The following is a 42,313-nucleotide window of genomic DNA, read 5'->3' as shown; positions in this document are numbered from 1 at the left end:
ACCGGGCGCGGGCCGATGCCGTCCGCATCGCCGTCGATACGCCGCCCGCATCGCCCCCGCCGGGCCTGTCCCTCTGGCTGGAGATGCCGCGATGAGCCGGGTGTTCGTGCATGACGGGCAGACGACGCATGAGGAGCATCTGGACGCCTTCTGCGCTTCCCCCACTACGCCCTATTTCGTCTGGCTGCATATCGATGGACGCAAGGAAGATGCGCGGCACATCGCCGGGCGTCTGTCCGACATGCCGGAACCCGCGATCAGCGCGCTGGTGGCGCAGGAGACGCGGCCGCGCTGCACCTTCATGGGGCCGGGCGCGCTGATCAACTTGCGCGGACCGGGCGTGGAGGCGGAGGGCGATTTCGGCGACGCTCTGGTCTCGATCCGCCTCTGGGCGCAGAAGGGCCGGGTCATTTCCGTCAGCTACCGCACATTGGCGGCGCTGGAGCCGATCATGGCGCGGATGATGAACGGAACCATCCACGATCCCGGCGACCTGATCGCCTGTCTGGCGCAGGAGATTACAGACGTTCTGGACCCGGAAGTGGCCGAGCTGGGCGACACGCTGGACGATATTGAGAGCGAGATCAGCGAGGAAGGCCCCACGGAGTCGCGGCGGCGAGTGTCGGCTATCCGTGCGACCGCCATCGCCTATCGCCGGTTCATCGCGCCGCAGCGGCAGGCGATCGAGCGGCTGGCGATGGCCGAAGCGCCCTGGCTGGAGGATGACGACCGGCTGCACCTGCAGGAAGCGGCCGACCGCTGCGCGCGCATGGCCGAGGAACTGGAGGCGGTGCGGGAACGGTCGGCGCTGGCGCATGAAGGGCTGACCGACCTGCGCGCGGAACAGATGAACCTGCAGGCGCTGATCATATCGATCGTTGCGCTGGTGTTTTTGCCGCTGACCTTCATCACCGGCCTGCTCGGCATGAATGTCGATGGCATTCCCTATGCGCATGAACCCTGGGCCTTCTGGGGCGTGGTGGGGGTCTGCGCGGCGCTGGCGGGAGCGATAACGGCGTGGTTTATCGCCAGTCATTGGCTCAAGCGATAACCACTGGAATGGTGTAAATACCGCTCCGTTCGCCCTGAGCGAAGTCGAAGGGCTCTGCTGAGCGACAGCGAAGCCACTTCACTTCGTTCAGTGGAAGGCTTCGACTTTGCTCAGCCCGAACGGGGGCGGGTTTTGCCCCGGGATAAGATCAACCCTTCGCCAGATTGACCCGTTCCAGTTCGTCATGCAGCGCCTGGATGGAGGCGACGAGGCGGGCGCGGTCGGCCTGCATTTCTTCCAACGTGGCGCGGGCCTCGCCCAGTTCCATTGCCCGGCGCGCGATGCGCGCGTCCAGTTCATCATTATAGCGGGAAAGTTCGCCGATCCGCTGCGCGCGGGTCACGACATGGCGGATGCGCGCATCGAGTATCTCAAAATCGAAGGGCTTGACGATCTGGTCATCCGCACCGGCCTCAAGCGCCTCTACGATCCCGGCGCTATCGCTCTGCCCAGTGATCATCATGACCGACGCCTGACCCAGCAAGCCGGAAGCGCGCATCTTCTTCATCGTCGCGATGCCGCTCAGCATCTGCATGCCCATGTCGATGATGATCAGATCGAATTTCTGCGCCATCAGGGTGTTGAGGCCGACAAAGCCGTTTTCGGCCAGCACCACATCATAGCCCATGTGCGAAAGACGGCGGCCCATGACCGACAGCGCCGTCGCATTTTCATCCACGACCAGCAGGCGGATGCGGCGCAACACCGGACGCGGGTCATGATCCCGGTCCTCGGCCCCGTCATCGCGAGTGCGCGTGAAAATCTGCATTGGCGGTCCACCTCTTTGGCGAGGAACGCTATGCCCTATATCTCAACAAATGGTTAAGATCATGGAAAGCATAAGCGGAAGGACGGGATGGCGATGAGCGAAAGAGTGGCTTTGTCGATCGCGGAGGGCGTGGCGCAGGTCCGGCTGAATCGCCCGGACAAGATGAATGCGCTGGACAATGCCATGCTGGAGGCCATCGCGCAGACGGGCGAAACGCTGCGGGCGCGGCGCGATGTCCGCGCGGTCCTGCTGTCGGGAGAAGGCCGCGCCTTTTGCGCGGGGATCGACATTGCGAGCTTCGGTCAGGGGTTCCCCGACCTGCTGCCCCGCCGGTTCGGGAACAGCAATCTGTTCCAGCATGCCGCGATGCTGTGGCAAGACCTGCCGATGCCGGTCATCGCCGCCGTCCACGGCGCCTGCTTCGGCGGCGGATTGCAGATCGCGCTGGGCGCGGACATCCGCATCGCATCACCCGACGCCACTTTGTCGCTGATGGAAATCAAATGGGGGCTGGTGCCGGACATGGGGGCATTCGCCCTGACGCGGGGTCTGGTGCGCAGCGATGTCCTGCGCGAACTGGCCTATACGGGGCGGACAGTCGATGCTGCAGAGGCCCAGGCGATCGGTCTGGTCACGCGCATGGCGCCCGACGCCCATGCCGCCGCGCTGGAAATGGCGCGGACGATCGCCAGCCGGAACCCGGACGCCATCCGCCACGCCAAGCAGCTTGCGGGACTGGCCGAGGATGCGGAGCGCGCGGCGATCCTGCAGGCGGAAAGCCTGGCGCAAGCCGACATTCTGGGACAGCCCAATCAGCGGGAGGCGGTCGCGGCGGAGATGGCCAAGCGCCCTCCCCGTTTCATGGATTGAGGGAGAGCCGGATCAGGAGATGGGTCAGGGCCTGCGTATGGCGTTCGCGTCCATCGCCTCGCGCAGGAAATCGTCGATGTTGCGGCGGCCCTCCGGTCCATGGGTGACGACCACCGTGTCGCATGTCGCCACGCATTCGCCATGCTGGAACGCCGCAGACGTCACTGTCCAGCTCGTCGTGCCAATGCGGTCGATCGCGCAGCCGACCGTGACTTCCTGCGGATAATGCGCTTCCTGAAGATAGTTGAGCGATACCGCGGCAATCAGCCAGCGCACGCCGGAATCATGGGGGTGACGGCCCAGATGGCGATGAAAGCGCACCCGCGCCGTTTCAAAAATTCCGGCCATCGCCACATTGTTCACATGGCCCATGATATCGAGATCCTGATACCGGGTCTCAATCGTGGAGATGAAGGGATAGATATCCAGAGACAGTCGCCAAGGTTCGGGCTTTGCCATGTCCAGCCTTTCGTGAAGGGCATCATTGTGCTTAAAGCGCCAAGCCGAATAAGCAATCGGCGCCTTTAGCCAGCATCAAAAAATAGCGGAGTTGCGGCCATTATGACACAATGGGACGTCGCGCTTGACGCCCGCGCAACGCTTGGAGAAGGTCCGCGCTGGCATCATGGCGAGGCAAGGCTCTACTGGGTCGATATTGCGCGGAACGAATTGCACCGTTTCGATCCGGTCAGCGGGCGGGATGAATGCCGCGCCTTCGAAGCGCCCATAGGCTGTTTCGCGTTCCGCACTGGCGGAGGGCTGCTGCTGGCGATGAAGGACGGCTTTGCGACCATTGCCAATTGGGACGCGCAGCCGATGCCCTTTGGCGAACAGATTTTCGCCGGCCGCCCGGACATCCGGTTCAACGATGGCCGCACCGATCCCGCCGGACGCTTCTGGGCGGGCAGCGTCAATATGGCGAAATCGGCGCAGGACGCAGCGCTCTACCGCCTGGATGCGGATGGCGGGATCAGCGAGATTGAGGGCGGCATGCTGACCTGCAACGGCGCAGCGTTCACGGCCGACGGCGCAACATTTTTCCACACCGATACGCCAAGCCATGCCTTGCGCCGCTATGCCGCAGACCCAGCGTCCGGCGCCTTGTCGGACCGCAGCATATTGCACCAGTTCCCCATCGGTGAGGGACGGCCGGACGGCGGGTCGGTGGATATCGAGGGCTATTACTGGACCGCCTTGTTCGACGGCGGCCGCGTCGTTCGCCTCTCGCCAACAGGCGAAATAGTGGCGGAAGTTCCCCTGCCCGTGAAACGTCCGACGATGATCGCCTTTGGCGGAGCGGATATGCGCACCGCCTATGTCACCACCGCGCGCGCGGGCCTCAGCGAAAGCGAACTGGCGGAGCAACCGCTATCGGGGGCGATATTCCGCTTTACGGTGGATGTTCCCGGCGTCGCCGAAACGCCCTTCGCCGGATAGGGAGCGCCCGCGCTTCACTGTGACGACGCGGGCCATTGACGGCGCGGGATCGAAATTCGGCCGCGCCACGTTATATTGGCCGCTCAACCTGTCGACGATACCGGGGTTCATGACCGAAACCGAAAAGCTGTGGGCGAAGGCCCGCGAATGGCGAGACGACCCAATGGCTCTGGCGACGGTGATTTCCACCTGGGGTTCAGCGCCACGGCCGCGAGGAAGCCATATGCTGATCAATGCCGATGGCCGGTTCGAGGGGTCGGTATCCGGCGGTTGCGTCGAAGGGGACATATTGCAGACCGCCGCAAGCGTCATCGCGGACGGCGTTGCGCGATCGCGCTCCTATGGCGTCAGCATCGACAATGCGTGGGAAGTCGGCCTGCCGTGCGGCGGGGAGATCGCCGTGCTGGTCCAGCCGGTAAGCGATCATTCCTTTCCCCTCGCCTTGCTGGAGGAGGCCGCGCAGGCGGGATCGTCCGGCCACCACTTCACAATTTCCACCAATTTGGAAAGCGGAGTCAGCCGCGCCGGAGACGCCCCCGGCATGTTCGTCAACATATACCGGCCGCCGCGCAGGATGATCATCGTGGGGGCGGTGCAGATCGCCCAATCGCTCGCCGCGATAGCGCAGCATGCGAACGTCAGGACGATCATCGTCGATCCGCGCGGCCGGTTCCTGACGCCCGAACGGTTTCCCGGCGTGGAGCTGGACGACCGGTGGCCCGACGAGGCGATTGCCGCGCTGAAGCCGGACAGCGCCACTGCAGTCGTGACGTTGAGCCATGACACCAAGATCGATGATCCGGGCCTGATGGCGGCGCTTCGCGCGCCAACGGGCTACATCGCCGCCCTTGGATCGCGCAAGAGCCATGCCGCCCGGCTTGAGCGCCTTGCGGCCGCAGGCTTTTCCGCCGCGCAGCTTGCCAGGATCGAAGGACCGGCGGGCATCGACATCGCCGCCATCGGCCCTGCGGAGATCGCCCTGTCGATCTGCGCAGGGATGGTGAAGGCGCTTAACGGGCAGAATGATTGATGGACGGGCCACGGCGGATCGCTGCGATCCTGCTCGCGGCGGGACGCTCGGAGCGTTTCGGACCGGATGACAAGCTGCTGGCTGTGCTGCAGGGCCGCCCGCTCATGGCGCATGCAGCCGCAATGCTGGCGGGAATAGAGTTTGGCGCACTGATCGCGATATGCGCCGCCGGCGGGGAAACGCCGGACATTGCAAGAGCGGAAGGCTTCGCGGTCGTCCACCCTTCGCAGCCCTCCGCCGGAATGGCGCATTCCATCGCCACGGCCATACAGGCGGCATCGCAATTGCCGGAAATCAACGCAGCGCTCATTTGCTTGGCCGACATGCCCTTCGTCTCCGGCGACCATATCCGCAGGATCATCGATGCGCATGACCGCGACACTTTCCCTGTCGTGGCGTCCTCCGATGGAAAGGCGGCGATGCCCCCTGCCCTGTTCGGACGCGAACATTTCGCACAACTCCAAGATTTGCGAGGAGATGCAGGGGCGAAGGCTCTTTTGCAAAGCGCGCACCTCATATACGCTGATCCCGCTACGCTCGTGGACATCGATAGAATCGAGGATTTGGGCGGCTGACTCTCCAGACGTCATGGATCAATTTGATCCCTGCTTCGTCTTTACAACGGCAAAACATCACGCGCGGAGGCTATATGACGGTGGGCAATTTCGGCGTTGTGACCCGCAGGACTGTTCTGGGCGCGAGCGCAGCCGCATGCGCGACCTCGGCGATCCCCCGCGCGCAGGCCGCCACACCCGCCAAGGGAGACGATGCGATGGTGCCCGTAGCGCTCAGGATCAACGGGAAGGATCATCACCTGACCCTGGACCCGCGCACAACCTTGCTCGACACGCTGCGTGAGCATCTACGCCTGACCGGCACCAAAAAGGGATGCGATCACGGGCAATGCGGCGCATGCACCGTGATTGTCGAGGGGCGCAGGATCAACAGTTGCCTGACGCTCGCCGTGATGCATGATGGAGAGGAAGTCACCACGATCGAGGGGCTGGGATCGCCGGAAAAGCTGCACCCCATGCAGAAGGCGTTCGTCGTGCATGACGGATATCAGTGCGGCTATTGCACGCCGGGGCAGATTTGTTCCGCCGTCGCGGTGCTGGACGAGATCGAGGCGGGCATTCCCAGCCATGTCACCCATGACCTGAACAATGTGGCCTTTTCGGACGAGGAGGTGCGCGAGAGGATGAGCGGCAATATCTGCCGATGCGCCGCCTATTCGAACATCATCGCCGCGATCCGCGACGTGGCAGGGGAGGACAAGGCATGAAGACGTTCACGTATGAGCGCGCGGAAAGCCCCGCGCAGGCCGCCGCGGCCGCTCTTTCCCGCCCGGGCGCGCGCTTCATCGCAGGCGGAACCAATCTGCTGGACCTGATGAAGTTGCAGATTGAGACGCCCGCGCATCTGATCGACGTCAACAGGCTTGAGCTGGACAAGATCGAGGCGACCAATGAGGGCGGCCTGCGTATCGGCGCGCTTGTGCGGAACACGGACCTAGCCGCGGACAAGCGCGTGCGGCGCGACTATGCCGTGTTGAGCCGGGCGCTGCTGGCTGGCGCTTCGGGGCAATTGCGCAACAAGGCGACGACGGCGGGCAATTTGCTGCAACGGACCCGCTGCCCCTATTTTTACGACACGACCAAGCCGTGCAACAAGCGCAAGCCGGGAACCGGATGCGCCGCGATGAAAGGCATCAGCCGCAATCTGGCGATCATGGGCACGAGCGACGCCTGCATCGCGACCCATCCGTCGGACATGGCCGTGGCCATGCGCCTGCTCGACGCAACGGTCGATACGGTCGCGCCGAACGGAACGAAACGGTCGATCCCCATCGCCGATTTCCACCGGCTGCCGGGCGACAGGCCGGAGGTGGAGAGCGCGCTCGCGCCTGGCGAACTGATCCTGTCTGTCACCCTGCCAAAGCCGATCGGCGGAACGCATATCTATCGCAAGGTCAGGGACCGGGCCTCCTATGCCTTTGCGCTCGTGTCGGTCGCGGCCGTTTTCACCCCGGACAAGGGCGGTCGCTTTGCCTTTGGCGGACTGGCGCCGAAACCATGGCGGGTCGATGCCGCCGATGCGGCTGCGGCGCAGGGGGCAAAGGCCGTTGCGGAAGCAGCGTTGAGCGGAGCCAGAACCACGCGGGACAATGCGTTCAAAAAGGATCTGACGGCCCGGACGCTGGCGTCCATCTTCGCGGAGGCAAGGGCATGAAGTTCGATCAGCCAGCGACCATCAACCCTATCGACCGCGGCAAGGTGGTCGGCATTCCGCATGACCGGATCGACGGACCGGCGAAAGTGACCGGCAGCGCGCCCTACGCCTATGAGCGGCATGATGTCGCGCCCAACGCCGCCTATGGCTGGATCGTCGGATCGGCCATCGCCAAGGGCAGCATCAAGTCCATCGACAGCCGCGATGCGCTGGCCGCGCCCGGCGTTCTTGCCGTGGTGACGCATGAAAATGCCGGACCGCTGGGCAAAGGATCGATGAACACGGCCCATCTGCTCGGCGGGCCGAAGATCGAACATTATGACCAGGCGCTGGCGCTGGTCGTCGCGCAGACGCTGGAACAGGCGCGGGACGCCGCAAAGCTGGTGCGGATCGATTATGCGCAGGAGGCGGGGAAGTTCGTGCTCACCGCCGAAAAAGATACTGCGGTGAAGCCCCCTGCCGGCTTCGGCGGCGATCCCGACAGTGCGGTGGGCGACTTTGCAGGCGCATTCGGGAAGGCCGCGGTCAAGATCGATCGGACCTATACGACCCCCGATCACAGCCATGCGATGATGGAGCCGCACGCGACGACAGCGGCATGGCTGGGCGGGCGGCTGACGCTGTGGACGTCCAACCAGATGATCGCCTGGGCCGTGAAGGAGATGGCCCTGACGCTCAAGATGAAGCGCGAGGATATTCACGTCATGTCGCCCTATATCGGCGGCGGCTTCGGGTCCAAGCTGTTCGTGCGCGCGGACGCCGTGCTGGCGGCGCTGGGCGCGCGGGCGGCGGGACGGCCGGTCAAGGTGGCGCTCGCACGGCCGCAGATTCCCAACAATACCACGCATCGGCCCGCCACCATCCAGCGCATCAGGATCGGCGCGGACCGCAATGGCGTGATCGATGCGATCGGACATGAATGCTGGTCGGGCGACCTGCCCGGCGGCAGTCCCGAGACGGGCGCCATGCAGACCCGGCTGCTCTATGGCGGCAAGAACCGGATGACCGCGCACCGGCTGGCGACGCTGGATTTGCCGGAAGGAAATGCGATGCGCGCGCCGGGTGAGGCGGTCGGCCTGCTGGCGCTGGAAATCGCGATGGATGAGCTGGCGGAGGCATGCAGTGTAGATCCGGTCGAACTGCGCATCCGCAACGATGTGCAATATGATCCGGAGGCCGGACCCGGCCGTCCCTTCTCCAGCCGCAAGCTGGTCGAATGTCTGCGCCAGGGCGCGGACCGGTTCGGCTGGGCGAAACGCAATCCGACGCCCGGCCAGATGCGCGATGGGCGATGGCTGGTCGGCATGGGCATGGCGGTGGCGTTCCGCAACAATCTGGTCGGCAAGTCCGGCGCGCGCGTGAAGGTGGACGGCAAGGGCGGCGTCATCGTTGAGACCGACATGACCGACATCGGCACCGGCAGCTACACGATCATTGCCCAGACAGCCGCCGAAATGCTTGGCGTGCCGTTGGAAGCCGTGCAGGTTCGGCTGGGCGACAGCAAGTTTCCGGAGTCTTCCGGATCAGGCGGCCAATGGGGGGCGAACAGCTCCACGGCCGGGGTCTATGCGGCCTGTGTCGCAGCGCGCGGCATCCTGGCGCAGAAAGCGGGATTCAATGCGGACGATGCGACGTTCGAGGACGGGATGATCAAGTCCGGCGGCCGTTCCGTTCCGCTGAAGCAGGCAGCGGGCCGCGAGGGCGTCTCCGCCGAGGACAGCATGGAATATGGCGATCTGGACAAGGCCTATGCGCAGGCGACATTCGGCGCGCATTTCTGCGAGGTTGGCGTCGACATGCATACCGGCGAAACGCGGGTGCGGCGCATGGGCGGCGCTTTCGCGGCCGGGCGAATCCTCAACCCGAAATCGGCGCGCAGCCAGGTGATCGGCGCAATGACGATGGGCGTCGGCTCCGCGCTGATGGAGGAGCTGATCGTCGATCCCCGCTTCGGCTATTTCGTCAATCACGACATGGCCGAATATCAGGTGCCCGTGCATGCCGACATCCCCGATCAGGATGTGCTGTTCGTCGAGGAGCTGGATGACAAATCGTCACCGATGAAGGCGAAGGGCATCGGCGAACTGGGCATTTGCGGCGCGGGCGCGGCGGTTGCCAATGCCGTCTACAATGCCTGCGGCGTGCGCATCCGCGACTATCCGCTGACGCTGGACAAGATATTGCGGGGATTGCCGGAACCGGCCTTCGCCTGACCGCCCTTACCAGGCGCGGCTGACCGACAGGGTGAGCGTGCGCGGGCGGAGCGGTGTATATTGCTCGGCGGCGCGGATGGAAAAAGGATTGCCGAAGGCAAAGCTGTTGTCGCCCTTCACGTCGAACAGATTGTCGATCCGCCCCGTCAGGGTGAACGGCCCGCGCGCCATCGATGCGTTCAGGGCATATAACGTATAATTGCCCATCTTCCGGTCGAGGTCCTGATCGAAGGTCAGGCGCGCATGGCCGATATAATTGGCCTGACCGGAAATCTGCGCCCGCCAGTCGCCAAGGTCGAATGCCTTGGACAGGATGATCCGCCCGGTTATGTCCGGCGCAATCGGCAGGCGGCGGTCGTCCAGCTCCAAATCATCCTCGGCATGGGTCAGCCGCGTGCTCTGGGCGCTGGCCCCGGCGGCAAGGGTGAACCCGCCCCCAATCGTCCATTCGACCGCAGCTTCAGCGCCAACGATGCGGCCGCGGCCTGCGTTGCGCGTGGACACCAGGCCATTGGGCAACAGATAGTCCGACTGGATATCGGTCCATATCGTGTAATAGAGGCTGGCGGATACGGAAAAGCGGCCATCCCGCGAAGCGCGCCTGACGCCGAGATCGACGGTGCCAAGTTCATCGGACGCAAAGCTGGTCTCATTCGCAGGCCCTGAAGCGGCCAGACCACCGGGGCGAAGCGCACGCGCGTAACGGAGATACACCAGGCCGCGATCGGAAAGGGGCATGGACAGGGACATGCTGGGCGATAGCACTGTCTTGTGCAGCCGGAATTCCCGGCGGCCATCCTGTGTATCTTCATCGCTGGTTACCGAATGGTACAAGCGCGCGCCAACGGTCGCGTCGATCATCGAGAAAAGCCGGAAACTCGCCTCACCAAAGGCCGCATATTCGGTGGCCGAACGATCCTCTATGCTCACCGCCTGCGGGCTGCCCTGCGCTTGTTGGATTGTCCCTATGTCGTGCGTTTTCGCGTGCATGTAGGACAGGCCGGCCAGCCAACGGCCGCCGGACAGACGGACCTCCTGGTTGAACAGCTTATATTCTCGCTTGTTGCGATAGGCGGAGGGACCGGACAGGCCGAAAAAGGGCGAAGCCGCCGTCGCCTCCAGCGTGTAATCGACATCATGGTCGATGAAGCTGGCCGCATAGAGCAGGCGCATATCGCCAAGCTGGCCTCGCACCGTGGCGTTCACCATGCGGAAGTCATTGTCATTGGGTTCGGCAATGGCATTGTCGCGTTCGAGCGTATCGTCGGACGCCAGCACATATTGGCTGTCATTCACATTCAGGTCCTGCAGCGTCCCGCCGACATCGACCGTCCAGTCATCCGACGGCCGCCAGCGCAGCGCCAGCCGCCCCCCCAATGTCCGGCTGGAATTGGTGTCATCCCGCCGGTTCACATTGTCGATCCACCCGGCGGTATAGGAACGGTAGCCAACGAAACGGATCGCCAGCCGGTCGTCCACAATCGGCATGTTGATCACTGCATCGACACCGCCGCCAATGCCGCCATGCTGCACAGCTTCCGATGTCAGGCGCGCCGTCGCCGCGATAGCGTCGAGGTCCGGTTTCCGGGTGACGATATGATAGATGCCGCCAAGCGCGCCGGAACCGTAAAGCGGCCCCTGCGGCCCTTTCAATATCTCGACCCGATCAATATCGAACAGGCGCAGGTCCGGGTCGGGCGCGTCATAGGTCACACGCGCCTCATCCATCTGCACGGCGACCGTGGACTGGCTAAGGCCGTTGAACGGACTGTCCGCCACGCCCCGGATGAACTGCCGGTTCCGGCCGGGGCCAAGGTTGGTCATCGCCAGCCCCTCCGTGACAGAGACGATGTTCCGGCTTTCCGGGGAAGCAATGCCGGCCGGCATGTCCGCCGCCGCCAGCACGGAAATGGACAGTGGCACATTGGCGAGAAATTGGGGCCGCTTTTGCGCAGTGACCACAATGTCGGCCGCGGGCGTTTCCATGCCGCCAGGCGGCGGAGAGGGCGGCTCCTCCACCGGCTGCTGCCGTACGGCGGGGGCGGGTTCGATGCGATATACGGCCGCGCCCAGGCGGACAGCGCGCAACCCCGTGCCGCGCAGCAGACGGCGCAGCGCCGCGTCGGCCGACATCGCGCCGGAAACCCGCCGGGACGTCGCGCGCGGCATCGCGCCGGGCAGGCCGATGGAAAGCCCGGTAATCCGCGAGAAAGCGGCCAGGCTAGTGCTCAGCGGCCCGGCGGGAATATCCATTTCATAGCGCGGCTCCCGCGCCCACGCGCTCGTGGGAAACGCTCCGGCTTCAGCGAGAAGCAGCAGCGCCGAGGCGATAGCCGTCCTTTTGAGGACTGACCCGGATATCCATGACCGTCGCGAGATCGTCGACCAGCCTGGTTCCGTCACCGATGACCAGTATGCCCGAAAAATGCTTCTTCTCCAGCGACGGATCGACAGTGACGGCCTTGCCCGAATAACGCGCGATATCCGCAGCAACGATGGGCAATGGAGCGTCACTATAGGACAGCCTGCCGGAGCGCCAGCTACCAATATCGGCAGCGGGAACGGAGGAAATCGTCGCGCCGCCGCCTCCACTGAACATCTGCTGACCGGCATTGATCTGAACCGCCCGTCCGCCATCTGGCGAGGTTACGGACACAATGCCTTCCGACACGCCGACATGAAACCTGCCGCCTGCCGCATTGACGACAAAGCGGGTCCCGATGTCGGTGACCTGATAGCCATTCACGGCGACGGTCAATGTGCGGCTTGGATCATGCCTGACATCGAAATAGGCCTCTCCGCTGGCCAGTTCGATCTTCGCTGCATCCTTGCCCGTGACAATGATGGTGCTGGCGGGGGACAGGGTGACATTCGTGCCGTTCGCCAATGCAAGGTCGCGGCTTTCGCCCGGCGCTGTGCGGTAGGTGGAAACGGCGCCATCCTTCCGGAGCATGGGGACCGCAAAGACAAGCGCGATCGCCGCCGCGACCGCTCCCCCCAGCATCCAGCGGCGCGATGGCGACGCAGAGGAAGATTCCGGCTGCCGGATGGCCACCAGGTCCCTGATCGCCGTACGATTGTCCATCACCGCCGCATCGACCAGCGCCACCGCATCAAAGGCGTCCCGGTGGAGCGGATCAGCCTCCAGCCATGCCGTATAGCCGTCCCAATCGGCATCATCGGCCTCCAGCATCATGTGCCAGGCCAGCGCCTCGTCCAGCATTTGCTCTGTTATTTCCGGCCGCGCCTTCATGGCAAGCGTGTCCCTTCTCCCTTTACATCCATCAAGACGTCCCCGTTCCCCACCTACCTCAGTCCAGCAATGCGCGCCGTAAATATTTCATGGCCACGGCCATATGCTTTTCCACGCCGCTCTTGCTTATGCCCAACTGCGCGGCGACCTCCGCATGGCTGAAACCCTCCAGCTTATGCAGTTCGAACGCCTTCCGCGCCCCAGCCGGCAGGTTCATCACCGCAGAGACAAGGGTTGCGACTTCCTCGCGCGCCAGCATGTCCTCCTCCGCCGTCTGCCTCCGGTCGGCGGGTTCTGTTCCGGCCGCCACAAAGTCCGTCTCATGGTCCACCCATCGCCGTTCGCGCGCCATGCGCCGCTGCTTCTCCCGCAGCCGGTCAACGATCAAATTCTGCGCCATGCGGTAGAGATAGGCCCGCCCATTGCCGACCGGCCCGCTATCATGCCGGGTTGTGCGCAGCCATAATTCCTGGAGCAGGTCCTCCGCCTCCGCCGCATCGCCGGTGCGCGCCGTCAGGAAGCGCAGCAACTCGGTGCGGTGCACAGCATAGAGCGCCTTCAGACCATTATCCTGATGCGAACTCATACCCGACTGTTCGCAGAGGCGGCCTTATTGGGAAAGCATATTTTTGGGACCCGGCGGATGGCGCCGGATGACTTTGGCCGGAACGGAAAGCACGCTCATGTCCAGTCGAGCACTTCCCATCCCTTTTGCCTGGCGAGTTTCATCAGCTTTGGCGACGGATTGACCGCGATCGGTTCATCGACCCATTCGAAAGTCGGGCGATCGGACACATGATCGGAAAAGAAGCGCAGGTGCAGATCACTCCGGTCAAGCCCGGCATCCTCGAGATAGGCCATCGTCATGCTGCGCTTGGCCGCGCCGTAGCAATTGTCGCCATCGATGGTGGGGCGCAATATGTCGCCATGCCAGACAGACCGGGTTGAGATGACTTCGGAAATACCGATACGGTCGGCTATCGCTTGAAGATAATAGCTGTTCGCGGCTGTGGCGAGCATGACGCGGCGGCCCTCCGCGCGCTCCTGTGCGATCCGGAGAACGCCCTTTTTCAGTATCCCCTTCCGCCACAAACGATCGGCAAACCCCCTGGCGAGGGAATCGATCCTGCGTCTGGGCAGCGACCGGCCGATCAGCAAGCCATGCTGCAGCGCCTTGAGCTGGCAACGGCTGACGAACCCCAGCTTGTAGGCGATCATGCCGAAAAGCATCAGCGGCAGCAATGCGATGCGCCAGGGCGCGATGCGCAACGCCGCATAGATGAGAAACGGCGTGTAGGTGCCGTGCCGGGTAAGGGTGCGATCGAGATCGAAGATCGAGATGGGAACCGGGATGGCGCGCGGCACAATCTGGATCGCAGGACGAGCGTCCGGCGCCGCCCGCGCGACATCGACCGATGGGCCGGGAATATCTGCGTCCAGCCGTTGCGCGTTCGTCATTGCTTGCGTCCCTTATTTGCCGTCAGCATCGTGTCGAAGCGCATGACGTCAGCCGGGATCGGCCACCTCAGTCGGGCAAAGGGTTATTTTTTGAAATGCCGGTGCGCGGCGCGGCGACGCCCCATTCGCTGATGCGCGCCATGACGGCCCGGCCAGCCGCTTCGAACCGGGCGGCGCTGAATTCGGACAGGATGCGCGCCCGGCCGCTGGCCCCCATCGACCCTGCCCGCGCCGGATCGCGGACCAGCGCGATAATGGCCTTGGCAAGCGCCTGCGCATCTTCCGGGGGCACGATCAGGCCCGTCTCGCCAGGCAATACGGAATGGGGCATTTCCCCAACGTCGGAGACGATGACCGGCAATCCCGCCTGCATCGCCTCATGCGCGGCGATGCACAGCCCCTCGGCGCGGGAGGGTTGAATATAACCGTCCAGACCGGCGAGGAAATTCCTGGGCGACGCCTGGTATCCGGCAAGCAGCAGGTTGGTGACGCCATATTGACTGGCCAGCCCGGTGAGGCGGTCCCGCTCTGCGCCCTCCCCGCCGATCACGACCTGCAACCGCCCGGCAACGTCCGGCGCATCACGCGAGACAATGGCGAGGGCCGCCACGAGAATGTCATAGCCCTTGTTTGGATGCAGGCGGCCAAGACTGCCGATGCGGAACATGCCGTCATTTCGTGGAGGCAGGGCGGCAGGAGCATCGGGGTCGGCGTGGAATAGCGGCCATATCATGATGTCGGCCGGGTCGATGCCCAACTGGCTGTGGGTGAGCGCGGCGACCGACCGGGAATCCGCCACCCAGACGCGGCTGAGGCGGCGCGTCAACGCGAGCAAGCGGCGGTTCGCCGGTTTCAAATAGGCGTTATGCTGCCAACTGACCACTGGCTTCCGCATCAACAGCCCCATGATCTGGCCGATGATCGTCGCCTGCGTCAGCGATGTCCAGATCACGGTCGGGCCGAACGCCTTCAATTCCCGATGCAGCCAGCGGGCCGCCGCCAGATGGTCGGACTTTCCCGCGTCCGAAACCCGATAGTCGATCTCGGCGGCGTCCAGTGCGCTGGCTGCACGGCCATCCCGGCGGGACAGGGCGAACAGCCGGACCTGTGCCCCGGACCGGATCATCGTCCCGATCACATCGGGCACGGGAAGCGCAGCGCCGCCGCCCTCCAGAGAATTGATGATATAGGCGATACGCGGGCCGGACATGTCAGGCGACCGCGCGCCATTGCGGCGCCTCTGCCTCCGCATTCACCAGGGCCAGGATCGCCCGCGCGGCGCGGTCGGCCGAGGGTTCGGCGGTCAGGTCGAAACTCATATCGAACAAGGCCCGCTGAACCGGCAGATATTGGTCATGCGTGGCCATGGCGTCGGCAAGGGCATCACCCAGGCGGCCCGCATCCTCTATCACCGGCCCGCTCTGCCAATGCGCATAGTTGCGATCTTCCCGATAATGCACGCCATGCGTGTTCAGGAACAGGCATGGTCGCGGACGCCGCAGAAATTCATATATCTGACTGCTGACATCCCCAAGATATATGTCGGCGGCATTGCTATAGGTCATATCCGTGGACGCCAGGCTGCCCAGATCGATATGAATATTGGGCGCGCGCAGGAAGCGCGGGTCAATACGCCCGGCGCGGTCTATGCGCAGCCGGTCGATACTGACTGAAAACGGCCGTTCGAACAGCATGACATGCGGCGCGAAGATCAGGTTGAAATCGTCATTGCGCAGGAAGAAGTCCAGCACCTGCCGCCCGGCCTTGTACCAGGAGGACAAGTGCGGCGAGACATGCGGGTTGTAGAGCACCGTCGGCCGGCCATTGCCGAAGAAAGGCGCATCATCCTTCCGGGAAAGATCGAATTTGGGATAGCCGACCACTGAAACTTTCGAAGGCGGCAAGCCAGCGTCCTTTATCAGCCGGTCGCGAATTTTTGCGCCTGACGCCAGCACATGGTCGAAACCGGCGCTGGCCTTGTCGAACCCTATCGCACGATCCCCGGCGCCATGGCGGGTATGGACGATCTTCAGATCCTCCAGTCCATAGCGCGTCTTGAGGATAAGGGACGTCTTTTCCGCCACGACAAGAATGTCCAGAGACCGGAAGAAATCCAGATTGTCCCGATAGACGAGTATCTTTGTCGCGGGCACGACATGCTCCAGCGCGCCGCTTAGCCATCTGGACGTCTTGCTCTCCAGGCCGAGTTCGACATGCTCAATCTTATGGCCAAAACCGCGCGTCAGCCTTCCAACCGCCGCCTTCAACCGGGGGTTGGTGGTCGCGATGACGATGTCATGGCCGAGGCCGCTGCTGGCGAGCGCCATCGCGATGGGAAGGCTGTGGGCGACCTGATGAACCTGATCATGATTGAAAAGAAAGCCGATGCGCATCCTGGCATGACGGCGCGGTCACTCCATCACCACAGTTCCAGGCGAAAGCATTTTATGCGGAACGGTCCCTCGCGGGCTATACTCGCTCAATGGCCAGCGCGAGGCCCATTCCCACCCCAATGCACAAAGTGGCCAGGCCCAGGCGTCCGCCGCTGCGTTCAAGCTGATGCGCAAGCGTCATTACGATCCGCGCGCCGGACATGCCCAGCGGATGGCCAAGCGCAATCGCGCCGCCATTCGGATTCACATGCGCTGCATCATCGGACAGGCCAAGAGCGTGAAGAACGGCAAGCGACTGGCTGGCGAAGGCTTCGTTCAATTCTATCGCATCGAAATCAGCGATGGAGAGGCCAAGCCGCGCCATCAGCTTCTGCGTTGCCGGGACCGGCCCGATACCCATGACGCGCGGCGCGACGCCGGCCGAGGCCATGCCCAATATGCGGGCGCGCGGCCGGAGGTTATGAGCCTTCGCCGCTTCCTCGCTGGCGATGATCATGGCGGCGGCGCCGTCGTTGATCCCGGATGCGTTACCCGCCGTGACCGTGCCCTCGCCGCCGAACAGGGGCTTCAGCGCAGACAGAGCTTCCAGCGTAGTGTCCTTCCGCGGATGCTCATCCACAGCCGCTTCAACGACCTCGCCCCGCTTCCGGCCAGGCACGGTGACGGGCGCGATTTCCTCCGCGAAATAGCCATTTTGCTGCGCAGCAAAAGCGCGCTGCTGACTGCGGAGCGCGAAAGCGTCCTGATCCGCGCGCGATATATGATAGTCCTGCGCGACATTCTCCGCCGTGCGCGGCATTGCTTCCGTCCCGTAGAGTGCGTCGAGCGCCGCATTGACGAAACGCCACCCCATCGTCGTGTCTTCCAGCTTCTGCGCGCGGCCAAAGGCGCCGGGCGATTTGCCCATGACGAAGGGCGCGCGCGTCATGCTTTCCACGCCGCCCGCGATCGCCAACGCCATTTCCCCGCTGCGGATGGCGCGCGCCGCTGCGCCGACCGCCTCCAGCCCCGACGCGCAAAGGCGGTTGAGCGTAACGCCGGGCACCTCCTGCGGCATGCCGGCAAGCAACAGGCTCATCCGCGCGACATTGCGATTGTCCTCGCCCGACTGGTTGGCGCAGCCGTAAAAGACCTCCTCGATCGCCGCCGGGTCAAGCGCCGGGTTGCGGGCGATCAACGCGCGCAGCGGGACTGCGCCCAGATCGTCGGCGCGCACCTGCGACAATATGCCGCCATAGCGGCCGACAGGCGTGCGGACCGCGTCGCAGATGAAGGCGTCGATCATTGGCATATCCTCTGGAAAAGCGCTCAGCCGGGCTGGAGCGCCGCCCCGGCGATCAGCGGTACTCCGGTCAATGCGCGCAGCTCATCCAGCGTCAGCCCTTCCGCCATTTCCACGACGCTCGCGCCCTGCGGACCGATGTCGAAAATGGCGATGTCGGAATAGATGCGGGAAACGCAGGCCATCCCCGTGATGGGATAGGTGCATTGATCGACCAGCTTGCTCTCGCCCGTCTTGGTGAGCAATTCCATCATGACGAAGGTCCGCTTTGCGCCGATCGCCAGGTCCATCGCTCCGCCGACCGCCGGGATCGCATACGGCGCGCCCGTGTGCCAGTTGGCCAAGTCGCCCCGCGTCGAGACCTGAAATGCGCCAAGCACGCAGATGTCGATATGCCCGCCGCGCATCATCGCGAAACTGTCCGCATGGTGGAAAAAACTGCCGCCGGGCAACAGCGTCACGGGTTGCTTGCCGGCATTGATGAGGTCGGGATCCTCCGCGCCCGGCGCGGGAGCAGGTCCCATGCCAAGCAGGCCGTTTTCGCTCTGCAGGAATATCTCCCGCTCGGCCGGAAGGAAATTCGCCACCAGGGTCGGAAGGCCGATGCCCAGATTCACATATGCGCCTTCGGGAATGTCCTGCGCCACGCGCCGCGCCATCTGCTCCCGGTTCAATCTTTGCATGGCGGCATCCCGGTCAGGCGGCCTGCGCCGCGGACGGGGCGGCGGATGCGATATGGACGATGCGCTGGACGAAAATGCCCGGCGTGACGATGGTTTCGGGATCGATGCCGCCCAATGGCGCGATCCGGGCGACCTGCGCGATTGTGCATTTCGCCGCCATCGCCATGATCGGACCGAAATTGCGCGCCGTCTTGCGGTAGACAAGATTACCCCATCGATCCGCCGCCTCCGCCTTGATCAACGCAAAGTCGGCGTGGATGGGATATTCGAGAACATAATTCTTACCGTCGATTTCCCGCGTTTCCTTCCCTTCGGCCAGGAGCGTGCCGAAGCCGGTGGGCGTGAAAATGGCCCCAAGCCCGGACCCGGCGGCATGAATGCGGGCGGCCAGATTGCCCTGCGGCACAAGCTCCAGCTCAATGTCTCCCGCGCGGTAACGGGCGTCGAAATGGTGCGAGTCAGACTGGCGGGGAAAGGAGCAGATGATCTTCCGCACCCGCCCGGCGGCTATGAGCGCCGCCAACCCGGTTTCGCCATTCCCCGCATTATTGTTGATGATCGTCAGATCGCCCGCGCCCTGATCGATCAGGGCGTCAATCAACTGGTCGGGCATGCCCGCCGTGCCGAAACCGCCGATCATGACGGATGCGCCGTGGAAGATGCCTGCGACAGCCGCCGCCGGCGTAGGCACGCCCTTGTCGATCATATCACTTCCCCATTCCGTAGACCCACCTGTGATCCCGCCGCCAAAGAGAGTCAACCGATAATCGGATTATAATCCGATTATCGGACTTTTCAGCAAAGGAGCCGGATGCTATCGGAGCGATATGTCTCGCAAGGAATATCTATGAGCAGCGCCAGCGACCCCGATTTCATGACGTCCCTGGCGCGAGGGTTGAGCGTGATGAGCTGTTTCGCCGAACAGCGCCGCCCGCTGACGGTAGCCGATGCGAGCGGGCTGACAAAATTGAGCAAGGCGGCGACGCGCCGCTGCCTCCATACGCTGGTGGAGCTTGGATATGCGGCGCGGAACGGCCCCCACTACACCTTGATGCCCAAGGCGCTGACGTTGGGATATGCCTATCTGTCGTCCAGCGATCTGCCCGCAATCGCGCAGCCGATCCTGGATCATGTGTGCAAGACATTGCACGAATCCTGTTCACTGGGCGTCCGCGACGGCGACGAGCTGGTCTATGTCGGCCGGTCGGAAACCGAACGGATCATGTCCATTGCCCTGCGCGTGGGCAGCAGGCTGCCGCTTTACTGCACATCGATGGGCCGCGTGCTCCTCGCCGCGGCAAGCATTGAGGAGCAGAACGCCTATCTGGCGCGTGCTGCGCTTATCCAACGTACCGACAGGACTGAAACCAGCCCCATGAAACTCCGCGCCATTTTCGCGCAGACCGCAGAGCAGGGCTATGCCGTGGTCGATCAGGAGCTTGAGGCCGGATTGCGATCGATCGCAGTGCCGATCACCGGCAAGACAGGCATTATCGGCGCAATAAATATAGGGCTGCAGGCGAACCGGACTTCACTTGCGGATTTGCGCGCGCGCCATTTGCCAGCATTGCGGCAAGCCGCGCGCGAGCTTGCACTGTCCGGGCTTTAGCAGCCGCCGTGAAAAGCAGCAGGCGCCGCAGGCCCTAAGCCCGCGACGCCTGCCGCCAGTATATTTCCTCTAAAATCCCGGTTCGAAACCTAGAAGTGCACGGACGAGGAACCGGCCGAAGCGGATTTCGGCGGTGCGAACTTGGTAAGATCGATCCCCTCGACGGCAGACTTATACTCCTCGGCGTTTGGCGTGCGGCCGAGAATGGCCGACAACACCACGACCGGGGTCGAGGCCAGCAGTGATTCACCCTTCTTTTCGGCGGAATCTTCGACCACGCGGCCCTGGAACAGGCGGGTAGACGTGGCGAGCACGGTGTCGCCCCTCTCGGCCTTTTCCTGATTGCCCATGCACAGATTGCAGCCCGGACGTTCGAGATAGAGGATATTCTCATACTCGGTCCGATTGGTGGTTTTCGGCTTCACGTCATCAAATTCGAAGCCCGAATATTTCTGCAGAATATCCCAGTCGCCCTCGGCCTTCAGTTCGTCGATGATATTATAGGTCGGCGCAGCGACGACCAGCGGCGCCTTGAACTCGACCTTGCCGTCGGCTTTCTCAATATTCTTGAGCATCTGCGCGACGATCTTCATGTCGCCCTTGTGCACCATGCACGAGCCCACGAAGCCCAGATCGACCTTCTTGGTCCCGCCATAGTAGGAAACCGGACGGATCGTGTCGTGGGTGTAGCGCTTGGACACATCGATATTGTTCACATCGGGATCGGCGATCATTGGCTCGTCGATGATATCCAGATCCACCACGACCTCGGCAAAATATTTTGCATTGGCGTCGGGTGCGAGCGCGGGCTTCACGCCAGAGCGGATCTCGGCGATGCGGGCGTCGGCCTTTGCGATCAGGCCCTTCAGCGTGCCTGCGGCATTTTCCATGCCCTTGTCGATCATGATCTGGATGCGCGACTTGGCGATCTCCAGCGATTCGATCAGCGTCTCATCCTGCGAGATGCAGATCGAGGCCTTGGCCTTCATCTCCGCCGTCCAGTCAGTGAAGGTGAACGCCTGGTCGGCGAGCAGCGTGCCGATATGGACTTCGATAATCCGTCCCTGGAAGACATTGTCGCCGCACTGGGCCAGCATCTGCGCCTGGGTCGCATGCACCACATCGCGGAAGTCCATGTGCGGCTGCATCGTGCCCTTGAACGTCACCTTCACCGATTGCGGGATCGGCATGGTCGCCTCGCCGGTCGCAAGCGCCAGCGCCACCGTCCCGGAATCCGCGCCGAAGGCCACGCCCTTGGACATGCGGGTGTGGCTGTCGCCGCCAATGATGATCGCCCAGTCATCCACGGTGATGTCGTTCAGCACCTTATGAATGACGTCCGTCATCGAATGGTAGACGCCCTTCGGATCGCGGGCGGTGATCAGGCCGAAATTGTTCATGAAGCTCATCAGCTTCGGAATGTTCGCCTGCGCCTTCTTGTCCCAGACGGACGCCGTGTGGCAGCCTGACTGATAGGCGCCGTCAACAAGCGGAGAGATGACGGTCGCCGCCATCGCTTCAAGCTCTTGCGCGGTCATCAGGCCGGTGGTGTCCTGGGAACCGACGATGTTCACCTTCACGCGCACGTCCGAACCGGCGTGCAATATCTTGCCCGGCGTCACGCCCACGGCGTTGCGGTTGAAGATCTTCTCGACTGCGGTCAGGCCCTGGCCCTCGACGGTGATCTCCTTGTTCGGCGCGTAGACCGGGGTTGGTTCGATCCCAAGGGTCTCGGCGGCGAAGGACTGGAGCTTCTTGCCAAAGACGATGGCATAGGAGCTGCCGGCCTTCATGAATTCCATCTTCTGCGGCGTGAATGCGGCCGCGACGTCGACCAGCTCCTCGCCATTCTCGTCGCAGAGCTTCCGGTTCTTCACGTCGATTTTCAGCACAGTGCCGGTTTCGACCGAGAATTTCTGTTCAAGGACCGGGTTGCCGTCATTGTTGATGATCGGCTTGCCCTCTCCGTCGGTCTTCTTGGCCCAGTTCTTCAGGTTGATGCCGATGCCGCCGGTCACGTCGACGGTGGTCGCGAAGATCGGCGAGATGCCGTTGGTGCCGCCCACCACGGGGGCAAAATTGACGAAGGGCACATAGGGGCTGGACTGCTTGCCGGTCCACAGCGCCACATTGTTCACACCGGACATGCGCGACGAGCCGACGCCCATCGTGCCCTTTTCGGCGATCAGCATCACGCGCTTGTCGGGATGCTGCGCCTTGAGCGCCACAATGGCCTGCTGCGCTTCGGGCGAAATCATGCACTGGCCATGCAGTTCGCGGTCCGAACGCGAATGCGCCTGGTTTCCGGGGGACAGCAGGTCGGTCGAGATATCGCCTTCACCGGCGATGAAGGTGACGACCTTGATCTCATCTTCGACATCTGGAAGCTTGGTGAAGAACTCGGCCGCGGCATAGCTTTGCAGAACATCCTTCGCGACGGCATTGCCCGCCTGGAGGGCGTCACGCAGACGGAACATGTCGGCGTCATAAAGGAAAACCTGGGTCTTGAGCACTTCGCCCGCCTGCTTGGCAATCGCGGCATCGTCACCGAGCGCGATGTCGAGCAGCACTTCAACCGAGGGACCGCCCTTCATATGCGACAGCAGCTCAAGGGCGAAGGCGGACGTAATCTCCGGGATGGCGGTGACGCCCAGGATGATCTGCTTCAGGAAGGCGGCCTTGACCACCGCGGCGCTCGTTGTGCCGGGGAGCGTATTGTAGATGAAGAATTTGAGCGCGTCGGCGCGATGCTCGTTACCCGCATCCACGATCAGGGCAATGACCTCACCAAGAAGTATGCCGTCGTCGATCGGCTTGGGGGCAAGCCCCTGATCTTCTCTGCTTTTGATTTCGGCCAAGTAATCCAGGTAGATGCTCATCGTAATCCCACCATCATGAAGTGCATGGAGTTGAACGCAATGCGCCAGCCATTGTATCGACCGGCCCAAGGCTTGACGGGTTTCCGGTACGCCAACGGCGTCCGGCTGGCAAGGCGGCGCGCCTCGTCAAAAAATACCGTTTTGAGACCGGAGTAAATCGCTTGAAGCGCCTGCTCGCATGCTCGCTAGATAGGAGTTATGAAATCGCCCTTAAATGAGCGTCGAGGCTCACCGGCGAGATCGCGTATCGGGCCGCCGCCCAATTGCGCAGCCAAGCTGCGATGCGCCTCTTTCCGGCTCAAAGCCAAGCCGGCAAGTTAAGCATCCGATTTTAAAAGGATTAGCCGATCCCTCACGATAGTCTTGCACGTCGTGAAAAGGACTTTTGGCGGAGACGCCGGGATTCGAACCCGGGGTGCCCCCTTAAGGGCACGACGGTTTAGCAAACCGCTGGTTTCAGCCACTCACCCACGTCTCCACATGGCGCTTCACACCCGCACAGGTACGGGCGGGAGGCTGCTGAGCGACGGGCTATAGCGGCGCGTTTCGCGCAAGGCAACGGCGCTTTACGCTTCATTGACACATCTATTTTGCGCGCTCACCGGGAAGCTTTGTCCCCCAAAGCGCAAACAGGCGGGAAAATCGATTCGGACTGGCGCAGAATCGACTCAGGTCGCCGTTCGTTCATTGCCGTTTCATGTGCGAGGCCGATAGTCGGCGCTTCGATTTGCGAGCGGGTTATTATCGGGGAGAGCCGGGCGATGCGCCGGAATATAAAGATTCAGGCCGTGCGGATTACGCGCGCGGCGTCATTCGTCGCCGCCATAGTTGGCCTGACGCTTGCTCCCATTGCCGCTCCGGCGCTTGCACAGGTCAGGACCGTCGATCCCAACACCTCGATCGACGCGGACCTTGCTCCCCTGCCCGACAATCGCACCCCGCCGGCGGACACGCCCCCGGCCGATCCGAATATCTATGACAGCGGCAGCGCCAGCCCCCCGCCCCAGCAACCGCAGACAGCGACCGGCCAGCCCGTCACGGCGGCCACGCCGCCCGCGGCCCCCGATTCCAGCACGTCCTACAAGCAGGACGATCTGATCGGCGCGGCCGAAGGCGTATTCGGCAAGGGCGCCGAGGGCCTCGCAGGGATCATCGAGAAAATCTTGAAGGAACAGGGCGAACCCAACGCCTATATCGCCGGGCGCGAAGCGTCCGGCGCGCTGGTCGTCGGCCTGCGCTACGGCTCCGGCACGCTGAACCACAAGATAGAGGGCAAGCGGGACGTCTATTGGACCGGCCCGTCCATAGGGTTCGACGCGGGCGGAAACGCCGGCAATACCTTCGTCCTCGTCTATAATCTTTACGATACGCAGGACATCTACAAGCGCTTCCCGGCAGGCGAAGGCGCGGCCTATTTCGTTGGCGGTTTCCACGCCAGCTATCTGCGCCGCGGCGACATCGTGCTGATCCCGATCCGCCTTGGCGTCGGTTACCGGCTTGGCGTGAATGCGGGCTATATGAAGTTCACGGAAAAGCGGAACTGGGTGCCCTTCTGACGCCTAGATAGCGAGCGCGAGCTGCCCGGCTTCCATATCTGCCTCCGGGTCCTCCAGATTATGCACGCCCAGTCCCAGCAGCCGGGCGCCCATGCGCAGGGGCAGTTGCGCAAGCAACAGCGCCCTGCCCGCCTCCGCGATCGTTGCGTGATCCCGCACGGGCGCCTGGAAAGAACGGGAGCGGGAGATGATCGCAAAATCGGCGAACTTGATCTTCAACGTCACCGTCCGCCCATAGGCCCGCGCCTTCGATATCCGTTCCCAGAGGCGCTCTGAAATCCGGTCCAGCTCCGCAATCAATTCCTCGCGGGTCACAAGGTCGGTGAAGAAGGTATCCTCAACGCTCACTGACTTGCGGCCTTCATGCGCGTGAACCGGGCGATCATCCCGCCCCCGCACCGCCCGGTAATAATAGAGCGCCGCCTTGCCGAAATGACGCTCCAGAAACGGCAGGTCCCGGTCCCGCAAATCCGCCCCGGTCTCAATGCCCATCGACTGCATTCGGCGCGCCGTCACTGGCCCGACGCCGTGAATGCGGCGCACGGGCAGCTTCGCGACAAAGGCCGCCCCTTCGGCCGGGCGTATAACGCAAATACCGTCCGGCTTATTTTCATCGGAGGCGAGCTTGGCGATCAGCTTGTTGTAGGACACGCCCGCAGAAGCGGTCAGCCCCGTCTCCTCCCGGATCATCCGCCGGATTTGCCGGGCGATCTCCGTGGCGGAGGCCAGGCCCATCTTGTTTTCGGTCACGTCCAGATACGCCTCGTCCAGCGACAGGGGCTGGATGATGTCCGTGAACCGCTCGAAGATGCCCCGCACCTGCCCGGACACCTGCCGGTACATGTCGAAACGCGGGGGTACGAAAATCAGATCGGGGCACAACCGCCGGGCGCGGGCGCCGGGCATGGCGGACCGGACGCCGAATGCGCGCGCCTCATAACTTGCGGCGGCCACCACGCCGCGCGGCCCGCCGCCGCCGACTGCGACCGGCTTCCCCCGAAGCTCCGCATCGTCGCGCTGTTCGACCGATGCATAGAAGGCATCCATGTCGATATGGATGATCTTCCTCAGCGGAGGCGCGCTTTCGTCCATGCCCTTGCCCTATCAGAAAGACGGATAGGAACAAAGAAGGAACCCGCAGTCTATTTCGCCTTTTTAGGCTCCTTGAGCGCCAGCAGCGCCGCGAAGGGACTCGCCTGCTCCTCGCTCATGACGCCCATCTTCTTCAGATAGGCGTCGGCGTTCGGCGAGCGGGGATAGGGCGTCATCGCCAGCGCCAGCGTTTCCGCCACCGCCTCGCCAATATCGATGCTTTCACCGGAATAGAAAATAGTGTCGCAATCGTCGTCATCCAGTTCGATCTCATCATCCGAAGGCTCGGCGCTGCTGGGGACAAACCGGACAGCAAAGGATGTATCGACCTCTTCAGGCACTGGTTCTCCAGTGGCGATGCAGGACTGGGAAAGTGTCGCGCGCAGGCTGCCGCGCGCCGTCAACGCGCCATTTTCCTCGGCGAGACTATAGCGCGCCTCCATATCGTCCAGACTCAGCAGGCCGAACCGGCGGGCAAGGGCCAGCCTTTCCTCCTCCGTGGGCTTCACGGTCTGCGCGCCGGACAGCTTGCCCGCCTGATCCAGCCTGACAATCCGCGAAAATTCGGGCGTCTGCTCGGTCATTAGGATATCCGGGATTGCGGTATCTGGCCGGAGAGAATGGTATCAGGCGCCATATTGTCCAGCCCGGCCCGGAACAGGCGCAATCCCTCCTCGACATGCGCAAGCGCCGACTCCGCAGGCGCCTGCCCGCGATACAGGTTGCGCGCCAGCGCGCCGCGCAAATCGCCGCCCGGCTGCATGGCGGGCCGGTAGGCTGTCAGGCGACCGCCCAGCGCACTCATCATCTTGCCGATATGTTTGCCCACGATCATGTCGCCAATGCCGATCTGGCGAAGCTGGCCGTCCATATCCTCGACGAATATCTCGGTCAGCCAGACGCTTTCCTGCTTCAGGTCCGCTTCGCCCTCCAGCCGCAACAACACCATCACCAGAATGGCGGCGATCATGTCGAACCGGCCGTCCAGCGTGTCGGGCACTGCGCCATCCGCATACCAGTGCGGCCGCCGCCCCTCCGTCACGATGGCGTTATAAAGCGGAATCATCGTGTCGCGCGGGTCGCGGCGCTGGAATAATCGGGACAGGAAGGACATGACCGGTTTCCGGCCCGAACTGGCCGGGACGTTCGAGTTGCGGGATCGGACGATGCGCCCGGCGGCGCGGCACTTGTCTGCCCCGGCGCATTTCCATATTGATTGGCATGCCCGTCAATGCAATGGCCTTGCACGGAATATTGATCGAAGCAGCCCACGCGGCCTCCAGGAGACTATCATGCGCCAATCCTCCCACCGTTTCCGGGGCGGGCGTCTTATCCTCACCACGGCGCTGCTTGCGGCTGCGGTCATGACGTCGGGCTGCACGCGCATCCGCACCCATCAGGGCTATCAGGTCGACAAGCTGCTGGTCGATTCGATTCAGCCCGGCATCGACAATCGCGCATCGGTTGAGGCGACCCTTGGCACGCCCACCTTTTCCGAACAGTTCGGCCAGGGCGACTGGTATTATCTGTCGCGCGACATGCGCCAACTGGCTTTCGCCAGCCCCAAGCCCGTCTCGCAGACGGTGCTGCGCGTGAGCTTCGATGGAGCGGGCAATGTCTCTAAGGTGTCGCGCACCGGCCTGGAGACCGTCCAGAAGATTTCGCCGAGCGGCGACAAGACGCCAACGCTTGGACGGCATCGCAGCCTGTTCCAGGAAATCTTCGGCAATATCGGCGCTGTGGGCGCTGGCGGCATGGGTGGCGGCGGTGGCCCGACCGGTCCTGGCCCGAACGGCAGCTAACCGCCTCACTTTGAGGCGTTGCCTCTCCTGCAGCAAGCCGATGCTTGTGCGCGGTGTCATCGCCGCATAGGAGAGAATAATGGCCGATATTCAAACCACCAGCGCGGCGCAGCCGCCAGTCATTATTCGCCGTTCAGACTATCGCGTACCCGATTGGCTGGTGCCGGAAATCGCGCTCGACTTCACGCTGGACGCGCAAAGCAGCGGCGTGCGCGCCCGCCTCTCGGTCACCCGCAATGGCGCGCATGATCGCCCGCTGCGCCTTGACGGCGACGGGCTTGTCCCGCGCGAGGTGCTGGTTGACGGACGCGCGCTGAATGCGGCGGATTATGCGCTGGAGGATGGCGCGCTGGTTGTGCCACTGACGGGCGACAAACATGTCGTGGAAACCCTGGTGGATATCTCGCCAGCCGCAAACACGCAGTTGATGGGCCTGTACGCCTCCGGCGGGTTGCTGTGCACACAGTGCGAGGCGGAGGGTTTCCGGCGGATCACCTTCTTCCCTGACAGGCCCGATGTTCTCAGCCGCTATCATGTGCGGATGGAGGCCGACCGGAAACTTTATCCAGTGCTGCTCGCCAACGGCGATCCGGTTGGCGCGGGCGAATTGGAGGGGGGCAGGCACTGGGCGGAATGGAACGACCCCTTCCCCAAGCCCTGCTATCTGTTCGCCATGGTTGCGGGCGACCTGGCCTGCAACGCCGACAGCTTCATAACCCTGTCCGGCCGGGAAGTGAAACTCGGCATCTGGGTCAAGGAAAACGACCTTCCCCGCACTGGTCACGCCATGACGGCGCTTAAACATTCGATGGCCTGGGACGAGAAGGTCTATGGCCGCGAATATGATCTGGACGTGTTCAACATCGTCGCCGTCGCCGATTTCAATTTCGGCGCGATGGAGAATAAGGGCCTCAACATCTTCAATTCCCGCTACATCCTCGCCGACCCGGACACCGCGACGGACATGGACTTCGACGCGGTCGAGGGCGTTGTCGCGCATGAATATTTTCACAACTGGTCGGGCAACCGCGTTACCTGCCGCGACTGGTTCCAGCTTTCGCTGAAAGAAGGCTTCACCGTATTCCGCGATCAGAGCTTTTCGGCCGACATGGGCTCCCCTCCGGTCAAGCGGATCGAGGATGTCCGCGCCCTGCGCGCGGCGCAGTTCCAGGAGGATGCCGGTCCGCTCGCGCATCCCGTACGGCCGGAATCCTATATGGAGATCGGCAATTTCTACACCGCGACCATCTACAATAAGGGCGCCGAGCTGATCCGCATGATGGCGCTGATGCTGGGCGAAGCGCGTTTCCGCCGGGGCACTGACCTCTATTTCGACCGGCATGACGGCCAGGCGGCGACCTGCGAGGATTTCGTGCGGGCGATGGAGGATGGCGGGGACATCGACCTGCGCCAGTTCCGGCTATGGTATGAGCAGGCCGGCACGCCGCGGGTCAAGGCGCTGCTGGCGCATAATCATGCGAGTGGCGAGGCGCGGCTTATCCTGCGCCAGACGATCCCGGCCACGCCCGGCCAGCCCGTCAAGCAGCCGATGGCCATTCCCATCCGCATCGCTTTGTTCGACCGGGCGAGCGGCAAGCATGGCGGCGATACGTTGCTCACGCTTACCCAGGCGGAGCAGGAATTTGCCTTTACCGGCTTCGACACGCCGCCGATCCTGTCCATAAATCGCGGCTTTTCCGCGCCGATCATTGTCGAGACCGAACGCAGCCAGGATGAACTGGCGTTCCTGTCGGCGCATGATGACGATCCATTCGCCCGCTATGAGGCGATGCAGCAATTGATGGTGAACACGCTGGTCGGCGATGTCGCCGGGCACCCGCTGGACGATGCGCCAGTGATCGCCGCGATCCGCGACACGGCAAATGACAGCGCCCTGGACGCGGCCTTCATTGCGGAGGCGATCAGGCTGCCCAGCGAATCCTATCTGGGTGATCAGATGGCGATCGTTGACCCGGATGCGATCCATGCCGCGCGCGACCGGTTGCAGGCGAAGATCGGCAAGGCGCTTGAGCCTCTCTGGCGGGATATTCACGCGCGGACGGAGGCCAATGGCTTCTCCCTGTCTCCACAGGCGCGCGGCGCGCGCAAGCTGCGCAATGCGGCGCTTGCCTATCTGGCCGGATCGGGCGCGGCGGATGCAGACGATCTGGCCTTTGACCAGTTCGACCGCGCCGACAATATGACTGAGCGGCAGGCGGCGCTCGCGGTGCTGAGCAACAGCAGCGGCGAGAAGCGCGAAATCGCGCTGGACGTGTTTTACAATCGCTATTCGGGGGATGCGCTCGTCCTCGACAAATGGTTCCAGACGCAGGCGCTGGCCTTCCATCCCGATATCGTCGCCCATGTGAAGGAACTGGCGCAGCATAAGTCCTTCACCCTGACCAACCCCAACCGGGTTCGCTCACTTTATGGCGCGTTCGCCGCCAATCAGTGGGCGTTCAACCACAAATCGGGCGAGGGCTATCGCATGGTCGCCGACCTGATCATCGCGCTCGACCCGATCAATCCGCAGACGGCCGCGCGGCTGGTGCCGCCGCTCGGACGCTGGCGGCGGTTCGATGTCGAGCGGGGGGAAATGATGCAGAATGCGCTGAAGCGGATTCTCGCCCAGCCTGGCTTGTCAAAGGATGTGACCGAACAGGCGAGCAAGAGCCTCGCCTGAACGCTTATCCGTTCAACCCTGCCGTGACCCAGGCCGCGACCTCCGCCGCGACCTTGTTCGCGGCCTGATTGAGCGGACCGCCAACAGATCCGCCCTCAATATTCGAAACCGGCACGCTGGCGGAAAAGCGCTTCTTGCTGATCGACCGGCCGTCGGGCGCGGCCAGGGTCGCGTCATAGGTCACGATAGCCATCCGGGATTGCGCATCGACCCCGAAATCGACAAGCTCTCCCAACAGGCGACGCCCCGGATCGGCGGAATATTGGCCGGGATCCAGCACAATGGTCGTGCCCGATGCGCTGATCGTTTCCGACAGCAGGCTGCGGAAAAGATGCCGGGGCGTGTCCACCCACTGCACCTTCTGGATATAGGCGACGGAGGTCGGGCTTACCTGAACCGGTATGCGGACGGTATCCAGCTTCTTGGGCGCTTCCGGCTCCACCACCGTAACGCTGACGCCCGAACCGCCGCTGCGAACCGTGCCCGGTGCGACTTTCTGTTCGGCGCTGAGCGACAGGAGCATCGAGGGGGCCTTGCCGCCGAAGGATACGCAGCCGGGCAGCGTCAATGCAGCGGCAGGCAGAAGCATGGCGATCAGCAGGCGGGCAGGTAAGATGACAGTGTTCCTCATGGCTTCATGCCTCTCTGCTCAGGGTTTGTAGTCGGGCAGCTTCGGCGCCCCGATAATCGAGCCGGCGCCCTGCTGATCAAGCTTCTCCGAAATGGCGCGGAAGGACCGCGACATTTCGCGCAGGTCGCGGATCAACAATCCGACCTCCGGCATGGTCTGCTTGGAAAAGACCTGAACGCCCGGCTTCGCCTCAGCGATCACGCCGTTCAGCGTCTGGATACTGGCGTCCGCCGACTGGATCGACTTGCGCAGATCCGCCATCAGCGGCCTGCCCTCCTGATCCAGAAGGGCGTTGGTCGTGGCGGACAGCTTGCCGATCTCCTCGGCCGCGATGCCGGCCTTCTGCACGGCAAGCCGCGTTTCGGCGAGCGTCTTTTCAATCTCAGGACTCTGGTTCGCCAAAGCCCCGGTCACCGTGTCGAGATGCCCCAATATGCCGGAGATGTGCGCCTGGTTCTTATCGCTGAGCAATTCGGTCAACCGCTCGGTCAACGTCGACAGGCGCTCCAGAAGCTGCGGCGCATTGTTCAGCAATTCGCCCAGCGCACCCGGCTTGGTCGGAATGACCGGCACGCCATCGGGGCAGGCGCCGGTGATATTCTCCGCCGGGCAGACGATCGGCGGCGCGCCCTTTACGGCTCCGTCCAGAACGATTTCCGACACGCCGGTAAAGCCGACTCCTGCAATCGTCGCGGTCGTCCCCTGCAGGATCGGCGTCCCTTCCTTCACGGCGATGCGAACCTTCACGAAACTGGGGTCGCGTTTCCAAAGCTCGATGTCTTTCACCTGCCCGGAAGGCACGCCCGAATAGTTGACGCTGGACCCTTTGGCGAGGCCGTTGACCGACTGCTTGAAATAGATGTCGTACAGCGCATCCTCGCCGCCCGCGATGCGGGAGAACCAGAATGCGGCGATCATGACGGCCGCGAGGAGCACCAGCACCACGCTGCCCACCAGGATGTTGTTGGACCGTGTTTCCATCGCTTCCCTACTGCCTTCCCGGCGCGTCGCCGTCCAGTTTCCGCTTGCCTGACACCGTCGCGTTCCCCTTCGCCTTTGCACGCTGCTGTGCATCGGTCGCCGCCCGGCCACGCGGGCCGTTGAAATATTCCTGTATCCAGGGATGGTCGGTGGCCAGCAGTTCGTCGATTGTCCCGACGGCGATCACCTGCTTGTCCGCCAGCACGGCAACCCGGTCGCAAATCGAATAGAGCGTATCCAGGTCATGCGTGATCAGAAATACTGTCAGCCCAAGCACCTGCTGCAGCTTGCGCGTCTGTTCGTCGAACGCCGCCGCGCCGATGGGGTCGAGACCGGCGGTCGGCTCATCCAGGAACAGAAGATCGGGGTCGATCGCCAGCGCGCGCGCCAGCCCCGCCCGCTTGCGCATGCCGCCCGACAGCTCGGACGGATATTTGGGACCGGCTTCGGCGGGAAGGCCAGTCATGTGAATCTTGTACGCGGCGATCTCGTCCCGCAATTGCGATCCGATATTCGGATAATATTCGCGCAGCGGCACCTCGACATTTTCGGCGACGGTCAGGGTGGAAAAAAGCGCGCCGCCCTGAAACAGCACGCCCCAGCGCTTGCGGACGGCGACGGCTTCTGCCTCGTTCCGGTCAACCATGGATTCGCCGAAAACCTCGACCGTTCCCTCATCCGGGATCTGCAGGCCGATAATGGAGCGCATCAGCACCGACTTGCCCGTGCCCGAACCGCCGACCACGCCAAGGATTTCGCCCTTGCGCACGTCGAGGTCGAGATTTTCATGCACGACCTGACTGCCGAAACTGTTTTTCAGGCCACGCACCCGGATGGCGAACTTCGCCTTCTCGACGGCCTCGTCGACGCGCGCCTGCTCTGCGGCATTGGCTTCTTCCTCAGCGGTCAATTCCAGCCTACCCAGGTGAAGAATACCGCAAAGAATGCATCGATAACGATGACAAGGAAGATCGCCTGCACCACTGCCGAGGTTGTGCGCAGACCGACTTCCTCCGCATTCGCCTTCACCTGCAAGCCCTGAAAGCAGCCGGAGATGGCGATGATGAGGCCAAATACCGGCGCCTTGATCAGCCCAACCCAAAGGTCGGTGATCGGCACCACTTCGCGGAGGCGCTGGATGAACGTGATCGGCGGAATGTCGAGCGACACCGCGCACAGGAAGCCGCCGCCGATGATCGCGACGATGGACGAATAGAAACCCAGCAAGGGCATCATCACCACGGCCGCGGTCACCCGCGGCATCACCAGCGCCTCCATCGGCGACACGCCGATGGTCCGCATGGCGTCGATTTCCTCGGTCAGCTTCATGGTGCCCAATTGCGCTGCGAATGCCGATCCGGATCGGCCGGCAACCATGATCGCCGTCATCAGCACGCCCAGTTCACGGAATGTCAGGCGGCCGACCAGATTGATCGTCAGCACCTCCATGCCGAACTGGCGAAGCTGCACGGAGCCTTGCTGCGCAATGACGATACCGATCAGGAAACTCATCAGGCCGATGATCGCGAGCGCTGATACGCCGACCACCTCAAAGCGCTGAACAACGGCATTGACGCGAATACGGCGGGGGTGCCGGATCAGCGTCCAGGCCGTCACCAATGTCGCGCCGAAAAACCCCAGAAGGCCAAGCAGCGTCTGCCCGGCCGTGATCGTCGCGTCGCCAATTTCGCCAAGCACGCGCTGAAAGGGCGGCGTCCTGTCGGGGCGGATGGCGACAGGTTCGTCGACCTTGTTCACTTCCTCGATCAGGCGGGTGGCGTCATCGCTTGCGCCCTCGATCCGGGCGTCCACGCGGGCAACGAACCTGTGGATGGTCCATGCGCCAATGGTGTCGATATGATCGACGTCGGACATGTCCAGCGTCTTTACCGGCCCCTCAATCGCATCGAGCCGGCTTGGCAATTCACCCAGACAACTGACCGACAGATTGCCGGACAGGCGGAGCACGGCGCCATTATCGCCCGTCTCCTCGCTAAGTTCTGCCGGTCGGTTCATGCGGGGAATTTAGTGGTCCATTATCTGTTGCGCGGCAAGCCGAAACGGCCCAACCACGAGATAGAACGATAGACGGTGATAAAGGTTTCGGAAACGGCATGACGGAAAAGCTGGCGCTCTACGACATGGACAGGACCGTGACGTTCGTCGGAACCTATACCGGCTTTCTGGTCCATATCGCTCTTGCCCTTTCCCCTTGGCGGCTGGTGATGGTGGTGTTCGTGCCGTTCGTCATGCTGGCCTATATTCTGAAGCTGATTGACCGGGTGAAGTTGAAGGAGATCAACCAGGCGCTGATGATCGGATCGCGCGTGGACCGGACAAAGCTGGCGCCCTGCCTTGAAAGCTATGCCGAAAAGGTGATGCAGGGGAATATCCGTGGCGAGGCGAAGGCGCGGATCGCGGCGGACAAGGCGGAGGGCTATACGCTGGTCCTCGCGACTGCTTCCTTCCGTCTTTATGTCGAGCCGATCGCACGGCGGCTGGGCTTTGACGCGGTGATCGCGACCGATCACCTGATCCAGGACCTCCCCTATCTGCGCGCCAAGATTTCAGGCGAGAATTGCTATGACACCGGCAAGCTGCGGATGATCCAGGCATGGATGGCGGCGCGGGGGATGGAGCGCACGGACACGCATATCCGCGCCTATTCCGACCATGTGTCGGACGCGCCGATGCTGGAGTTCGCGGACGAGGCTTTTGCAGCAAACCCGCACAAGCCGCTGGCAAAGCTGGCGCTTGCGCGGGGGTGGTCGAGGGTGGATTGGGATTGAGGGTATGTAACCCTCATCCCGTTCGGGCTGAGCTTGTCGAAGCCCTGCCCTTCCTCGCAAGAAAGGACAGTCCTTCGACAAGCTCAGTACGAACGGTTTATGATTGTGATGTCTAGCTAGTTACCCAATCGCCGCCAACGCCTGCTCAAAATCGGCAATCAGGTCATCCGCATCCTCGCACCCTATTGAGATGCGAACCATATTGTCGCCGATCGCCAGCGCCTTCTTGCGCTCCGCTGGAACGGACAGGTGCGTCATCGCCGCCGGATGGCTGGCGAGCGTTTCCGTCCCGCCAAGACTCACCGCCAGCTTTGCGATCTTCAATGCGTCAAGGAAAGCGAAGCTCTCCGTCTCTCCACCCTTCAGGTAGAGCGAGAAGGTTGACCCCGCGCCGGTACAGTGCCGGTCATAAATATCCTGCTGCCGCGCATTTTCCGGGAAGCCGAGATAGACGACCTTTTCCACCTGCGGCTGGCCGCGGAGCCAGGCGCAGACCTTCGCAGCATTTTCGCCCGCGCGGGTCATACGCAGCTCCAGCGTCTCCAGACTGCGCAGCAACATCCAGGCGCTATGCGGGTCCAGGATGGTGCCGATGGTGTTGCGCATCAGGCGGATACGGTCGACCAGCGCCTTCGACCCCAGCACGCCGCCCGCCACCAGATCGCTATGCCCGCCCGCATATTTGGTGAGGGAATAGATTACGAGGTCCGCGCCGTGCGCCAGCGGCTTATGCCACAGCGGGCCGAGGAACGTATTGTCGATCAGGACCGGCGGGCTGTCCGTCCCCTCCCCGAACAGCGCATCGCGGCGAGCGACGACCGCCTCCACATCGACAAGGACGTTGGTAGGGTTTGCGGGGCTTTCCAGATAGATCATGGCGACCCGGCCGATGCCTTTCGCCTTCTCGATCACCGCGCCGATCTCCTCCTCCGTCGCGCCGGCGGGAAAGTCGAGCCAGGATACGCCGAACTTGCCCAATATCTTGCCGATCAGCCCTTCCGTCGCGGCATAGAGCGGCGCGGAATGGACAATGACGTCACCCGGCTGGACGAGCGCGATAAGGGCGGTGGCGATGGCTGACATGCCGCTCGAAAACAGCAGCGCATCCTCCGCATCCTCCCAGACGGCGAGGCGATCCTCGGCAATCTCCTGATTGGGACCGTTGAAGCGGGAATAGACCAGCCCTTCCGATCCGCCGGGGCGGATGCCCGTCACGCCCTCAAAATGCCGCTTGCCTGCCGCCGCGCTCTCGAACGCAAAGGTGGAGGTGAGGAAGATGGGCGGCTTCAGCGCGCCTTCCGACAGCGCCGGATCATAGCCGTGGCCCATCATCAGCGTGGCGGGTTTCAGCTTGCGCCCGCCAATCTCCATGATGTCCGGTTTCGGGCGGCGGCGCGGGGTCGTGCCGGTCAGGTCGGCTTCATTATTGTCAGTCATGGCTATCCTCATCTGTGCGCCCGCTGGGGCGCATCTCATGAGGACAAGCTAAGGGTGATGCCTCAGCCGGACAAGCCGATCAGCGATATCTGCCGCCCATAACCCTCCTCCCCCCGCAGGCAGGACCGGCGGTAACTGAAGAAGCGTTCGGGCTGGCTGCAGGTATCCTCTCCCAGCGCCTCGACGCGCTGGACGCCAGCGGCGGCAAGGCGGTGGGTGACATAAGCCTCTATGTCGAACATGCGATGCCCCTCGCGCCCGGCGAGGAAGAAGCGTTCATTGTCCGGGTCGGCATCTTCAAAGCGCAGAGCGAAATCCTCGCCCACCTCATAGGAGGCACGGCCGATGCAGGGACCGATGGCGCAGGCGATGTTTGCGCGATCCGCGCCCAGCGCTTCCATCGCTTCAAGCGTGCGGTCGGTAACCCCGTTGATCGCGCCTTTCCACCCTGCATGCGCAGCGCCGACAACGCCTGCGGATATGTCGGCGAACAGCACCGGCACGCAGTCGGCGGTCAGGATACCGAGCAACAGGCCGGGGCGATCGGTGACCAGCGCATCGGCAGCCGGACGTTCATCTTCGCCAACCGGCGCTGTTAGGGTTACAACGTCGGGCGAATGCACCTGCCGCACGGTGACAAGCATGCTGCCGGGCAGCACTGCATCACGAGCGATGTCGCGATTGCGCAGGATGGCGTCGCGATCATCGTCCGATCCCAGGCCGACATTGAGTCCGGCATAGAGCCCCGTCGACACGCCGCCGATCCGGCCGAGGAAGCCGTGCGGAACGCCATCGAGAGCGCGGGCCTTCAACAGTTCAACCAATGCCTTCCCCTGTCATCACCCTGCACGCTTCATCTTCACCAATAGCTCATCCAGAGCGGACAGGAAGCGCGAACGGTCCGCCTTTGAGAAAGGCGGCGGACCGCCGATGGCCGATCCGTCCGCGCGCAGGTCCGCCATGATCGCGCGGGTGGCGATTGCGTTGCCGATCGAGCTGGTGGTGAAGGGTTTGCCGTTGGACCCGAGCACCTTCGCCCCGGCCTTCAGGCAACGATCGGCGAGCAGGATGTCGGCTGTGACGACCACGGCATCGCCTGCCGCCTGTTCCGCGATCCAGTCGTCGGCGGCGTCAAAACTGTCGCTGACCACGACCCGGCCAATCAGCGGATGCTGCGGCACGCGGATCGGGCTGTTGCTGACGATGGTGACGGGCACCTCGTGTCGAAAGGCGACCTTGTAGATCTCCTCCTTCACGGGGCAGGCGTCAGCGTCGACTAGGATGCGGGGCATGATGGGCTCCGAGTTTAGCCTCCAACCGTTCGCCCTGAGCGAAGTCGAAGGGCTTGACCGAGCTTGGCGAGGTCCCTCACTGCGTTCGGGCTAGCACTTCGACAAGCTCAGTGCGAACGGTTATGGATATGCTTTTATCCCGGCCGGTTGTTCCGAGGCTTGCCCGCAAACGGCTTGACGCCGCCGGGTTTGCCCTTGAACGGCCGCCCACCGCCGGGCTTGCCGCCGCCCGGGCCGCCGAAGGGCTTGGCGCCCAGCGTTTTGCGCCCCGCAGGCTTGGCGTCATAGCGCTTGGGCGGCGGACCGTCATTGGCGCGACGGTCATTGCGGCGATTATGCTTCGCCTCATCGCGCGGCGTGCCCTGGATCGGTTCAATGGCGATCAGCCCCTCGCCATCCGGGTCATCCGCCACGGTGCGCTTCACCGCGTCCATGAAGCGCGCGGCGACCTGACGAGGCACCTCGAACAGCGTTTCCGACTGAGCGAGGCGGATCGCGCCAATCTCGCTACGCGTGATGTGGCCGCGGCGGCAGAGCAGCGGCAATATCCAGCGCGGATCGGCATTGTCGCGGCGACCGATATTCATGCGGAACCAGACGGTATCCTCAAAACCAGGACGCGGCCCATCCCGGCGGGGGGCGGCGCTGGCTTCCAGCATTTCCTCCGGCGCCGGCATGCTAGCGCGGTGCGCGCGGACGAGCGCGGCGGCGATCTCCTCCGGGCTGCGCTCGGTCAGCAGACGCTGCGCCAGCGCGCGATCCTCGTCATCCACCTCGACAGGCTCCAGCAGAGCAGCCATCAGACGCTCACGATCGTTGCGGCGAATATCGTCCGCCGTGGGCGGCTGAATCCATTCGGCATTGATCTTCGCGCCGCGCAGCATGGACTCGACGCGTTTCCGGCGAGGATAGGGAACCAGCAGCACGGCCGTCCCCTTCTTGCCTGCGCGGCCGGTGCGGCCGGAGCGATGCTGCAGCGTTTCGGCATCGCGCGGCAACTCAACATGGACGACAAGGCTGAGGGTCGGCAGATCGATGCCGCGCGCCGCGACATCGGTGGCGACGCAGACGCGGGCGCGACGGTCGCGCAGAGCCTGGAGCGCGGCGTTGCGCTCATTCTGGCTATGCTCGCCGGACAGGGCAACAGCTTGGAAACCACGCTCGGTAAGGCCGGCATGCAGGTGGCGGACATTGTCGCGGGTGGCGCAGAACAGGATCGCGGTCTCCGCTTCATGAAAGCGGAGCAGGTTGACGACGGCATTTTCGATGTCGGCGGGCGCGACCGTTACCGCCTGGTAGCTGATATCGCCATGGCCCCGGTCTTCGCCGACCGTAGAGATGCGCAGCGCATCCTGCTGGTAACGCTTGGCCAGCGCCACGATCGGCTTGGGCATGGTCGCGGAGAATAGCAACGTGCGCCGCCCCTCCGGCGTCGCATCCAATATTTCCTCAAGATCCTCGCGAAAGCCCATGTCGAGCATTTCGTCGGCCTCATCGAGCACGGCCGCGCGCAGTTCCGACAGGTCGAGCGCGCCGCGCTCCAGATGGTCGCGCAGGCGGCCGGGCGTGCCGACGACGATCTGCGCGCCCTGCGCCAGATTGCGGCGCTCCTTGGAAGCATCCATGCCGCCGACGCAGGTGGCGATGCGCGCGCCGGTCGGGCCATAGAGCCAGATCAACTCCCGGCTGACCTGCAAGGCCAGTTCGCGGGTCGGCGCGATGATGATCGCCAGCGGCAGGCGGGTCGGCATTGCGAACCCCTCCGCATTGAGCAATTCGCCGGATAAAGCGAGGCCGAAAGCGACGGTCTTGCCCGACCCGGTCTGGGCGGAAACGATAAGGTCGCGGCCGATGGCTTCCGGTTCCAGCACGGCGGCCTGAACCGGTGTGGGCGCGGCATAACCACGGGCGGAAAGCGCTTCGGACAGAAGCGTGGGGAGGCTGTTAAAAGACATGAACTCTCAATGATATGGCTGCTCGTGAGCAGCGGGCGGCGAACCACATGGTCCGCGCGATGCGGCCCCTTAGACCATTTCTGCGCAAAACCCTAGCATTATGCGCAGACACAGGAAGATGGTTCAGGGCATCGTTCCGGCAAGCGCCAGTATGACACCCATTGCGATGAGGAGCAGGCCCGACACTTCGCTGCCCCGCATCTTCTCCCGCAGGTAGAAATGCGAGAAAGCGAGGGTGAAGATCACCTCCACCTGCCCCACGATCCGCACCAGCGCGACAGGCGCTGTGGCGAACCCCGTGAACCAGCAGGCAGAACCGAGCGACGCCAAAAAGCCGACCTGACCGGACGAGCGCCAGGTGAGGAATATCCGCGAAACCTGTTCCCTCTCGCGCCAGAACAGCCAGACGCCCTGCATCACCGTCTGCATCGTAATGGTGCAGCACAGGACGATCAGCGCGGCCCGGATATGGTCGGGCGTGGCCACCTCCTGCGTCGCGCGCCGTATGCCGATGGCTGTCAGGGCGAAGAAAAGGCCCGAAGCGATTCCGCACAGGGCGGAGGGCTTGCCGAGCGCGCGCACGAAATCAGCCGGCTCCATTCGCTTGCCGCCGGTCGACAGGATCATCACGCCTGCAACGCCGCACAAGATGCCAACCCAGCTCAGCGCGCTCAGCGTTTCGCCAAGCAGCAGGAAGGAGAGGATCGCGCCCTGCACAGCCTCCGTCTTGGAATAGGCGGTGCCGACGACAAAGTTGCGATGATTGAACGCCATCAACAACAAATTCGTCGCGATAATCTGCGCAAGGCCGCCGGCGGCGCAAAAGAGCGGGAACAACCGCCCAAGCGCTGGGAAGGCGGAGGGCGCGAACGCCCATTGGTATAGGCCAAGCATCAGGAATGCGAAGGGCAAACCATATAGATAGCGCACCAGTCCCGCCGCATTGACGGACAGATTCTGGCTGACACGTTTCTGCAGCGCCGTCCGCCACGCCTGCACCGCCCCAGCGAACAGCGTGGCGGGCAGCCAGATGGGAGATGTGATCACCCGGCGGTCGCCCCGGCGTTATGCGCCTTCGAGCAGCTTTTCCTTCTTGATCTTGTCCCGCCAAACGAGAGGCGCGAGATGGTGGACGCTCTCACCCGCGCTATCCACCGCGACGGTGACGGGCATGTCCTGCACCTCAAACTCATAGATCGCCTCCATGCCGAGGTCATGGAAGCCGACGACCTTGCTGCCCTTGATCGCCTTCGCCACCAGATAGGCCGCGCCGCCGACCGCCATCAGATAGGCGGACTTATGGTCGCGGATCGCGTCAATCGCCATCGGGCCGCGCTCGGCCTTGCCGACCATGGCGAGGAGGTTCTGCTCCAGCATCATGCGTGTGAACTTGTCCATGCGCGTCGCGGTGGTGGGACCGGCGGGGCCGACCACTTCCTCACCCACCGGATCGACCGGGCCAACATAATAGATGACGCGCCCGGCGAACTCGACCGGCAGCGGCTCGCCCGCGTCCAGCATGTCCTTGATCCGCTTGTGCGCGGCATCGCGGCCGGTGAGCATCTTGCCGTTCAGCAGCAGGCGGTCGCCATGCTTCCAGCTCTGCACGACTTCCGGCGTCAGCGTGTCGAGATCGACGCGGATCGCCGCCTTGTCCGGCGTCCAGTTGACGTCCGGCCATTCGCTGAGCTTGGGCGCCTCCAGATAGGCGGGGCCGGAGCCGTCGAGCGTGAAATGGGCGTGGCGGGTGGCGGCGCAGTTGGGGATCATTGCGACCGGCTTGCCCGCCGCATGGCAGGGCGCGTCCATGATCTTGACGTCGAGAATGGTGGACAGACCGCCCAGACCCTGCGCGCCGATGCCGAGCGCGTTCACCTTGTCGAAAATCTCGATGCGCAGCTTCTCGATATCGTTCTGCGGACCGCGCTGCTTGAGCTGGCCCATATTGATCGGCTCCATCAGCGCCTTTTTGGCGAGGTGGACGCAATGTTCGGCCGTGCCGCCAATGCCGATGCCCAACATGCCGGGCGGGCACCAGCCTGCGCCCATCTGCGGGATCATCTCCAGCACCCAGTCAACGATCGAGTCGCTGGGGTTCATCATCTTGAACTTGGACTTGTTCTCCGACCCGCCGCCCTTGGCCGCGACATCGACAGTCACCTTGGAGCCCGGCACCATCTCGACATGCAGGACCGACGGCGTGTTATCCTTCGTATTGCGGCGGGTGAAGGCCGGGTCAGCAAGAACCGAGGCGCGCAGCTTGTTCTCCGGGTGGAGATAGGCGCGGCGCACGCCCTCATCGACGATCTCCTGAAGCGACTTGGACGTCACGTCCATGCGGCAGTCCATGCCCCATTTTACGAAGACGTTGACGATGCCGGTGTCCTGACAGATCGGGCGATGCCCCTCCGCGCACATGCGGCTGTTGGTCAGAATCTGCGCGATGGCGTCCTTGGCGGCGGGCGACTGTTCCGCCTCATAGGCCTCACCCAGCGCCCGGATATAGTCCATCGGGTGATAGTAGGAGATGAACTGAAGCGCGTCGGCGACGCTCTCGATCAGGTCGGCTTCCTTGATGACGGTCATAAGGCCGGAATCCCTCGCTCTGCTGCATGTGCGTTGGGCGGGGCTATACGCCTTTGAAACCGGCTGTCCAGATAGTGGAAGATATGGGGCGGGACAGAACCGGGCGCGCGTAACGGAATGGGACGTGCGCCTGATGCGTCGTGGAGATTAAAGGATATTATTTCAGCAAGCCGCCGCCTTTTGCAGACGCAACCAGACCATTCCAGCCAGAGAATGCGTCCCGCACCGCCTGACGTCCAAGGACGGGAAACCGCTTTGCTGGTCCGCGCTTCTTGGCGGCCTGATGAATGGAGCGCACCAGCCGCGCCTTCTCATCCACGATCCGGGACTTTTCAAGGCATGCGACCGCGCCC

39 protein-coding genes and 1 tRNA gene (1 of these 40 running past the window's edge) are annotated in these 42,313 nt (G+C 63.4%); 13 read left to right on the top strand and 27 right to left on the bottom strand.

All coding sequences use genetic code 11. The features are described 5' to 3' along the window. The first annotated feature begins 91 nt into the window (after window positions 1–91). On the top strand, window positions 92–1,051 hold the full coding sequence (locus BHQ40_RS09475; protein ID WP_070155213.1) for a zinc transporter ZntB: 960 nt from the start codon (window positions 92–94) through the stop codon (window positions 1,049–1,051). A 148-nt stretch (window positions 1,052–1,199) separates the two neighbouring features. On the opposite strand, the gene BHQ40_RS09470 is transcribed toward BHQ40_RS09475, so the two are convergent. Next, complete coding sequence (locus BHQ40_RS09470; protein WP_070155211.1) at window positions 1,200–1,820, bottom strand: response regulator transcription factor; 621 nt, start codon at window positions 1,818–1,820, stop codon at window positions 1,200–1,202. 93 nt (window positions 1,821–1,913) lie between these two features. Here BHQ40_RS09470 and BHQ40_RS09465 point away from each other — a divergent pair, with 93 nt between their 5' ends. Then, window positions 1,914–2,690: a crotonase/enoyl-CoA hydratase family protein gene (locus tag BHQ40_RS09465; RefSeq protein WP_083276819.1), complete on the top strand. Its 777-nt coding sequence runs from the start codon at window positions 1,914–1,916 to the stop codon at window positions 2,688–2,690. 24 nt (window positions 2,691–2,714) lie between these two features. On the opposite strand, the gene BHQ40_RS09460 is transcribed toward BHQ40_RS09465, so the two are convergent. Beyond that, window positions 2,715–3,149, bottom strand: coding sequence for an acyl-CoA thioesterase (locus BHQ40_RS09460; RefSeq protein ID WP_070155207.1), 435 nt, complete (start codon window positions 3,147–3,149; stop codon window positions 2,715–2,717). A 102-nt stretch (window positions 3,150–3,251) separates the two neighbouring features. Here BHQ40_RS09460 and BHQ40_RS09455 point away from each other — a divergent pair, with 102 nt between their 5' ends. The 6 genes from BHQ40_RS09455 to paoC all read left to right on the top strand — a co-directional run bounded on the left by BHQ40_RS09455 (window position 3,252) and on the right by paoC (window position 9,599). Continuing rightward, the gene (locus tag BHQ40_RS09455; RefSeq protein WP_070155205.1) at window positions 3,252–4,127 is read left to right on the top strand and encodes an SMP-30/gluconolactonase/LRE family protein; all 876 of its coding nucleotides are present in this window, start codon (window positions 3,252–3,254) and stop codon (window positions 4,125–4,127) included. 109 nt (window positions 4,128–4,236) lie between these two features. After that, window positions 4,237–5,157: an XdhC family protein gene (locus BHQ40_RS09450; RefSeq protein WP_070155239.1), complete on the top strand. Its 921-nt coding sequence runs from the start codon at window positions 4,237–4,239 to the stop codon at window positions 5,155–5,157. Beyond that, entirely contained in the window at window positions 5,157–5,732 is a 576-nt protein-coding gene (locus BHQ40_RS09445; protein ID WP_070155203.1) for a nucleotidyltransferase family protein, read from the top strand. The genes BHQ40_RS09450 and BHQ40_RS09445 overlap by 1 nt, the downstream gene beginning before the upstream one ends. 74 nt (window positions 5,733–5,806) lie before the next feature. Beyond that, window positions 5,807–6,439, top strand: a complete 633-nt coding sequence (gene paoA, locus BHQ40_RS09440) for an aldehyde dehydrogenase iron-sulfur subunit PaoA (RefSeq protein ID WP_070155201.1) — start codon at window positions 5,807–5,809, stop codon at window positions 6,437–6,439. Next, on the top strand, window positions 6,436–7,386 hold the full coding sequence (locus BHQ40_RS09435; RefSeq protein ID WP_070155199.1) for an FAD binding domain-containing protein: 951 nt from the start codon (window positions 6,436–6,438) through the stop codon (window positions 7,384–7,386). Before paoA ends, BHQ40_RS09435 begins: the two co-directional genes overlap by 4 nt. Beyond that, complete coding sequence (paoC, locus tag BHQ40_RS09430; protein WP_070155197.1) at window positions 7,383–9,599, top strand: aldehyde oxidoreductase molybdenum-binding subunit PaoC; 2,217 nt, start codon at window positions 7,383–7,385, stop codon at window positions 9,597–9,599. Before BHQ40_RS09435 ends, paoC begins: the two co-directional genes overlap by 4 nt. Window positions 9,600–9,605: 6 nt before the next feature. Here paoC and BHQ40_RS09425 read toward each other — a convergent pair whose 3' ends face one another. The 9 genes from BHQ40_RS09425 to BHQ40_RS09385 form a co-directional block, all read right to left on the bottom strand. Beyond that, the gene (locus tag BHQ40_RS09425; protein WP_139139253.1) at window positions 9,606–11,852 is read right to left on the bottom strand and encodes a TonB-dependent receptor; all 2,247 of its coding nucleotides are present in this window, start codon (window positions 11,850–11,852) and stop codon (window positions 9,606–9,608) included. Window positions 11,853–11,901: 49 nt separating this feature from the next. Then, window positions 11,902–12,852 carry a FecR family protein gene (locus BHQ40_RS09420; RefSeq protein WP_070155195.1) on the bottom strand — a complete coding sequence of 317 codons (951 nt, stop codon included), beginning with the start codon at window positions 12,850–12,852 and terminating at the stop codon, window positions 11,902–11,904. A 58-nt stretch (window positions 12,853–12,910) separates the two neighbouring features. Continuing rightward, window positions 12,911–13,438, bottom strand: a complete 528-nt coding sequence (locus tag BHQ40_RS09415; protein ID WP_070155192.1) for an RNA polymerase sigma factor — start codon at window positions 13,436–13,438, stop codon at window positions 12,911–12,913. A gap of 95 nt (window positions 13,439–13,533) precedes the next feature. Then, window positions 13,534–14,310, bottom strand: a complete 777-nt coding sequence (locus BHQ40_RS09410) for an HAD family hydrolase (protein WP_083276815.1) — start codon at window positions 14,308–14,310, stop codon at window positions 13,534–13,536. A gap of 67 nt (window positions 14,311–14,377) precedes the next feature. Beyond that, on the bottom strand, window positions 14,378–15,520 hold the full coding sequence (locus BHQ40_RS09405; RefSeq protein ID WP_139139252.1) for a glycosyltransferase family 4 protein: 1,143 nt from the start codon (window positions 15,518–15,520) through the stop codon (window positions 14,378–14,380). Window position 15,521: 1 nt separating this feature from the next. After that, complete coding sequence (locus BHQ40_RS09400; RefSeq protein ID WP_070155188.1) at window positions 15,522–16,703, bottom strand: CDP-glycerol glycerophosphotransferase family protein; 1,182 nt, start codon at window positions 16,701–16,703, stop codon at window positions 15,522–15,524. Window positions 16,704–16,779: 76 nt separating this feature from the next. Then, window positions 16,780–17,988, bottom strand: coding sequence for a 3-oxoadipyl-CoA thiolase (pcaF, locus tag BHQ40_RS09395; protein ID WP_070155186.1), 1,209 nt, complete (start codon window positions 17,986–17,988; stop codon window positions 16,780–16,782). 23 nt (window positions 17,989–18,011) lie between these two features. Further along, window positions 18,012–18,668: a 3-oxoacid CoA-transferase subunit B gene (locus BHQ40_RS09390; protein ID WP_070155184.1), complete on the bottom strand. Its 657-nt coding sequence runs from the start codon at window positions 18,666–18,668 to the stop codon at window positions 18,012–18,014. Window positions 18,669–18,681: 13 nt separating this feature from the next. Next, window positions 18,682–19,374, bottom strand: coding sequence for a 3-oxoacid CoA-transferase subunit A (locus BHQ40_RS09385; protein ID WP_070155182.1), 693 nt, complete (start codon window positions 19,372–19,374; stop codon window positions 18,682–18,684). Between the two features lie 141 nt (window positions 19,375–19,515). Between BHQ40_RS09385 and BHQ40_RS09380 the strand changes: the two genes are divergently transcribed. Further along, window positions 19,516–20,277 (top strand): IclR family transcriptional regulator domain-containing protein, encoded by a 762-nt coding sequence (locus BHQ40_RS09380; protein ID WP_070155180.1) that lies wholly within the window; start codon window positions 19,516–19,518, stop codon window positions 20,275–20,277. 89 nt (window positions 20,278–20,366) lie between these two features. Here BHQ40_RS09380 and BHQ40_RS09375 read toward each other — a convergent pair whose 3' ends face one another. After that, entirely contained in the window at window positions 20,367–23,156 is a 2,790-nt protein-coding gene (locus tag BHQ40_RS09375) for a bifunctional aconitate hydratase 2/2-methylisocitrate dehydratase (RefSeq protein ID WP_070155178.1), read from the bottom strand. 386 nt (window positions 23,157–23,542) lie between these two features. Further along, a tRNA-Ser gene (locus tag BHQ40_RS09370) sits at window positions 23,543–23,634 on the bottom strand. A gap of 283 nt (window positions 23,635–23,917) precedes the next feature. On the opposite strand from BHQ40_RS09370, the gene BHQ40_RS09365 reads away from it, so the two are divergent. After that, window positions 23,918–24,712, top strand: coding sequence for a DUF1134 domain-containing protein (locus tag BHQ40_RS09365; RefSeq protein ID WP_070155176.1), 795 nt, complete (start codon window positions 23,918–23,920; stop codon window positions 24,710–24,712). Window positions 24,713–24,715: 3 nt separating this feature from the next. Here the strand turns inward: BHQ40_RS09365 and dinB are convergent, their stop codons facing one another. The 3 genes from dinB to BHQ40_RS09350 are packed head-to-tail and all read right to left on the bottom strand — an operon-like array spanning window position 24,716 to window position 26,918. Then, window positions 24,716–25,804: a DNA polymerase IV gene (dinB, locus tag BHQ40_RS09360; protein WP_070155174.1), complete on the bottom strand. Its 1,089-nt coding sequence runs from the start codon at window positions 25,802–25,804 to the stop codon at window positions 24,716–24,718. A gap of 50 nt (window positions 25,805–25,854) precedes the next feature. Beyond that, window positions 25,855–26,388 carry a YceD family protein gene (locus BHQ40_RS09355; protein WP_070155172.1) on the bottom strand — a complete coding sequence of 178 codons (534 nt, stop codon included), beginning with the start codon at window positions 26,386–26,388 and terminating at the stop codon, window positions 25,855–25,857. Further along, window positions 26,388–26,918 carry a ubiquinol-cytochrome C chaperone family protein gene (locus BHQ40_RS09350; protein ID WP_070155170.1) on the bottom strand — a complete coding sequence of 177 codons (531 nt, stop codon included), beginning with the start codon at window positions 26,916–26,918 and terminating at the stop codon, window positions 26,388–26,390. Before BHQ40_RS09350 ends, BHQ40_RS09355 begins: the two co-directional genes overlap by 1 nt. A gap of 178 nt (window positions 26,919–27,096) precedes the next feature. Here BHQ40_RS09350 and BHQ40_RS09345 point away from each other — a divergent pair, with 178 nt between their 5' ends. Together BHQ40_RS09345 and pepN are read left to right on the top strand one after the other, a co-directional pair. Continuing rightward, window positions 27,097–27,606, top strand: coding sequence for an outer membrane protein assembly factor BamE (locus BHQ40_RS09345; RefSeq protein WP_070155234.1), 510 nt, complete (start codon window positions 27,097–27,099; stop codon window positions 27,604–27,606). Between the two features lie 79 nt (window positions 27,607–27,685). After that, complete coding sequence (pepN, locus tag BHQ40_RS09340; protein ID WP_070155168.1) at window positions 27,686–30,289, top strand: aminopeptidase N; 2,604 nt, start codon at window positions 27,686–27,688, stop codon at window positions 30,287–30,289. Between the two features lie 4 nt (window positions 30,290–30,293). Here the strand turns inward: pepN and BHQ40_RS09335 are convergent, their stop codons facing one another. The 4 genes from BHQ40_RS09335 to BHQ40_RS09320 are packed head-to-tail and all read right to left on the bottom strand — an operon-like array spanning window position 30,294 to window position 33,917. Continuing rightward, complete coding sequence (locus tag BHQ40_RS09335; protein ID WP_070155166.1) at window positions 30,294–30,920, bottom strand: ABC-type transport auxiliary lipoprotein family protein; 627 nt, start codon at window positions 30,918–30,920, stop codon at window positions 30,294–30,296. A gap of 18 nt (window positions 30,921–30,938) precedes the next feature. After that, a complete protein-coding gene (locus tag BHQ40_RS09330) occupies window positions 30,939–31,901 on the bottom strand; it encodes an MlaD family protein (protein ID WP_070155164.1) in 963 nt (320 codons plus the stop codon). Between the two features lie 7 nt (window positions 31,902–31,908). After that, window positions 31,909–32,811 carry an ABC transporter ATP-binding protein gene (locus tag BHQ40_RS09325; protein ID WP_070155161.1) on the bottom strand — a complete coding sequence of 301 codons (903 nt, stop codon included), beginning with the start codon at window positions 32,809–32,811 and terminating at the stop codon, window positions 31,909–31,911. Continuing rightward, the gene (locus tag BHQ40_RS09320; protein ID WP_070155159.1) at window positions 32,808–33,917 is read right to left on the bottom strand and encodes an MlaE family ABC transporter permease; all 1,110 of its coding nucleotides are present in this window, start codon (window positions 33,915–33,917) and stop codon (window positions 32,808–32,810) included. The genes BHQ40_RS09325 and BHQ40_RS09320 overlap by 4 nt, the downstream gene beginning before the upstream one ends. A gap of 98 nt (window positions 33,918–34,015) precedes the next feature. Between BHQ40_RS09320 and BHQ40_RS09315 the strand changes: the two genes are divergently transcribed. Then, window positions 34,016–34,690 (top strand): HAD family hydrolase, encoded by a 675-nt coding sequence (locus tag BHQ40_RS09315; protein ID WP_070155157.1) that lies wholly within the window; start codon window positions 34,016–34,018, stop codon window positions 34,688–34,690. Between the two features lie 120 nt (window positions 34,691–34,810). Here the strand turns inward: BHQ40_RS09315 and BHQ40_RS09310 are convergent, their stop codons facing one another. The 7 genes from BHQ40_RS09310 to BHQ40_RS09280 form a co-directional block, all read right to left on the bottom strand. Further along, window positions 34,811–36,127: a cystathionine gamma-synthase family protein gene (locus BHQ40_RS09310; RefSeq protein ID WP_070155155.1), complete on the bottom strand. Its 1,317-nt coding sequence runs from the start codon at window positions 36,125–36,127 to the stop codon at window positions 34,811–34,813. 62 nt (window positions 36,128–36,189) lie between these two features. Beyond that, window positions 36,190–36,951: a peptidoglycan editing factor PgeF gene (pgeF, locus tag BHQ40_RS09305; RefSeq protein WP_070155153.1), complete on the bottom strand. Its 762-nt coding sequence runs from the start codon at window positions 36,949–36,951 to the stop codon at window positions 36,190–36,192. Between the two features lie 15 nt (window positions 36,952–36,966). Next, window positions 36,967–37,419, bottom strand: coding sequence for a YaiI/YqxD family protein (locus BHQ40_RS09300; protein ID WP_070155151.1), 453 nt, complete (start codon window positions 37,417–37,419; stop codon window positions 36,967–36,969). 134 nt (window positions 37,420–37,553) lie between these two features. Continuing rightward, a complete protein-coding gene (locus BHQ40_RS09295; RefSeq protein ID WP_070155149.1) occupies window positions 37,554–39,374 on the bottom strand; it encodes a DEAD/DEAH box helicase in 1,821 nt (606 codons plus the stop codon). A gap of 123 nt (window positions 39,375–39,497) precedes the next feature. Then, on the bottom strand, window positions 39,498–40,421 hold the full coding sequence (locus BHQ40_RS09290) for a DMT family transporter (RefSeq protein WP_070155147.1): 924 nt from the start codon (window positions 40,419–40,421) through the stop codon (window positions 39,498–39,500). A gap of 18 nt (window positions 40,422–40,439) precedes the next feature. Then, window positions 40,440–41,960 carry a fumarate hydratase gene (locus BHQ40_RS09285; RefSeq protein ID WP_070155145.1) on the bottom strand — a complete coding sequence of 507 codons (1,521 nt, stop codon included), beginning with the start codon at window positions 41,958–41,960 and terminating at the stop codon, window positions 40,440–40,442. 157 nt (window positions 41,961–42,117) lie between these two features. Then, window positions 42,118–42,313, bottom strand: the 3' end of a protein-coding gene (locus tag BHQ40_RS09280; RefSeq protein ID WP_171905816.1) for a response regulator transcription factor. It continues 263 nt past the right edge of the window; only the last 196 of its 459 coding nucleotides appear in the window; the start codon falls outside the window, past its right edge; its stop codon occupies window positions 42,118–42,120.

The sequence above is a fragment of the Sphingobium phenoxybenzoativorans genome, assembly GCF_001757355.1.
In the GTDB taxonomy this organism is placed as follows: Bacteria; Pseudomonadota; Alphaproteobacteria; order Sphingomonadales; family Sphingomonadaceae; genus Sphingobium; species Sphingobium phenoxybenzoativorans.
Note: the sequence above shows the minus strand (reverse complement) of the source record. Positions and strands in the feature narration are given on the sequence as shown.

Excerpts from the sequence above, each read along its gene's own strand:
- BHQ40_RS09475 (WP_070155213.1), top strand. The coding sequence starts at position 92 with ATGAGCCGGGTGTTCGTGCATGACGGGCAGACGACGCATGAGGAGCAT.
- BHQ40_RS09470 (WP_070155211.1), bottom strand. The coding sequence starts at position 1,820 with ATGCAGATTTTCACGCGCACTCGCGATGACGGGGCCGAGGACCGGGAT.
- BHQ40_RS09465 (WP_083276819.1), top strand. The coding sequence starts at position 1,914 with ATGAGCGAAAGAGTGGCTTTGTCGATCGCGGAGGGCGTGGCGCAGGTC.
- BHQ40_RS09460 (WP_070155207.1), bottom strand. The coding sequence starts at position 3,149 with ATGGCAAAGCCCGAACCTTGGCGACTGTCTCTGGATATCTATCCCTTC.
- BHQ40_RS09455 (WP_070155205.1), top strand. The coding sequence starts at position 3,252 with ATGACACAATGGGACGTCGCGCTTGACGCCCGCGCAACGCTTGGAGAA.
- BHQ40_RS09450 (WP_070155239.1), top strand. The coding sequence starts at position 4,237 with ATGACCGAAACCGAAAAGCTGTGGGCGAAGGCCCGCGAATGGCGAGAC.
- BHQ40_RS09445 (WP_070155203.1), top strand. The coding sequence starts at position 5,157 with ATGGACGGGCCACGGCGGATCGCTGCGATCCTGCTCGCGGCGGGACGC.
- paoA (WP_070155201.1), top strand. The coding sequence starts at position 5,807 with ATGACGGTGGGCAATTTCGGCGTTGTGACCCGCAGGACTGTTCTGGGC.
- BHQ40_RS09435 (WP_070155199.1), top strand. The coding sequence starts at position 6,436 with ATGAAGACGTTCACGTATGAGCGCGCGGAAAGCCCCGCGCAGGCCGCC.
- paoC (WP_070155197.1), top strand. The coding sequence starts at position 7,383 with ATGAAGTTCGATCAGCCAGCGACCATCAACCCTATCGACCGCGGCAAG.
- BHQ40_RS09425 (WP_139139253.1), bottom strand. The coding sequence starts at position 11,852 with ATGGATATTCCCGCCGGGCCGCTGAGCACTAGCCTGGCCGCTTTCTCG.
- BHQ40_RS09420 (WP_070155195.1), bottom strand. The coding sequence starts at position 12,852 with ATGAAGGCGCGGCCGGAAATAACAGAGCAAATGCTGGACGAGGCGCTG.
- BHQ40_RS09415 (WP_070155192.1), bottom strand. The coding sequence starts at position 13,438 with ATGAGTTCGCATCAGGATAATGGTCTGAAGGCGCTCTATGCTGTGCAC.
- BHQ40_RS09410 (WP_083276815.1), bottom strand. The coding sequence starts at position 14,310 with ATGACGAACGCGCAACGGCTGGACGCAGATATTCCCGGCCCATCGGTC.
- BHQ40_RS09405 (WP_139139252.1), bottom strand. The coding sequence starts at position 15,520 with ATGTCCGGCCCGCGTATCGCCTATATCATCAATTCTCTGGAGGGCGGC.
- BHQ40_RS09400 (WP_070155188.1), bottom strand. The coding sequence starts at position 16,703 with ATGCGCATCGGCTTTCTTTTCAATCATGATCAGGTTCATCAGGTCGCC.
- pcaF (WP_070155186.1), bottom strand. The coding sequence starts at position 17,988 with ATGATCGACGCCTTCATCTGCGACGCGGTCCGCACGCCTGTCGGCCGC.
- BHQ40_RS09390 (WP_070155184.1), bottom strand. The coding sequence starts at position 18,668 with ATGCAAAGATTGAACCGGGAGCAGATGGCGCGGCGCGTGGCGCAGGAC.
- BHQ40_RS09385 (WP_070155182.1), bottom strand. The coding sequence starts at position 19,374 with ATGATCGACAAGGGCGTGCCTACGCCGGCGGCGGCTGTCGCAGGCATC.
- BHQ40_RS09380 (WP_070155180.1), top strand. The coding sequence starts at position 19,516 with ATGAGCAGCGCCAGCGACCCCGATTTCATGACGTCCCTGGCGCGAGGG.
- BHQ40_RS09375 (WP_070155178.1), bottom strand. The coding sequence starts at position 23,156 with ATGAGCATCTACCTGGATTACTTGGCCGAAATCAAAAGCAGAGAAGAT.
- BHQ40_RS09365 (WP_070155176.1), top strand. The coding sequence starts at position 23,918 with ATGCGCCGGAATATAAAGATTCAGGCCGTGCGGATTACGCGCGCGGCG.
- dinB (WP_070155174.1), bottom strand. The coding sequence starts at position 25,804 with ATGGACGAAAGCGCGCCTCCGCTGAGGAAGATCATCCATATCGACATG.
- BHQ40_RS09355 (WP_070155172.1), bottom strand. The coding sequence starts at position 26,388 with ATGACCGAGCAGACGCCCGAATTTTCGCGGATTGTCAGGCTGGATCAG.
- BHQ40_RS09350 (WP_070155170.1), bottom strand. The coding sequence starts at position 26,918 with ATGTCCTTCCTGTCCCGATTATTCCAGCGCCGCGACCCGCGCGACACG.
- BHQ40_RS09345 (WP_070155234.1), top strand. The coding sequence starts at position 27,097 with ATGCGCCAATCCTCCCACCGTTTCCGGGGCGGGCGTCTTATCCTCACC.
- pepN (WP_070155168.1), top strand. The coding sequence starts at position 27,686 with ATGGCCGATATTCAAACCACCAGCGCGGCGCAGCCGCCAGTCATTATT.
- BHQ40_RS09335 (WP_070155166.1), bottom strand. The coding sequence starts at position 30,920 with ATGAGGAACACTGTCATCTTACCTGCCCGCCTGCTGATCGCCATGCTT.
- BHQ40_RS09330 (WP_070155164.1), bottom strand. The coding sequence starts at position 31,901 with ATGGAAACACGGTCCAACAACATCCTGGTGGGCAGCGTGGTGCTGGTG.
- BHQ40_RS09320 (WP_070155159.1), bottom strand. The coding sequence starts at position 33,917 with ATGAACCGACCGGCAGAACTTAGCGAGGAGACGGGCGATAATGGCGCC.
- BHQ40_RS09315 (WP_070155157.1), top strand. The coding sequence starts at position 34,016 with ATGACGGAAAAGCTGGCGCTCTACGACATGGACAGGACCGTGACGTTC.
- BHQ40_RS09310 (WP_070155155.1), bottom strand. The coding sequence starts at position 36,127 with ATGACTGACAATAATGAAGCCGACCTGACCGGCACGACCCCGCGCCGC.
- BHQ40_RS09300 (WP_070155151.1), bottom strand. The coding sequence starts at position 37,419 with ATGCCCCGCATCCTAGTCGACGCTGACGCCTGCCCCGTGAAGGAGGAG.
- BHQ40_RS09295 (WP_070155149.1), bottom strand. The coding sequence starts at position 39,374 with ATGTCTTTTAACAGCCTCCCCACGCTTCTGTCCGAAGCGCTTTCCGCC.
- BHQ40_RS09285 (WP_070155145.1), bottom strand. The coding sequence starts at position 41,960 with ATGACCGTCATCAAGGAAGCCGACCTGATCGAGAGCGTCGCCGACGCG.